Origin of the sequence: Lachnospira multipara ATCC 19207, assembly GCF_000424105.1 — a bacterium.
In the GTDB taxonomy this organism is placed as follows: Bacteria; Bacillota; Clostridia; order Lachnospirales; family Lachnospiraceae; genus Lachnospira; species Lachnospira multipara.
Genome location: NZ_AUJG01000006.1, coordinates 57,672 through 115,342, shown reverse-complemented (window position 1 = coordinate 115,342; position 57,671 = coordinate 57,672). Strand labels below are relative to the sequence as shown.

Below are 57,671 nucleotides of genomic sequence, written 5' to 3'. Positions count from 1 at the left end.
AAATGCCGGCGCCCATAAATGGAAGGTGAAGAATCATGTTAATTTCATTAAAAGTAATCCAGTATTTAACCTTATTCTTAAATCTTGTAAAAATAGCTTCGCAATAAGCTAAGTATCTATCAATCATCTGACGACTCTTCCAGCCACCAAATTTTTCAATTAAACCAAGTGGTGCATCAAAATGGCAGATTGTAACTACAGGTTCAATTCCATTTTTAAGCATCTCATCAATAATTTCATCATAGAATTTAAGGCCTTCTTCGCAAGGTGCATTTTCATCACCATTAGGGAAAATTCTAGACCATGACATTGAAAAACGGTAGCACTTAAAGCCCATCTTAGCGAAAAGGTGGATGTCCTCGATGTAGTGATCATACATATCGATGGCCTCTCTGCCCGGATAAAAACTATCAGCCGGTAAATCCTTATATGATAGCTTGCCAAGAGCAACTGGGAATCTGTTCTTGCCAGCAGGAACCACATCAACTAAAGCAAGGCCGCGGCCTCCTTTGTTATAACCACCTTCGCACTGATTTGCAGCTGTTGCGCCACCCCATAAAAAATCCTTTTGTAACATAAAAACCTCCAAAATTCATTATTATATTGTGATATTTTCTACTTATGAATTTAACATATAAATATTAACACAATGTGAATTCTAGATAATATTTTAACATACTTTTAAATATATGTGTATCTTTGCCCTTAGTCTCGGTGCTAGGGATTCTTGAATTTATTTAATATTGTAGTTATAATATAATTAGTATTTTGATTTGTGAAAATGTATATAGTGCTAAAATTCAGAGAAAGCCGTAGGCTTATTAAAGCACGCCAAATTTACTATAAAGGGGATAAGTATGAATAATAATTGGTTTAAAGATATGGCATTTTATCAGATTTGGATTCGTTCCTTTGCAGATGGCAACGGGGATGGAATCGGCGATTTATATGGGGTTTATGACAAGCTAGAATACATCAAGTCTTTGGGAATTGATGGAATCTGGTTTTCGCCAATTTACCCATCGCCAAATGCAGATTATGGCTATGATGTTTCAGATTACAAGGACATTCACCCAGATTATGGCGATTTAGAGCAGTTTAAAAAAGTCCTTGATAAAGCTCACAAACTGGGCATGAAGGTTGTTATGGATTTAGTTATAAATCACACCTCTGATGAACATTTTTGGTTTAAGGAAAGCTGTAAGGGTGGGGATGATAACCCTTATAAAGATTACTATATCTGGCGCGATGGCAAGACAGATAAAAAAGGTAAGAAGTTACTTCCAAATAATTGGAACTCGCTTTTTGAAGGGAAAGCTTGGGAATATAACGAAGAAAGAGGTCAGTACTATTTACATTTTTTTGCCAAGAAACAGCCTGATTTAAATATGGATAATCCAAGGGTTCGTGAGGAAATCAAAGATATTATGCGCTTTTGGCTTGATTTAGGCGTGGATGGCTTTAGAGAAGATTCCATTGCCTTTATATCTAAAGTGGAAGGACTTCCTAATGGCTATCCAGAGCTTCCAATGATTAACGGACTTCGCTACACTCAGCATGGACCACATATTCATGAGTATATGAAGGAATTTAGAGAAGTCTGCGAGGATTACGATTGCTTCCAGATGGGTGAGATGCCAATGACAGGTCCAGATAAGGCAATGCCTTATTTAACTGGGGATACGAAGTCTTTAGATATGGTAATTACCTTTGATTACATGAATGCCGATAATTTCCTCTCGGATTTTATAAGACGACCATTTAGTGTAATTAAATATAAGAAGGCCTTCTCAAAGTGGCAGTACGCCATGAATGGCAAGTCTTGGAACTGCGTATATATCGAGAATCACGATCATCCAAGAGTTGTTAGTAGATATGGTAGTGAGAAGCTGTGGAGGGAGAGTGCTACAAGTTTGGCAGCTAGTTACATTTTCCTTCAAGGATGTCCCTTTATTTATCAGGGCCAGGAAATCGGCATGACTAACCTTCGCTTAAATTCTATCGATAAGTACGAGGATATTTCCTCTAAAAATGCATACATGACCTTTCATACTAAGAAGTCCAAATCCCAGCGCCTTTACTATATTGGCGAGGGTTCAAGAGATTCAGCAAGAACACCTATGCAATGGTCTGATGGAAAATATGCCGACTTTTCAACTGTGAAACCTTGGTTTTACTTAAATCCAAACTATAAGAAGATAAATGTAAAAGCCCAGGAAGAGGATGAAAAGAGCATTTTAAATTTCTATAGAAAAGCCCTTAAATTAAGGAAAGATAACGACGCACTCATATGGGGCGACTATAAGGAATATTTTCCTAAGGATAAAAATGTATATACTTATGAAAGAACATTATCTTCAGAAAAGTTTTTAATAATCTGTAATTTAAAAGGGAAATATATAAGCTATAAAATGCCAGAAGAATATGAAGGATTAAAGGGCGAGCTTAAACTTAGTAATTACGAGGATGGACATAGACTAGATATTCTAAGGCCCTATGAATGCAGAGTTTATAAGTATGAGTAATAATTTATAAATTAACAGAGATGAAAATTGCATGTAAAACAATTTTCATCTCTTTATTTTAGTCTATATTTATTAATAATAATGAATCTTCTTCAATTTGCTCAAAATCTTCGTTCATATAATTAACATTGGTCCATTTAAAGGAAATTGATTGGCAATTATCTGAAATCTCAATCTTAAAAATTTGTAGATCAGGTGAAGGACCTTCTGGGACAACCCCTTTAATGTAACATTCTTCTATGTCAGTATTTATGACTTTATAGTCATTAGAGTCAGAGATTACCCAAGTGTTAATTGCGTACATGCCAGGTAAAACAACAGTAAGGGTGTTATTTTTAAGGCTTTCGCTGGAAATGTTAACTTCGTATTTTTTTTGATCAAAATAATTTAAAGAGGTATCACCAATAGTGTAGACAGTTTTATTAATTATAAGACAGTTTGCTTTTGGATAACCCTTCTCATTTCTTGGGAAGATTGAGCTATATTTAACCGAAGTAGAACAAGCAGTTATACTTAATATCATTGTTATAATAGATAGCTTTAGAAGTATCTTGTGTAAATCCATGATCTTGATTCCCCTCCTAGCTCATATGAAAAATTCCCATTAGCATTTTATGTAACGCTACTGCGATAACCACTATCTATATTTTAATATATATAATATTAAATGTAAATAATTCGAATAAAAGACATGATATTTTTCAATTCTAAGGCCCTACGAATGCAGAGTTTATAACTATAAGTAAATGTGCTATAATCATGAGGCAAAAACATTTATTTATACAAAGGCAGGAGAATATATGTCAGAAGTTATTGAGAAATTTTTAAGATATGTTAGTGTTCACACTACATCAGATGATGAAAGCCAGACAAGCCCTAGTACAGCTAGACAGTTTGATCTTGCTAGAATGTTACAAAAAGAAATGCTTGAGATGGGTATTGAGGATGCTTACCTTGATGAGAAGTATTGCTATGTTTATGGTCACATCCCAGCTAATGATCCAGAGAATACTAAGACTCTTGGTTTTATTTCACACATGGATACAGCACCAGATGCTAGTGGTAAGGATGTTAAGCCAAGAACAATTGAAAACTATGATGGAAGCGAAATCATTTTAAATAAGGAAAAGGACATTAAGATGAGTCCTGTTGATTTTCCAGAATTACTTGATTACAAGGGAAAGTCACTTATAGTTACAGATGGTACAACACTACTTGGTTCTGATGATAAGTCAGGTATTGCAGAAATCATGACAATGGCTAGCGAAATCATCAATCATCCAGAAAGAAAGCATGGTAGAATTGCTATTGCCTTTACACCAGATGAAGAAATCGGTGTTGGTACAGCACACTTTGACTTAGAAAGATTCGGTGCAGATTATGCATATACAGTTGATGGTGGTGCTTTAGGAGAAATCGAGTTTGAAAATTTCAACGCTGCAGCCGCAGTAATTAAGGTGGCTGGTAGAAATGTTCATCCAGGTGAAGCTAAGAATAAGATGGTTAATGCAGCTTCAATTGCTATGGAATTTGAGAAAATGTTACCTCAGAATGAAAAGCCAGAATACACAGAAGGTTATGAAGGCTTCATTCATCTTATAAGCATGGAAGGTAACACAAGCGAGGCTAAGTTACAGTATATTGTAAGAGATCATGATAGAGCTAAGTTTGAAGCTAAGAAGGAATTACTTAAGTCAATCGCAAGCTTCTTAAATCAGAAGTACGGCGAAGGCAGAGTAACAGCTGATATTTCAGATACATACTACAACATGAGAGAAAAGGTTGAGCCAGATTACATGTTCTTAGTAAATGGCGCAGTTGAAGCTTTCAAGAAGTTAGATGTAGTGCCTAAGGTAGTTCCAATTCGTGGTGGTACAGATGGTGCAGCTCTTTCATATAAGGGCTTACCTTGTCCAAACCTTTGCGCAGGCGGACATAACTTCCATGGCATTTACGAATATGTATGCGTAGAATCTATGGAAAAGATTACAGAGATGCTTACTTTACTTGCTTGCTGTAATTTTGCTAAATAAGAGATTGTTTTATAATAAATTTGAAAAAAGAGACAAAATCGTTTGTCTCTTTTTTTAATAAATAAATTATAATAGTTGACATAGCTCTTTAAATAGTTTAAACTTACATTTGTTAGTACTAACAAACGATAAAAAGGAGATAAAGTACATGAAGAGAAGAGTAATAAGTGGAATATTTGATTTGATATATTTATCACTTCTAGTTTTTATGTTTATAGCAAATAAAAAACATATTATCTTATCACATAGAACTGTTGGGCTATTGATGCTTTTACTTGTGTTTGTAGTTGTTGTAAGAATATGTTTAGATAAAGAAAAAGAAATTAAGAAAAAAGTCATAGAATCAATTGCATATTTGTTATTTGCAGTTATTGTTTTTGCACTTGTTATATGGCTTTTTTAAGGTAAATTTGTAAGATAAAGATAATAGAAATGTAGAAACCGGATTTAGATTTGAAAATCTAAATTCGGTTTTTTGTTGCACAAGACCGGCAAGCGAATGGATGCTTGCATACAAATTCATTTGCCGGTCGTAAGAACATGGAGCACTAAGTGCGGAATGTTCGTGTGCGAAATCGAGTAGGAGTCAGCCTACTCGATTTAAACTCAGATTTTAATGGAAGAATACTATCAATTTTGTTACAATGCTTAATAAAAATAATATGGTATGATATCATAATATATATAAGGAGTGATATAATGGCTAAAGAAGCTAAGACAAACGCTATGCGTTTTTTGGAAAAAAATAAAATTGCATATACAGAAGAGACTTATGATGCTAAGGAATTTACAGATGGTGTACATTCAGCCGAGATTCTAGGTCATGACCCAGATAGAAGTTTTAAGACTTTAGTTGCTGTTGGAAAGTCAGGAGAACACTATGTATATGTAATTCCTGTAGCTCTTGAAGTGGATTTTAAAAAAGCAGCTAAGGCTGTTGGCGAGAAGAATGTAGAATTAATTCATGTAAAGGATTTAACTAAACTTACAGGTTATATTAGAGGTGGATGTAGTCCTCTAGGAATGAAGAAAAGTTTTAAAACTGTAATCCATAGTAGTTGCTTAGATTATGATAAAATCTATATTAGTGGTGGTAGAGTGGGCTTAACTCTTGAACTTGATCCTAAGGATTTAGTAAAGGTAATAAGAGCCGAAGTTACTGATATTGTAATGGATTAATTTTTTAACGGAAGTTATAAATGAAATTAAATTTTAGAACACATTAACTTAGTTTATAGAAAGGTTTACAAGATGACTTATTTTGCTTGGTTTTTTCTTGATAAAGAGAAAGATATTATCGTAAATCTATATAAGGATTTAGATAGGATCTATTACATTTTAAAAACGCCAAATCATGCTTCTGGCAATTTAATTCGCAATATTGCCAAGATTTGTGATTTGAAGCTTACTAAAGATGAAGAGGATATGTTTGTTATTAAAGGGGAAGTCCCTTGTTTTATTGATGGTAACAATCAGGAGAATTACATTTTCAAATTCGGGGAAACTGAGATTGCGCGAATCTTTCCCGATGGAAGAGTTGAGGTAAAGGCCACAATACCTGCAATTGCTAAGACTTTACTTAGTCAGTCAAAGGAGGCTCTACTTCCACTAGATAAGACACTTTTTGAAACTTTTATTCGTAAGGATTTAAAATTTAGAGCAGACCTTCATACTCATATGAACGGCAATTTAACAGGCGATGTGCTAATTGCCTTAGGTATTGCTCATCAGATTAGATATCCACTTTATTATGTGAAAAAATTGGACCTTAAATTGACTCAGAGTCAGTGGGATAAGTTAGAAGAGCAGAGAGAAAAAGTTGCAAGACAGTTTGTAACATCAGAACTTAAGGGCAAGTATCTTGATCGTAAAATCAACGACAACACATTTATTAATTTTGCTGATTTAATTCTAAATAACTTGGATAATGCAGAAGAAAATATTGTAAAAATCAGAGGTTCTCTTGCAGTTATTAAGGATGGACAAGCTGTATTTACTAACTTAGAGAAGGTATACATTTATCGATATGTATTCTGTAAGGGTGTTGAAAGCGAAGAGAAGATAAGTTTAGCTAAGAAGGATATGATACCGGATTTAGATGTAAGAGCAGCGCTTTCACAGATGATTCGTGATAGAGAAAATCCAGCTTATTGCCACAACACAATTTTCCAGGATAAGTTACTTTGGATTGCAAGAAGCTACAAAAGACAGGGAATTGTTTATGCAGAAATCAGTGATACAACTTTAGTTAAGAAATACGAGTCATTAGAAATGTTACGTCAGGTACATGAGGTTATGCCAAGTATCTATCAGGAAACAGGTGTAATGATTAGATTCCTTGCAGCTATGAGACGAATTCCACTTACAATTATTAAGGATGCCATAACACCTGATAATTACCTTGAGCAAAACTTAGAGGTTTTAAAGGCAACAGCTCTAGACCCTTATGTGGCAGGTTGTGATTTTGTTGGTGAAGAAATCAACGATATTATTACTTTAAAGCCAGCATTTAAGGAATTAGTTAAGATTGCCGCTTCTGATCCAAGCTTTGTAATTAGAGTTCATGCTGGAGAGAATGATAGTCAGAAGGATAACATTGCACACTCAATTGAGTGTGTTAAGGATTCCCTTGAACCAGGCCAGAAGATGCCAAAGATGCGTCTTGGACATGGACTCTACACTTATAGTCTTACAAGTAAGAAGGGTAAGGACACCCTAAAGCAGTTAATTGAAAATGATGTTGTGCTAGAATTCCAGATTTCAAGTAATGTAAGACTTAATAATCTAAATACACTTGCTAACCACCCATTAAAGCAGTATTTAAAGAATGGTATTGCTTGTGTACAAGGTACCGATGGAGCAGCACTTTACGGTACAGATGCTATTGAAGAAGAATTGTCTTTAAAGAAAATGCTTGGGCTAACCGAAAGGGAAGTGCAGCTTATGAAGGATGCCGAAACAAAGATTATTGAAGAAAGTCAGCAGGCCTATTCTGATAAGAAGGCAGCCTTTGAAAGACTTGTTAAGAACAAGGATTTTGAGGAAGTTTTACTTGATAAGATGCAGACAGTTAAGATTAAATCTAATAAGTCAAAGCGTGAGCTTAAGTATGATTCTAATAAGGAGTTAAAGGAACAGATTCAAGAAATTACATGGGATAGATTCCCAATCGTCTTGGTTGGTGGAAGCTTTAATACAGAAAACCGAGCTACTAAGCTTAGTGCCAATGCTACAAAGCAGATTGACGAAATGCTAGAATACTTAAATCCAGAGGAAGTTTGCTTTGTGATAGGTCACAAGATTTCAGGTTATGAAAAGTATCTTCTAGAACATAATGAAAAGAATTTTAGAATTTATTCTTTTGTACCTGCAGTACTTACAAAACATGAAGCTGAAAAAATTAAGAAGGCCGGTGTTAAGGTAAGGGTATCTACAGAAGCACAGGCAATGGGTATTTATAAGAGTTTCAACTATGAAATCTTTGAACGTCGTCCATCTATGGTAATTGCTTTTGATGGTAATAGTGCTGCAGCCAACCTTATTCAAGAAGCTAAAAATGGTAAGGGTAAATCAGCAATTTTAGTATGGGCTAATTCTAAAGCTTTAATGCAAAAAGCTAAGTCACTACATGGTTATGCATATTCTTTTGATGCCAAAAATAGAATTGTGGACTTAATGACAAGCCTAAAAAAGAAGTATTCTAAGGAACAGTAGAATAAATAGAATTAGGAGATCAGATTTGATAAATATTTCAAATCTGGTCTCCTTTTTTTAACTCAGTCGGAGCTTGTACCCCGACTGAGTTAAATTCCATTATCAATAGTTATATGGCTTCCACCAGTTTTGTTCTTAGTAACAATTACATGCTTTTTAATATTATCCTTTAGATCTTCTCTATGACTAATAATACCTACAAGCTTGCTGCCAGAAGAGAGTTCTTTTAATAGTGCCATAGAATCTCTTAAAGACTTCTCATCTAAAGTACCAAAACCTTCATCAATAAATAAAGTATCTAGTTCAACACCACCAGAAGAATGACTAATACTATCTGATAGACCTATAGCAAGACTTAGGGAAGCCTTAAAGCTTTCTCCACCAGATAAGTTACCAACTGGTCTTTCTTTTCCTGTATAGCTATCTAGCATATTTAGTTTTAGGAAATCTTTGTTGCCTTCTGAGTGTCGTTTAAATTCAAATTGTCCATTGGTCAAAGTGTATAGACGCTTGTTAGCAGCTTGTAAAATTTTTTCAAAACCTTCTAACTGAACGAAGGTTTCAAAGGACAATTTATTAGAACCAGCAACCTGACCGCTAAGTAAATCATCAAGTCTTTTATATCTGATAGCCTTATTACTAAGATCTTCAGATTTCTTAAAGCTCTTATTAATAGCTGCTTTAGTGCTGTTATTATTATCAATTTCATTATTAGCAATTGTTATATCCTGTTTAGTTTTATCAAGCTCAAGTTTAACTTTATCAAGACTTTCTTTAAGGCCTGTAATATCAACTCTAGTCTTGCCTTCACAGCTTTTTTTAGTATCCTCAAGTAAGGATTTATTAGAACTTAATTCATTCTTATAGCTGTTAATTTCGCTATTTAGTTTTGATAAATCCTCAGCACTAAGTAAATGTGTATGATAATCTAATTCATCTGCAAAGTCCTGAGATTTAATAGCCTCATTATAGGCATTTGAGTTATTAAGAAAACTTTGATTGGCATTATCATAATTTTTCTTAGCGTTGTCATAATTACTAGAAGCTTTTGTTAAGGCTTCATTAGCTGAATCGTAGTTGTTCTTAGCTGCTTTAAAGCTATTCTCAAGCTCATTAGCTTTATTAGTCAATTCCACACGTTTGGCAATTGCCATATCAATATCATCAAAGTCTAGTTTAGGAAGGGCATTTAATTGACCTTCTAGCTTACTAATAGTAGTTTTAGCTGCCTCTAATTTATTAGTAAGTTCTTCTTTTGAAAGCTTATGCTTATCAAGTAAAACTTGATAAGTTGCTAAATTCTCCTTGGCTTTATTATATTCATTAGCAAGGGCACTAAGCTTTTTTATATTAGCTTGTAGGTCCGTAATAGTATTAGTAAGCAATTCATAGGCATGTTCTAATATAGCTTCTAATTCATTATCTGCCTCCTCTTCTCTAGGAGCTAGTTTACCTACTGTTAGTTTTTCAAGGCCTAGGTAATCTTTATCCTTTAAAGCAGGTAAACCATTAATTGTATCAAAGATTCTTTTATAGCTATTTAGAAGATTCTCGTACTTATTAGCTAAGTCTTTTAGAATACCTTCCATTTTGCTTTTATAATTATTTAGTTTTCCAAGCTGTTCGTTATTAGCTTTATTTAGCTTCTCTAAATCCTCTGAAGTAACAACAGTTTCTGTTAATTTGGCCGGTTCTGGATGATGAATAGATCCACAAACAGGACAAGGTTTTTCTTCAAATAATTCTTTGGAAGCAATAATACCAGCGAGGTTTTTCATATAGGCGCTATATTGCTTACCATAGTCCTCGCATGCTTTAATATAAAGGTTATTCTGTTCATCAAGTGTATAAGTAGCATTAATAAACTGCTTCTTAAACTTAAAGATATCCTTTAGTTTAGTATTAATTAGGTCGTAAAGCTCTTCTTTTGCCTGTGTTAATTTTTCAAAATTTATCTTAGTGTTTTGCAAATCCAGGGCTACAGATTCATTCTTATTAATTAAATCCTGCGTATTTTTAATTTCTTCTTCTAATTTAAGTCGTTTTTCTTCAAAATCGTTTAACTCTTTAGTTAAGCGATTAGCTTCCTGACTTTTATCAGCGATTTGCTTATTAATAGTATTCTTATCATTATAAAAATGTTCTTTCTCTGAAAGAGTGTGAATATCTAATCTAAGTTTAGAAATAATATCTTCACTGTCCTTGTGAAGTTCTAGTGCTTTTTTACATTCATTAAACTTTTCTAAGGCATTTTTATGGTAATTTAGAAAGAGCTCTAAATCGTTTCCGGCCTTAGTGTATTGCTTTTTAGCTTCAAGGTATTTATCCTCTGCAGGTTTAACTTTAATTAAGGCCTTTTGCCCGATTTTATAGCTTTCTTCCTTATGACTAATTTCTTCTTTTCTAGCTTGTAATTCAATGTCTTTTTTATTCAATTCCTCTAGCTTATCAAGAAGACTATTAGTTTCATTGGCAGTAATAAACTCCTTGTTTACTTTGTTATAATTTTCATTAATTGAGGCCAGCTTAAGCTCTTGTTCCTTTATAAATTCCTCATCAAAGCTGTTGATTTTATCAATGAAATCCATTATATGATGAGCATCAACGGCGTTACTATTCTCAGTATAATCCTTTTTCTTGGCGGCTAGTGTATTAGCAAGTTCTTCATTAAAATTAGCTTTAACACTTTCAAAATAGCTGGCAATTTGCTTGTTAGCATCGGCAATGTTAGAATTTGCCCTATCCTTCTTCTCCTTCATAATCTGTCGCATATTCTCATACTTCTTAGTCTGGAAAATGGTCTGCATAATAGCCTTACGAGAGTTAGAATCAGCGTTAAGTAGTTTATAGAATTCCCCCTGAGCAATCATGACAGTTTGTCTGAATTGTTCAAAAGTTAAGTGAAGTAAATCCTCAGCAATATATCTATTAGCCTCGGATAATTTCTCAATAGTTTTGTGTTCATCTATGGTAACAACGATAGCTTCCTTATAGGGTTTAGTTCCCGAACCTCTTTTTCTGGCATATTCCTGCTCAGGTTCACGATGCACGTTATATATTTTTTGGTTATGTGAAAATGTAAAGTCCACGTAAGATACTAATTCAGGCCCAGCTAACTCATTACGAAAGGCCTTCTTCTCTTTATCCTTTAAGCTTCCTTCTCCGTAAAGGGCAAAAGTAATGGCATCAAAAATTGTTGATTTACCTGCACCTGTATCACCACAAATAAGGTAAAGACCATGTTCTCCAAGGTCTTTACTAAAATCTATAACTGTTTTATCAATATATGGACCAAAGGCACATATTTCAAGTTTAATCGGTTTCATTAATAATTCCGGCCTCCTTAGCTACTTTTTTTAAACAAGCTAAATCCTCATCATCAATTTCATTTCCTAAAATCTGTTTGTAAAAATCAGACATCAATTCCTCAAAGGATTTATCTATACTTATATCTGTAACCTCAGCTTTAGCTAGGGCTTTAGTTCTACTATTCTCAAAGCTTAAGGCCATAAGATTAGGATAGATGTCCTTAAGTTTATCAAAGGAATTTGGCTTTTCATCTTCATCTGTCAGGGTAGCAAAGATGTAGTCGTTTAGAGGTCCATTTTTCCCAAATTCATCTGATCTATCATTAGGATCAAGAGCTCTGGCTGCACTAATTAAATTATCTAGTTCTCCCTTAATTTTTCTCATCTTTCTAAGAGGTTTTAAAGGTACTAATTCAATTGAAACGTCGCCCTTCTCCTTGATTTCTATAATGGGAACGGACTTCTCTCTTGTAATTTCACTTGCAGAGTAGCAAAGTGGAGAACCGCTATATCTAATAGATTCACGACCTACTTGCTGTGGAATGTGGATGTGTCCTAAAGCTACATAATCAAAGTCATCAAACACATTAGTTCCAATCTTCTCTACAGTACCTACATCTGTTGTTGCATCTTCAGAGTCAGAGAGTAGAGGGTCAGTAGAGCCTGCTACAAACTGGTGGGCAAGTAAGACATTACGTGCCTTAGCATCAATTCCTGGGTGATTTAGGGCAACTGATATTGCCTTCTGGTAACTGTTAGAGTCCGTTTCAAATTCCTCAGGATAGTAGGACTTTACTAAAGAAGCCTTAATGAAAGGCAACATATGAAAATATATTGGTCCATATTCGTCCTCTAATTCCACAAAAGGCACTTCCCCAGAATATAAACCAGTTATGTATAAATTATTATTTGAAAAAATTCGACTTCCGAAATTTAGTCTTTCATCGGAATCGTGATTACCACTAATGGCAATTACAGTTTTGCCTTTAGTGCTACATTTTGTAAGAAAATTATCAAAAAGAGAAACAGCCTTTTCACTAGGCTGTTTCTTATCATAAATATCGCCTGAAATAACTATTACATTGACATTATTGCTGTCCGAAATATTCAAAATTTCATCAAGTATATAAGACTGATCTTCAATCAATTCATAGGAATTAACGTTCTTACCTATGTGAAGATCGGCAAGGTGCATAAACTTCATAAATCCTCCTATAAAACCTGTATATCGATACAAATATTATAGCATGAATTCTACAATATGCAAACACTTGTTTGGTTATTTATCTCCAGCCTATACAACAGTAGTAAAGGCCGTCATCCCCAAGGATAAAGGCAATACCCAGTGCACTATGAGAGCTATTTACATCCATAATTACATCGTGATGCTTCTCTGAAGCTAGCCAAGCTTTTACGATTACAGATGCGTCAGTTGTATTTCCACGGTAAAGAATTTCTGCGGTATAATATCCCTTGTCAACGCTAAAACATTCGCTGTTATCTAGTCTTACATGATTTATCTCGTGTGCAGTAGCCTCTTCGCAAACTCTTATTAAAGCATCATTTGTTAAACGTGAATCTAAGTAAACCGAGCCTAAACCCGCTGAATTTCTTGCCTCATTTATGGCATCTAAAATGGCTTGGTTGTATTGTGTGAGAGCTGCATAGCTGTTAGCTGTTGGTGTTTGACTATCTGAATCGGCCTTCGTAGCATTTTCAGTAGTTTCCTCTTTAGTAGGGTTTTTGCTAGTGACAACTTTTGATGAATCTGTAGTAGTTGTAGTTTCCGTACTTCCGCTTGTTGTCTCTTCAGTGTTTGTCATCTCTTCCGGCGAAGTCGTTTCTATTGTGCTATCGTCATCTGCGGCAACCTCGGCAGTTTCCTCCTGGTTTAGGACTTCTTCTGCTTGGGTATTGGCGTTATTCTTCTGATTATAAGTATTTTGAAAATGTGCATAGACCTTCATAACTAAAACAGAAGATACCATAACAAGTACAATAAGGCACAATATAACTAAAGCATGTCTTTCATTTTTTGTCATTTTATATCTACCCTATTCAAATAAAAAAATATAATTCGCACCTAATGGAAACTAGGCACGAATTATATTATCTCATAGTTATAAAATTTTTCAATTACTTTTTGAATTTTTTTGATATATTTTTATTAAGACTTATGAAAATATATCTCGAAATTCACTGCAAAATTAAACGGTCTGTATAGCCTGCTTTTTAACGAAATTAAAGGCCTGTGACACACTTGGAAGAATTAGTAAAACTACAGTAATAATTCCCTCTGCACCGATGTATGTGATGTTATAGATGAGGGAGTAAACTAAGGCATTAAACTGACCTAAACCGTAGTCTGTTGCGTATGCGCCAAAGAAGATTACTCCTGAAAGTACTGCAAAGAAATATCTTCCAAAGATAGCAACTATGTAACCAATAATTAAACCGTGCTTTTTATTACTAAAAAATCCGGAAATACCTAAAGCGCCAAAGGCGAAGATATAATCTACGAAAACCTGAGGAATGCTTAGGATATATGGGTCAATAATAAACTGTAAAAGTCCATAAGCTGCACCGCCTAGGATACCAATTACTGGGCCGTACCAATAGCCGATGATTGTAACAAAGAGCATTGAAAATACAGTAACAGAGCCACCCATTGGTAACTTAAATGGATTTATCATAGAGCAAACAGTTGCAAGTGCAATAGACACAGAGCAAAAGATTAGTACTCTAGGACTGAATTTCTTATTGTTTCCAGCTAAAAATGCAATAGCGATTAAAACTGCAAAAAGAATAAATGCTATTAATGCATAGCCGTTTGAAGTTAGGGAATAACTACCATCCCCGTTGTTTAAAAAGAACATAACATTTTCGTAAAACTAAAAGTCTTACTTCCTCCTTTTTGATTCATTATAAAATATCAATTGTTTCTCCTGCGAGAGCCTTATTAATACTTCTTACTGCACAGAATTTTCCACACATACTGCAAGCCTCTGAGTGATCATCCTCAGGAAGTCTTGAATTTCTAATAGCCTTAGCTGTCTCTGGGTCAAGGGCCTCAAGCCACTGTGCATCCCAATCAAGCTTTCTTCTAGCTCTTGCCATTCTGTCATCCTGGTCTCTAGCCCCTGGAACTCCCTTAGCAATATCAGCGGCATGAGCAGCAATTTTACTAGCAACAATACCTTGAGCAACGTCCTCTAAATTAGGAAGAGCAAGATGCTCTGCAGGCGTTACATAGCAAAGGAAAGCAGCACCGCTTGCGGCAGCAATAGCACCACCAATAGCAGCTGTAATGTGGTCATAACCTGGAGCGATATCTGTAACGAGAGGGCCAAGTACATAGAAAGGTGCGCCCTTGCAAATTGTCTGCTGAATCTTCATGTTAGCAGCAATCTGATCCATTGGCATATGTCCTGGACCTTCAATCATAACCTGAACGTCCTTTTCCCAAGCTCTCTTAGTAAGCTCACCAAGTCTTGTAAGCTCGTCAATCTGAACAAGGTCAGAAGCATCAGCTAAACAACCTGGTCTACAAGCATCACCTAAACTTACTGTAACGTCGTATTCTCTACAGATATCAAGAATTTCATCATAGTATTCGTAAAATGGATTCTCATTTCCAGTCATGCTCATCCATGCGAAAATTAAACTACCACCTCGACTTACAATATTCATTATACGATTATTTGCCTTAATTTGCTCTACTGTTTTTTTAGTAATTCCGCAGTGAACAGTAACAAAATCCACACCGTTTTGAGCGTGTAATCTAACTACGTCAATAAAATCCTTAGCTGTAAGCTCTTTTAGGTCTCTTTTATAGTGAATAACTGCATCATAAACTGGCACAGTACCCACCATTGCAGGACATTCACTACAAAGCTTTTTTCTAAAAATCTCTGTATCTCCGTGACTTGATAAATCCATGATAGCTTCAGCGCCCATGTTAACAGCCTTCATAACCTTTTCCATCTCAAGATCGTAGTCCTTACAATCTCTACTAACACCTAGGTTTACGTTAATCTTTGTCTTTAACTTGCTTCCAATAGCGTTAGGGTCAAGGCTCTTGTGGTTCTTGTTTGCAGGAATGATAATAGTACCATCTGCAAGGCCAGCTCTAATAAATTCCTCGCTAACATTTTCCTTCTTTGCAACAATCTTCATCTCCTCAGTAATGATGCCTTTTCTTGCTGCGTCCATCTGTGTTGTGTAATTTCTTGTTTCCATAAAATTTCCTTCTCTCTCTTTTTTAGTAATCTATATATGTCGTATTTTTACAAAATTAATAATGCCTGATTAATTAAAAAAACAAACTGATTTTTCATGTCCGATTTGTTCAAAATTAAGCTGTAATTTTCCAAGCGTGATTAAGTGGTCCACTTCCCGCACCTAAGTCAAAATCGCACTTTAGAGCATTTGTAATATATTCCTTTGCATGCTTAATTGCCTCTTTTAAGTCGTAGCCAAGACTTAGGTAACTTGCAATAGCACTTGAAAGGGTGCATCCCGTTCCGTGAGTGTTGTCGTTGTGGATACGCTCATTTTCAAACCAAGTAAGCTCTCCATTATATAGAAGCAAATCGTTAGCATCCTCAATGCTGTGACCACCCTTAATTAGGATGGCAGGTCTGCCATTAGATTTCTTTGAGTAGTTCTCATCAATTAGGTAAGCCGCCTTAATCATGTCCTCTCGGTTCTTTATCTCAAGGCCAGAAAGCTTAGAGGCCTCTGGAATGTTAGGCGTAATCACAGTTGCAAGGGGGATGAGCTCATTTACTAAGATGGAAATTGCGTCCTCCTGCAAAAGTACAGAACCGGAAGTTGAGACCATTACTGGGTCAACGACGATTTTCTTCGCCTTGTATTTTTTAAGATTTTCTACGATGCCCTCTACGATTTCCTTATTAGAAACCATGCCAATCTTGACGGCATCAGGGTAGATGTCTGTAAAGACTGCGTCGAATTGCTCATTAAGAAAATGTCTCGTTAAATTAAAAATATCTCTTACTCCTAAGGTGTTTTGTGCCGTAAGTGAAGTAATAATGCTTGATGCATAAACTCCAAGAGATAGCATGGTTTTAATGTCTGCTTGTATTCCTGCGCCACCAGAGCAGTCGCTGCCGGCAATAGTAAGAGCGCACGGAATCTTTTTCTTTTCAATTGTTTTGTCTTTATTCATAGTATTTCTTTCTAGGGAGTTAATTTAATGACTTGTAGTAAAAATAAAAAAACGTCATCCAATGGACGACGCGAATAGATCTTCCCTACGTTGGCATTATCCAAATCAGGTTTACGGTCGAAGTGTCTACACTTCCTCTCAGCCGAATGTATTATCAGCTCCCATTAGTATAAAATTTATTGATTAAATGTACATTTAATCAACATATCGATTATATTGTAAATGTGCCTAAAAAGATATAGTGCTAAAGTACTAAAATACTTGCAGAAATTTTGGGGAAAGATTAATATAATAAAGTAATAATATGTTGGAGTTTAAGAAAGGTAATTTTTATGAAGATCGGATTTGATAATGAAAAGTATCTTAAGATGCAGTCAGAACACATCAAGGAACGTATCAGTCATTTTGGCGGAAAGCTCTACTTGGAGTTTGGTGGAAAGCTTTTCGATGATTATCATGCAATGAGAGTTTTACCTGGATTTGAGGCAGATTCTAAGATTAGAATGTTAACTCAGATTAAGGATGATGTTGAAATCGTAATCGTTATTAATGCTAACGATATTGAGAAGAATAAAGTAAGAGGCGACCTTGGTATCACTTATGATATGGACGTCCTTAGACTTATAGATGCATTTAGAGGCTATGGCCTTTATGTAGGTTCTGTTGTCTTAACAAGATTTGCAGGACAGGAAAGTGCTATTGCTTATCAGAAGAGACTTGAGGGCCTTGGCCTTAAGGTTTATAGACACTATCCAATCGCTGGTTACCCAGGAAATGTACCTCACATCTTAAGTGATGAAGGTTTCGGAAAGAACGATTATATCGAGACAAAGCGCTCACTTGTAGTTGTTACAGCCCCTGGTCCTGGTTCTGGTAAGATGGCAACATGTCTTTCACAGCTCTATCATGAGCATCAGAAGGGCATTGAGGCAGGATATGCTAAGTACGAGACATTCCCAATTTGGAATATTCCTCTTAACCATCCTGTAAACTTAGCTTATGAAGCAGCAACAGCTGATTTAAATGATGTTAACATGATCGACCCATGGCACCTTGAAGCTTATGGCAAGACAACAGTTAACTATAATAGAGACGTAGAGGTATTCCCAGTTCTTAATGGTATGTTTAAGAAGATTTATGGCGAATCACCATACAAGTCACCTACAGATATGGGTGTTAATATGGCAGGCTACTGTATCGTTAACGACGAGAACACAAAGGCCGCTTCTAATCAGGAAATTATTAGACGTTACTTCACAGCACTTTGCGATTTAAGAAAGGGTAACGGAAGTCAGGAAATCGTTGATAAGATTGAGCTTCTCATGGAGAAGAGCGGTATCACAGTTGCAGATCGTCCAGTAGTTGCAGCCGCTAATACAAAGGCTGAAATCACAGGAGAACCAGCTGCAGCAATCGAGCTTGAAACAGGCGAAATCATTACAGGTAAGACATCAACACTTCTTGGTGCATCTTCTGCAATGTTACTTAACGCTTTAAAGAAGCTTGCTGGCCTTGATGACTCAGTTAAGCTCATCTCACCAGATGTTATCGAGCCATTACAGCAGTTAAAGGTGGAAAGACTTGGAAACCACAATCCAAGAATGCATATCGAAGAAATCTTAATCGCACTTACAATTTGTGCTAAGAATGATGAAAATGCACAGAAGGCCCTCGACCAACTCTCAAAACTTAAGGGCACAGAGGTTCACTCATCTGTAATCCTTTCACCAGTAGATGTAAGCACATTTAAGAAGTTAGGAATCAACTTAACATGCCAGCCTGTATATCAGACAAAGAAGTTATTCCATAAGTAAGAATTTTAATTAGGGCATAAGCCCATATAAAGCAGGATTAGATAAGTCGTCTCTTATCTGACCCTGCTTTTTTGTAGTTATTTTCTCGCTAGGTCAACATTTCCAAAATAGCATAAAAAGATTGAATCAATCCCACCAGCAACTGAAATCCCCGCTAACTTCAGCTTTTTCCTCCAGATACTGCAATCCCTATCAGCTACAGTGATTTCCCGCCCACCAGCATCACTAGCAACCGTCGTAGACCAGTTGCGTCACTAATAAAAAAAGAAGGCCATAATCCAAAGGATTATAGCCTTCTATAAATTCAATGTTTACGCTGCAGTGGTCATTCTACGACCCTGCTAACTAGCGCTTTTCTATATATTACGCAGCAACTTCTGCTTCGCTCTTCTTGCCTAATGACATAATTGGTAAACAAATTCTCTTAAATACTAATCTTACGAATGGTCCAGCATACATAAACTGCCAGAAGAAAGCCATTGGTAAGTTGTGGGCTGTAAGGCCAATCCATGTAGTAAAGAATGTACTAAGTGAACAACCTTTAAATAATACTGAAGCAACACCACTCATTACTGGACACATCATAGCAACTGTAACACCTGAAATAAAGAATGTAATTACGATTGGTTTATCAGCTGGTGTTAAGTGTCTAAATACAACCATTTTAGATAAGTTACCAATGATAAAGAATTCTAAGATGAAACCAATAGGAATCATAATAGGTAATTCAAATACTGCAAGTCTGAAACATTCAAGTGTAAGGCCGCCCTTATCACCTGCGATGTTGTAAACTACCATGGCATAAACCATAACGAAAACCATGATTAATGTGAAAATAAAATCTTGAAATTTAGTTTTTGGCATAAAAATAGCACTCCTTTCAAAAACAACATTTATTAATATCGTAATTAACAAGTGTTGTTCCTGCAAAGAAATGCATAGTTTCCAATAAATACCTTATTGAATTGTGTTCGTTTAAACAATTGTAGGCGCGTTTAATCGACAGCGTCTAATTTATCACAAAACTAATAGCAAAGTCAAGTGGAAATTTTTCATAATCTTTTGTACAGAACTTCATAATAAGAATAGAAGTTTTTGTACACTTAAATTTACAATCCACCGCAAACTGCAGCTCTATCTCATCTAGTCCTACCTCTGCTCATGCTGTTTTCTCTTCATATCGTACATCAACTGATCTGCAACCATGTAGACGGTATGAGGAGATGGATTTTCCAAATTATTCTTAAAGGCATAACCATAGGCAAAGCTGTGTCTGATTCCCTTTTCATTGTCCTCATCAAGACTTGAGTAGCTTTCCTCAAGATTTATAAGACGTTTCTTTAAATCTACTTCCTTAATAGTATCAATATAAATAAGGAATTCGTCGCCACCCATTCGAGTGCAGACACCAACGTCTTCAAAATTTTCAGAAAGACAGTTGGCGAAGTCCTTAATAAGACGGTCTCCTTCTGTATGTCCATAAGTATCATTTACAGATTTAAGGCCGTTAATATCAATACTGATGATGCAGTAGTTGCTAGTAGAATTACCATAGCGCTTCATTAAATAATCACTAACGGCGCGGTTTGGAAGCTTAGTTAAAACATCAACATAGGCCATTTCCTTAAGCTTGTTATACTGCTGAACTCTAGCAAGACCTTCTGTGGAGAAGATAATGTAGTTAAAGATAACAGTGCCTATATAAATAGCAATACCTGTAGGCAGAGTTATATTTTTAATAATCAAATTTATGTCTTCAGAAAAAATGTGTAGGCTAACCGTTGCAATTTCAAAAATTCCGCACCAAGCAAAACAGAATAAACCATAGAGCTGCAATCTGTTAGAGGCACTCTTAAAGGTTCTAGTTTTGTGAATCGTCTTAATATCATTAACAAGATAATTAGTAAGAATTAAGAAAGTGATTAGGGCAGTGATAAAGAAGATGCCCCTGGACTCGTTAAAGTACACAGTCCTATTAAGATGCAACATTACAAGTTCAATTGGTATGAAAATGTTAATAAAACTGACGGCTGAAAAAAACAGCTTATTTTTTGCTGGATGCACTGTGTCAATTATTAAATATGTAATTGGTAAAATTAAAAACATAGTTATATAAGACATGAAAGTTGTGTTTCTAGATTCGTAGAAGAAATCTAGAAGTCCGTAATAACTAAGAAGCCAAATACCAATGTCTAGGCAGAAAAGGCCAGTTAAGATTTCTATCTTTGAATTTTTGGAAATTCCTATAAACATAAGTGAAATAAATAGGAAAGAAATTCCAAAGACCACAGCAAATATACCTATACAAAGAGCATAAATATGGTCGTTAATATAGGAATTAATCTGGTTGTGATAAGTTGAAAGTGTAGGCATTGATATAGGTAGAGCCTCAGTGTCAGAGTTAACGTAAATAGTAATGGTTAACTCGTAATTTTCATAATCCTCAGGCAAGTTAATTAGGTGATAATCGCAGCCTACAAAGTCAGAATCTTTATATCTATCATAGTCATAAGAATAGATATCAAAGCTTGTGCCATCCTTAAGGTTAGTTAAACTAACGATAAAAGCAGAGTATTTACTTGTAAAAAAGAGACATGGAAAATCCACATTAACATCCTCTAAATTAGTAGTAAGGCTAATTACGTCCTTTTTTATAAAGCCATTAGCAGTTAAATCGTTAATGTTTTTAAAATTCATGTCTGTGTAAGTTTTATCATTATAATTTACAGTCCATGGACTATCTAAATAGCAAGTAATCCCAAGGGGGTTGTAAGATAGAGAGTATGAAACTGCAAACAGAATTGTTAGTAGTAAAAATGCAGCTACTGCTATAGAAAGATAATTTTTCTTATTAAGCATTTTCAATCTCTCCTTTTTTATCATAATTTAGATGGTGTTCCTGCTTCATATCATACATACGCTTATCTGCAAGCATGTAAACTTCGTGGGATCCAATATTTTTATCCTTTGATTTGTGAATTGCAAAACCATAGGAAGCTTTGTAAGTAAATTCATCACTAGCTTCACTTTCCTTGATTAGGGCAGTTTCAAATTTGGATAAAAGAGAACTACATTCCCATTCGTCGGCGTCCTTTAGGGCTATTAAAAATTCATCTCCGCCGATTCTTGCAGAAATGGTTGAGTTAATAAACACCTCATCTATTATACGGGCGAAGTTAGATATATAGCGGTCTCCACAGGTGTGCCCGTAATTGTCATTTATTAATTTTAATTGGTCAAGGTCAATACTAATAATTGCGTAGTTTGCATTGGTCTTTTCAAGATTTTCCAAAACTTTCTCGCTTAAGGCTCTGTTAGCTAGTGAAGTTAACTCATCGGTATAAGCTATATTTTCAAGCTTAGAAAAAAGGGCCTTTGAATTGTAGTGATCGATGTTATGGAAAAAGAAGTTAAGGAATAGTGACATAACAAATATAATCGCTCCAATAGTTAGTACAGACACGGAAAATCTGTCTCCAGTAGGAGAAAGATATTTCTGATAGTTAAAGATTAGAATCTCGTAAGTTGCTGTGGCAATGAAAATCATAAGGCCGATAGCAAGTACATCCCCTGAATAACTGTGGATGAGAGATCTATTTTCAATATTAATCTGTTTCTTTTTGTCTTTTTTCTTCCTTATTATGATAAGGATGAATTGGCAAAGGCTAGCAAAACCCTCAATCATAGCAAAAAGGTGGAATATGCTAACAAAATTACAAATGTGACAAATATTAGTGTAGTGTAAAATCACAAAAATTGTTGGCAAGATAACATTTACAGCCAAAAAGAAGCGGGTAACCACTGTGTTAAAGCCGATATTATCAGTAATAATAAAGCCAATGATAGCCGCTGGCATGTAAAGTAAAGTTATGTATTCTAGCACTGTTCCAAGACGTAGTCGGTCAGAAATTAGAATAATAACGTCGTTGTAGCCAAGAATATAAGCTCCTAAAAGAAAGGAAATTATGGAGCTGAAAATTATACTGTGATCCTTGTGGCTTGAACTTATTAGATAAGTAGAAAGCACCAAAAGCACAAGAGCAAAGATACATAAGAAAAATCCTATAATAAATGGAATCTTATGTACCTGAATATATTTGTTATAGACATCTGAAATGTTTCCTACATAGACGTTTGAAAAGCTTGAAAATGCGCTATTCTCTGTACCTGTGATAACTATGCTTATGGTTTTACCGCTATCTGAACTTGACAGAGGTACATAGTGGTAGCTTTTATTAACCATAAGGCCTTTATCCTCAGTATTATGGCCATAACTATAGATAAGCTCGCCATCTAAATAAACGTCAGCTGTAGAAAGTATTGTTTTAAAAGAGATGCAAGGCGACACAATCTCGCTTATATCTGGAATTGTTGTGGTAATTGTAACGGAATCGTGCTTATTTACTAGACCGATGCTAGCCTTAAAAAGGCTCTCAATTTCTCGACTCTCCCCATTTTCTGTGACTGTCCATCCACTATCAATATTATAGAATGGAAAAACATTTTTAATATCGTATTTATTAGAACCAAGCTTTATAATACAAAGCATGTATATAATAATAATTGCTACTGCAATTAAGTATTTCCCTATATGTTTAAAGTTCATAACTTTCTATCCCCATAATAATAAAAATTATTACTGTTGTTTGTAAAATTGTTATATAAAAATATACCATAACTTTAGGGAGTTCATCAAGATTATAAATTAATAAGACACATTACTTTTAAGATACAAAAAAATGTGTTAATATATATTTGTTAAATAATAGGGAAACTACAGTTATCATAGCTATTGGGGCAGGAGGATGTTAGTCAATGAAGAAGATATTGTTAGTTGATGATGACGAGGAAGATATTGAGGCATTAGAAGAAATACTTGGGGATGATTACGAAATAGTTGTTGCAGAAGTAAGCCATGATGCTATTAGATTAGCAGAGGAGATAGATTTTGATTTACTATTAATTGACGTTTATTTACCGGGCATTGATGGCTTTGATATAGTGCGCGTAATTCAGGCAAGCAAGGACAAGATGAATGTTCCTTTTATATTCCTAACAAGTGAGAGAGATTACGCCATTGAACTTGAATGTTTGGAAATTGGCGCAGAGGGAGTAATTAGTAAGCCTTACAGCGCTAGTTTGATTTTAAATAAGGTAAAAAAAGTCATTGAGGACTTTAAATATAGAAAAGGCCTTGAAAATAAGGTTGAGAAAAACGAAGAGACAATAGAGCAGGTAGTTAACGATTCCAAGATTGATCACCTAACGGGCATCTATAATAGAAGTGGTGGGGTTGAGCTTTGGATTGAAAAATGTCACGAATACGAGCAGATGACCATTTTCATGATGGATATTGATAATTTCAAGCAGATAAATGACACCTATGGACATGTTGCAGGAGATGAGGCCCTTAGCGCCCTAGGTAAAATTATCTCTGAGAATATTAATAAGGAAGACCTTGCCATTAGAGTTGGTGGAGATGAATTTATTATCTGCGTAATGTCTTTTTTATCAGAGAAAAAAATTAAGAATTTAGCCGAAAAAATTAATAAAAAGGCTATTGAGAAATTCAATGAATTAGGTTATCGTGATATTGCTACTATATCCTGCGGTGTGGTTAGATATCCCGAGGATGGAATGATAGTTGAAGAGCTCTATAGAAAGGCAGATAAGGCCCTTTATACAGTTAAGTTAAATGGTAAAAACGGAACTCATTTATATGATGAGTTTTTAGATGAGACTTCAAGAGAAGGTAACGTGGAATTGAAAAATATTATCTATACCATTGAAGGTCATCTAGATACGAGGGACGGTGCTTTTCAGGTTGAATATAACGATTTTAAGAAGATATATAATTTTGTTCGCAGATATTTAAAAAGATATCCAGGAAACGCCAAGATGGTGGTATTTACCCTTGGTAGAAATCAGATTATTGAATTGGATACTTTAAAAAAGGCCATGAATTCCCTAGAAGCAGCTGTAAGTGACGCCCTAAGAAATTCGGATGTCTCAACAAAATACAATAGCTCTCAGTACGTGGTTTTAATTATGAATGTCAAGGACGAGGACATTGATAAGGTAGTTTCCCGTGTGGAAAAGATCTATGAAAGATACTTAATGGGAGAATCCATAGAGCTTTCTTACGAAGTAAAAGACATGCAAGAAAGAGAAGAATAGAGAATGGTGTTTGAGTACAGTGTTTCAATAGATTATTACGATTATAGATTTTTATGCGCATACGATTATGTGCTAACTAAGGATTTAAAGCCTATTGATTTAGGCGAGAGAACAATTACAGAATATATGAAGGATAATAAGCTTGCTATAGGGGATGTGGGTATTAGATTACTGCGCCTCTTTGGCGAGCTTAATTTAGTTTATTTACCTAATGAGATAGAGGGCTTTAAGGTCCTTGTTTTAGGAAAATATGCCTTTGCTCCGAAACAAAAACTAATAGATATAGATGATTACGACACAGATTTATCCCTGATTTCAGGAGATATTCTAGAGGAATTATATCTTAATGAAAATCTAGTCAAAATCGAGAGTTTTGCGCTCTACAATTGTCGTAGTCTAAAGTTTATGGAAATGAGTAAAGCCCTTAACCTAGTAGACGGGGATGCCTTTATGAATTGTAATAAATTATCAAAGATTAATTTAAAGGCAGAAATTAAGGATGCTACTGGAATAAGAAATGTCTTAGCCCAGTATAAGCAGGGCCTACTTGTAACCTTTAAGGAGCCGGATAAAGAGCCAGAGACTACTAATAAGTTAGATAACGTCCTTGCAAGATTCTACTTTCCTGAATATTCAGAGAGTTATGAAGAAATTGGACCTGCTCATATCTTTGCCTTTAACGTGGATGGTGAAGGCTATAGGGCGAGACAACAATTTTCCAATGGAGTTTTAATAATTAATGGCTATGATGAGACCTTTAGTAAAGCAGTAAGCGTGGAAGCTGTTAATACCCTAGCCCTAATGGCAATTTATAGACTGCTTTATCCTGTAGATTTATCAAAGGCAAACAAAGAGATGTACTATGATTTTATTGCAGATAATAAGGCGGAAATCCTAAAGGAAGTCATAAGAAAGCAGGATATGGAGAGCTTAGAATTTTTGTTAAAAATGGACATAATAAATAATGAAGATAAGATGCTAGCCTTAAGAGAAGCCACAAAGTATCAGTGGTTAGAGGCTTCAGCAAAGATTATAAATTTTAGAGGAGAATGAGATGGATGAAGAGTTTAAGCTTAAAAATGAGTCTCAAAGCCAGTGGGAAGCCAGAATGGGCAAGGAGATTTTATCATTTTTAAGAGACGAGATATATAAAGATTTACGATTTATGGATGTGGCCCTTTCAGCCCTAACTTTTGTGGAAAGGGAAGGTATGCAGATGTTTGCCACAGATGGCAGAATGCTTTACTTTGGGCCAGAACACACCATAGAGATTTTTAAAAAGAATGAGCGCTTTTTAGAGAGAGCTTATTTACACAGTATTTTGCACTGTATTTACGGGCATTTGTGGATAAGACAAGATAGAAGGGAAGATTTGTGGAATCTTGCCTGCGATATTGCCGTGGAGCAGGTTATTGATAGCCTTAATAAGCCTTGCACCAAAAGAATTCTCACCCTTTTAAGAAAGCAGGTCTATGAGAGATTGAAGAATCTAAATATAGTTTCCGCCTCTCAGATTTATGAGCTTTTATATGAGGATAGCAAGAATTTCGAGCCAGAAGAGCATATAAAATGGTATCAGAAATTAGCTAGGGAATTTGTCACAGACGATCACAGCTTCTGGCCTAAAAAGGATAATAAGCAAATGTCTCAAAGAGAGAACGACACCTATAAGGATTGGCAGAAAAGAGCTAAGGAGATTTCTCATAACAAGTCCTTTTCAAATAGTGATGAAGGAGGAGATATTGCATCCATCAATCTAGCGGTGGAGGCAAGACGTGGGGCAAGCTACAGAGATTTCCTAATTAAATTTAGCTCCCTCCATGAAGAGCTAAAGACTAACCCAGACGAGTTTGACCTAGCCTTTTACAGCTACGGACTTCGTCTTTATGAAAATATACCTCTTATTGAACCCCTTGAAACTAAGGAGTCTAATAAGATCAGAGATTTTATTATTGCAATTGATACTAGTTATTCCACTTCTGGACAGTTAGTCAAAAATTTTCTAAAAAAGACTTTAGAAATTTTAGGACAAAGCGAGAATTTCTTTAAGAATGCAAGAGTTAGAATAATACAGGCGGATGATTTGGTAAGAGATGATATAATTATTAATGGAGATTATAATATAGAAAAACTATTCTCGGATTTCCAACTTAAAGGTGGCGGAAACACTGATTTTAGGCCAACATTTACTTATATAAATAATCTAATTAAGACGGGAGAAATAACTAGTCCTGACGGAGTGATTTATTTTACGGATGGAAGAGGCATTTTCCCACAGACAAAGCCAGAATATAAGACGGCTTTTGTATTCCTTGAAGGATATGAAGGAAAAGAGGAAATAAAGGTTCCGGCTTGGGTTTACAAAGAGATAATTCATAAATCTACCCTAGAGCAGGACGAGAAAGGAAATGGAAATGGACAATTTAAAACTTTTACTGGGAAAACTAAAAGAAGCAGAGGAGTATGAGCACGCTAGTAAAATCATAGAGTTTGATATGGAAACAAAGACACCAACTAAGGGCCTTAAAGCTCAGGGTGAGCTACAGAGTTTACTTGCTAATAAAGCTTATGAGATTACTCATAGCAAGGAATTTGTGGACTGCGTAGTGGCCCTACATAAAGAGCTAGATAGCCTAGAAACTGAGGCTAAGGTTTTAGTCAGCAAGCTCTACAAGGACATTGAAAGAAACAAGAATATAAGCCCAGAGCTTAATCTTGAATTTTCAAATATAGAAAACGAAGCCTTCGCAAATTGGGTGGAGGCAAAAAAGGATGCAGATTTCACAAAATTTGCACCAAGTCTTGCTAAGATAAAGGATATGGAATTTAAAAAGATAGCTTTAAACGAGTCGGCAGTGGATGTGGCTTACGATAACTTACTTGATATCTATGAGCCAGGCATGACAAGCGCTAAGCTTGATGAGCTTTTTGGAGAGTGCAAGGAAAGCCTTATTCCTTTACTTGAAAAGATTAAGGCCGCTAAAAAGCCTATTAGAACTGACTTTGCCTCTAGAAAGGTAAAGGATTATCAACAGGAAGAATTTATGAAGTTCTTACTTGAAACTCTAGGCTTTGACTTTAATAGGGGCACTTATGCTCTTTCAGAGCACCCATTTACTGAACTTGTGGGCCGAAATGACGAAAGGGTAACAACACATTTTTATGAGGATAATCTCTTCTCAAGCATGTATTCTGTAATTCATGAGTGTGGCCATGCCCTCTTTGATTTAAGCACACCAGATAAGGATTGGGACTACTATTTATTCGACTATAAGAGCATGGGTCAGCACGAATCGGTTTCAAGATTTTATGAAAATATTATCGGCAGATCTGAAAACTTCATTGCTGCCATTTATGATAGAATGCAAGACATTTTCCCAGAGGCACTAAAGGGCGTTTCAAAGACAGAAATTTTTGACTATGTAAATCAGGTACAGCCTAGTCTTGTAAGAACTGAGGCGGACGAATTTACATATACTTTCCATATAATTATTCGTTATGAAATCGAGAAGGAAATTATGGAGGGAAAGCTTGATATTGCTGATGTTCCAAAGGCTTGGGCAAAGAAGTATAAGAGCTATCTTGGAGTTACTCCAACTAATGATACACTTGGCTGTTTACAGGATGTTCACTGGACTTCCGGTTTTGGATATTTCCCAACTTATGCCCTTGGTAACTTCTACAACAGCATGTATTACAACAAGATGAAGGAAGAGATTGATGTGGCAGATGCCATTAGAACAGGCCACATGGATACAATTAATAAGTGGATGTTTGAAAATGTATGGAAAGACGCAGACAAACTCGATTCTAGCGATTGGATCAAGCAGATTACAACTAGAGAATTAACTTCAAAGGACTTCTTAGAATACATTGAAAATAAATATGGAATGTTATATGGCCTATAATTAGGTTATGGTTAGGAGAAAGTTATGAATATTTTTCAGGCAAAAGAAGAAATTGCTAATACAGTAAAGGCTTATTTTTTAAAGGATGAACAGGGAAATCCTAAGATTCCTGAACTTAGACAAAGACCAGTGTTATTAATGGGTCCTCCAGGGGTAGGTAAGACTCAGATTATGCAGCAAATTAGCGAGGAGTTAAACATTGGCCTTGTTTCTTATACAATTACACATCACACAAGACAGTCAGCCGTAGGTCTACCTATTGTTTCAAAGAAGGTTTATGACGGCGTGGAAAGAGATGTTACAGAGTATACAATGTCTGAGATTATTTCAGGCATTTACGAATACATGGAAAAGACAGGGCACAAGAAGGGAATTCTCTTTATTGATGAGATTAACTGTGTTTCTGAGACACTTATGCCTATGATGCTACAGTTTTTGCAGGTTAAGACTTTTGGTAATCAAAAGCTTCCAAAAAACTGGATTATTGTGGCTGCAGGAAACCCATCAGAATACAACAAGCAGGTTAGAGAGCTTGACGTTGTAACTCTTGATAGAGTTCGTTTAATCAATATAGAGCCTGACCTTGATGCTTGGAAAATCTATGCTATAAATCGCAAGGTTCACAGAAGTATACTAAGTTATTTAGATGTAAAAGCCGATAACTTCTATAAGGTCTACTCTGATGTGGACGGCTTAAAATTTGTTACAGCTAGAGGCTGGGAGGATTTAAGTACCCTCCTTTATAGCTATGAAGAGCTAGGAATTGCTATAACTGAGGACATTATCTATGAATATTTAAGAGATAGAGAAGTGGCTGAGGATTTCCTAAGCTTCTATGATCTTTACATGAAATATAGCAAAGATTATGAGATAGAACTTATCTTAAAAGCTAGCGTTGATGCAGCGGTTTATGCTAGACTAAACAACGCAGAATATGATGAGAAGTTAATTCTTATTAATCTGCTATTAGAAAGATTAGATAGAGATTTTAAAGAGGCCAATGAAAGTGCCGAAGAGCTTAAAAAAGCAAAGGATTCAGGAACAGATTATGATATGAGCTTAGAGCTTAAAGTGGGCGTTAGTTCAGAAATGGCAAGCTCTAACCTAGATAATACTATTCGTTTTATTAAGGAAGGCTTAGACGAGGGAAGTATGCTTATATTTATTACTAACCTTACACTTAGTGAAAATGCAGCAATATTCCTACTTAACAACCCTAATAAAAACTACCTAGAATATGCTGATAAGTTATTAATAAACTCTAAGAAGACAAAGATTCTAAAAGATTTGAACAAATAGAATGGGGTGAATTGATGACATTTATTCAATTTTGGAAAAATTTTTGTGGACATTTGCATACCGTTAATGCCCATAGAAGATTAGTTAGAAAGGAAATGTTTAAACTTGGTATGTATTATCAAGGTCTTACTCATGACCTTTCTAAGTATTCACCTGTGGAATTTATACCGGGGGTAATTTATTTCCAGGGGAATAGAAGTCCGAATAATGCCCAGAGAGAAAAAGAGGGTGTCTCTAGTGCTTGGCTTCATCACAAGGGCCGCAACAGACACCACTATGAATACTGGATTGATTATTCTACAAAAAAGACAGGGGATATCAACCTAGAAGGCATGCCAATGCCAAAGAAATACATTATAGAAATGTTTTGCGATAGAATAGCAGCAAGCAAAATCTACAATAAAGACAAATATACCGATTCTGATGCCTTAAACTACTATTTACAGGGCAGGGGACATTATCTTATGCACCCAGATACAGAGGCACTCCTTTATCGCCTTTTGAAAATGTTATCAGAAAAGGGAGAAGACTACACATATGCATATATAAGACGTAAGATCTTACACCGTAAGAAATAGGAGGAAATATGGGTAATCGCAAATTTAGATTTTTAAGCCTACTGTTGGTTTTAATGCTTTTATGCACTAATATAACTGCCTGCAATAAAGCATCTTCTGCAAAGTCAGGAAACCTTGCAGCAGAAAGCGTCGATGACACAATAGAATCAAGTGATGATGAAAGCTTGGAAGAAATTTCATCAGATGAATCCACTGAGACTTCTACAGGGGAGAGTAGTGAAGATACAAGCGCAAGTCAAGTAGAGACTTCCGTTACAACTCTTGAGGATGGCACAACTGTAATTACAACAAGTTCAGGCCAACAAATTACAATAAAAGAAGAGACTAATGCTGCCTCAACTAATTCTTCTAGCTCTTTACAAGTTGCTAAATCAGCAGTAAGTGGAGTTAGCCAAGAAAGTGATAACTCTTCACTATTACAGTCTGTTTCAAATAGCGCTAGCACTAGCGTTGAATTACATACATTTTCAGCTATAACAGCAAGTGAATATAGCGCAGCACAGTCTATTGTAAACAGCATTATTTCTAGCTCAATGTCAGAATATACTAAGGTAAAAACAATTCACGATTACCTAATTGACTCTATTACTTACCCATCAACTATTGATACAAGTAATAGAAGCTTATTTACCTGTACGGGTGCGCTAATTAACAAGGTGGCTGTATGCCAAGGCTATGCAGATGCATTTTCATTATTATGCTACTTAGCAGGGGTGCAGGCAGAAATCGTTTCAGGTCCAGCCAATAACGGTTCAAGTGTTATAGGTCATGCTTGGAATCAGGTACGAATTGATGGTACTTGGTATAACATTGATTGTACTTGGGATGCGCCATTTGTTTCTTCTACTGAACAGATAAAAATTTACGATTATTTCCTTGTAACAGATGCTACAATTAGTGCTGATCACACAATAAATGCCTCCGCAGCGGCGGGATATCTTGCAGCAAAACATAGTTGCACAGACTCAAGATATGAGGCAAATAACGCAAACTTAACTGATGATGTATATTATAGCTATTACAGCACAGCGAATTAAATACATTTTAATAATTATCAATTAACCTTAACAAGTTGCCAGTTTATAGTTAATGTTGTACAATAATTGTAACAATAAATAGTACGTGTTAATTGTAGAGGGAACTGATATGAAGGGGTATAAGAAGGCTTTATGGATTCTTCTGCTTGGAGAATTCGTTCTTTTGATTATAGACTTCATCAGCTATCAGATGAAGGACGTTATAAAATATGATATGAATACACTGCCATTTAGCGCAGTTAGTAATATGGTCAATTTTATTTGTGACCTTCTTATTTTGTTGACTTTTTTGATTTCATGGGGTATTACTGTCATTCGCAGGTTCGTGGATGGCCGTAATACTGGCCTTGAATATCTTACTTTATTTGATTTACTTGCAACTCTTTATTTCTTTTTAGAAAGCAAGTATATAGGCGGTTATTTCTACGTTGAAACCGCCTACACCACTGGTTTAATCAGTATTCTAATGACGATTCCAATTTTACTTTTACTTTATTACGAAAAACAATATGGCAATAAATATAGAAGATTATATGATGTGATGCTTTTGCTATCCTTCCTTATTTTCTTTGTACAATTAGGTCTCTTTTTATCAAAAGCTATAGATGTAAAATATATTTTCCTTTCAACTTATAGCTACATTGTAATAGATTTAATTGTCTTCTTTGTATGCTGTACCCTAGAAAATCACAGGCTTAAGGTCTGGGATTTAAAACTTGAAGAGATCGGACTTTTTGTATCCATTTCCTGCGGTATTATCGATGTCTGCTTAGGTGTTGGTGATATTGAAAATGTAAAGGGTACCTACTTTAGATACGGAATTACAGTTTATAGCATCATTATGGTAATCGTGCTTATTGTGAGACTTATGGAGACTTTGCTAGAAAATTCAAGGGTTTCCTCAGAAATGCTGGCAAAGCAGGTAGAAATCATGGAGTCTCAAAACAATAAATTGCGAGAGGCTAAAAAGGAAGCCGATGAGGCTAAACAGCAAGCTCAGGTGGCAAATAAGGCAAAGTCTAATTTCCTTGCCCACATGTCTCATGAAATTAGAACTCCTATTAATGCCATTATTGGTATGGATACCATGATTCTAAGGGATTCTAAGGACCCTGAAATCCTATCCTATGCAAGAGATATTGAGAAAGCCAGTAATAATCTCTACACCATAGTTAATGACATCCTTGATTTTTCTAAGATTGAATCAGGAAAAATGGAAATAGTTGAGACTAGCTACAATCTAAAGAGCATGATTCATGACTGTATTGGCATGATTATGATGAGGGCTAAAAGTAAGCGTTTATCAGTGGTTTTAAAAAATGATACTAAGGTTCCGGCATGTTTAATTGGTGATGCTATTAGAATCCGTCAGATTATTAATAACATTTTAACAAATGCAATAAAATATACAGATTACGGCAGTGTTACCATGTTTGTTGGCTATTCTCCAACAGATGAGGAGGACACAATAAACTTAATTGTTCAGGTGACAGATACGGGACAGGGTATGAAAAAGGAGGATTTATCGAATCTTTTCCATACCTTCCAGAGAATTAATATTGAGAGAAATTATGCGGTAGAGGGCACAGGCCTTGGTCTTTCTATTTCAAAGCAGCTAGTAGACCTTATGGGAGGCAGCATTGAGGTGGAAAGTGAATATGGCGTTGGTTCTACCTTTACCATAACAATCCCTCAAAAGCTAGATGGAGAAGATCTTCTTGGGGATATTTCCTCACTTAAGAATGATGAGGACTATGAGGAGAATAGACACATTTCCTTTGTGGTAAATGATGTAAAAATCCTTGTGGTGGACGATATTCCGGCAAATATTAAGGTAGTGGAGGGCCTCCTTAAAAATACAAATATTGACATTGATTACTGCGACAACGGTAACACAGCCATTGCCCTTACTAGAAATGTAAACTATGACATGATTTTCCTTGATCATATGATGCCTGGCAAGGACGGCGTTGAGACCTTTAAGGAAATTAAGGCGGATAAGGATAATTTAAATAGAGAAACACCTATTATTATGCTTACGGCCAATGCCATTAATGGGGCTAAGAAAGAGTACCTATCCATTGGCTTTGATGACTATCTAGCAAAGCCTATTAGGGAGTTGCAGCTAGAGGCCATCATAAGAAAATATTTACCACCGGATAGCATCGTGGATGAGGAAGTGGATAAAAACTGGCATGAGAATTATAGATGGTATGACAAGCCAACTAAGGACGAGGATTTTAATAAGATCATCGAGGAGGGTGGCTTACTTGATATAACGAAATTAGATGCCAATAATCTAGATACTAAGAAAACCGTTGAAAATGCAGTTGCAGACGCTATTGATATGGCGAATATCTGCTATATCGATGACAAGACGGGTATGGAATATTGCGGCGGAATTAGAGAGTTATACGATGAGTTAAAGGCAGATTACGTTAAGGAAAATCGCTTCGAGGATATTAGAAAATTCTATGAAGCCAATGACTTTAATAATTATAGAATTGCTGTACATGGTTTAAAGAGTACATCTCTTACTATTGGTGCTAAGAATTTTTCGGCTCTCTGCAAGGAAATCGAGCAGGGAGTTAAGGCTGGAAATATAGATATTGCACATCAAAAACAGGCTTATCTAATGGAGAGCTACGAGAAATTACTAAAGATGTTGGGCTGGAGGTGATAACTTGGAACTAGCTTATAATATTGATTTTGAAATTGCTGCAGCGGTATTCGACATGGTTTTATGGCTGTGTATGAATTACTTTTTTGTAACACAAACAGATGTAAGCAGGGCCTTTAGAGATTTGGTTATGTGGGCTTTAGTAGCCACAGTTTTTGATTTAACAACAGCACTTACAATTTCATATGGCTATATTGTTCCCTTCTGGTTTAACAGTCTTTTAAACACGGTGTATTTTGTGACTATTGCCCTAATGGGCTATTCCTACACAAAATACATCAATGCCTATGTAAGAGTTAGTGATAAAAAAGATGTGGATGTAATTATAGGAAAAGTAGTGGTTTGCGCCATTTGTGTAATGCTTGTGGTAAATATCCCTATTGGGTTTATTTTCAGCTTTAATGCTACTGAGGGCTATGTGCATGGACCTCTTTATTTCCTAGTTTTTATACTGCCTATCTATTATCTTTTGTATGCTTCTGTAATTGCCGTGCTTAATAGAAAATGTTTCTCTGTAAAGCAGTTGGTATCCTTTGCCATGTACATGTTTTTGATATTGATAGGACTTGTGATTCAGTTCTTCTTCCTTCAGGACATTTTACTTACTATGTTCTTTGTTTCAGTGGGTATCTGGATTACCTTCCTTGCTATGGAAACACCGGATTATAGGCTTTTTATAGAGGCAATGTATAAACTAAACGATGTGACAAATAAGGCGAAGGAGGCCACTAATAAGGTCTTAGATTTAAATGCGTCTAAAGATACATTTTTAAAAAGTATTAGACAGGACATTAAGACGCCAGTTAACCGGATAAATGCTTACACTCAGAAGATATCTGCTAAAACGGCGGATCAGGATATCCTAAAGGATACAGAAAAAATCATTGATTCTGTAGGAAAGTTAAAGGAAACTCTTAAGAATATTAATGATTACATAAGTTTAACAGATGATAAGATGGAGTTAAACGTGGAGGAGTATTCACCTCGGGAGATGCTTGAGGACTGTGTGGAGATTGGTAAAAATAATGCCCGAGAAAAGGGCCTTGATTTTGATTATGAAATTGATGAGGGCTTCCCTAAGAAACTTTACGGGGACAGGCCTAGACTTTCACAAATCATATCTTCTCTTATATTTAATTCTCTGAAATTCACTCAAGTGGGCAAAGTTAACTTTAAGGCCTTGTGGAATCAGGAGGATGAGAATAAGGGCAAGATGACCATTGAGGTTTCAGACACTGGAGTTGGTATGAGGCCAGAAGAAAGAGAGAGTCTAGAAAAGAGCCTGAAATCAGGAATTATTGGTTATAACAAAAATGCAAAGGGCCGAGGCTTTGGTCTAAATATTGCTACTCGACTTCTTTCTTTAATGGGTAGTAAATTAAAGTTTAAGAGCGAGTATGGAAAGGGCACTACATTTTCCTTTGGAGTAGTACAAGGAGTTGATAAGCCTGCTAAGGTGGAACCTCTTATAATGGAGGAGGATTTTAGTAAAACCAAGGCAGAGCTTGATATTAAAGAAGATTTGCTTGCTAACAAACTAGCAGAGGTAGGGCTTGAAATTAAAAAACAGGGAAAGAAAAAAAGTGATGTTAAGTTAGATCTCGTTAAGGAGGATAAAGACAGGGCAGAGATGCCTATAACTAAGGAGGTTAAAGAAAAGAAGCCAGTACAAAAGAAGGCTAAATTAGCCGAGAAAGACACGAAAAAAACTACAAAGATAAAGCCAAATTTGGTTAAGGAAGACAAGCAACAAAGAGTAGAGCCTATTAATGTAACAAAAAAAATCGAACCAAGCAAACAGGAAAACAAGCACACTCAGAATAAACCTCAAAGAGGGGATATCCTTAAGCTTGAAAAGGGTTTGAAGGGCTTTGATGTAGAGATGGGCTTAAAGTATTGCATGAATGATGTAGCCTTTTATGAAGATATGTTAAATACTTATGTAGAAAATGAGAAAATTGGAGATTTACTTACTTACATTCAAGTAGAAAATTGGGACGCATTCTTGCTTACACTTCGCTCTGTTAGAAACACATCTCAAACCATTGGCGCTATGGAGCTTACAAGAAGTGCTAAGGATTTAGAGCTGGCGTTAAAACGAGGAGATTTAGACTATATAAAGTCTAATGCAAGAGCATTTTTATCTATGTATAGGAGTACTATTGAGGTTATTAAGGGCTATCGAGAGGAGGCATAAGGATGGATAAGAAGATATTAATTATTGATGATGACAAAATGATTTTAAAGCTTGCAGATTACGTTTTAAAGGATGAGTATGAGGTAAAATGTGCAAGTTCAGGAATTGATGGTATTGATATGATTCAGGATTTTGAGCCGGATCTTATTATGTTAGATATTGAAATGCCAATGATGAACGGTTTTGAGGTTATGTCCTTAGTTAAGCAAAATAAGAAATGGAATAGAATTCCAATCTTAATGTTTACATCTTCCGCTGACAGAGAAACAGTTTTAAAGGCTAAGAGATTAGGCGTAAATGATTATATTGTGAAGCCATTTTTACCAGAAAAACTCTTAGAAAGCGTAGAAAAGACTTTCGGGAGAAACGCTCACAAATAAGCATAAACACTCAATTTTTCTTAAATATAAATAAATTGAATTGTGCATAATTACCAAATTATAGCATGTGATTATATAGAAAACAGCAATTTACAACAAAAAATCACATGTTATAATTTTAGTATGAACTGTAAACGTTTTCACATTTGCATATTTATTAAGTGGGGGCTTAACGTATGAAATGTAAGGCTTTCAGTTGAGACACATTGATTAATAGATTATTAATTTTGGAGGTTTTGAAATGAAATCATTTGATTATGTAATTAAAGACGAAGTAGGAATTCACGCTAGACCAGCAGGTCTTTTAGTAAAGGAAGCTAAGAACTATGATTCTAAGATCACAGTTTGCAAGGGCGATAAATCAGCAGAAGCAACAAAACTTATGGCTTTAATGGCAATGGGTGTTAAGTGTGGCGATACTGTAACTGTTAATGTAGAAGGCGGAGATGAAGAAGCTACATTTGCTAGCATCAAGGACTTCTTTGAGAACAATCTATAATTTAAAGAATCGAGGTTAATTATGGATAAATTTACAGGTAAATCAGTATTTAAGGGCGTTGCAATGGGTAACGTAGTTGTATTGGATAAGAAAGATAAACCAGTAGTTCGTGAAAAGATTACTGATACAGATTCTGAAGTTGCAAGAGTAGATGTTGCTGTTGCAGAAGGAATTAAGCAGTTAGGTGTTTTATATGATAAAGCATTAAAAGAAGTTGGTGAAGCTTCAGCTGCTATTTTTGAAGCTCATCAGATGATGATTGAAGATATGGATTATAACGATTCTATCAAGAATATCATTAGAACAGAGAATGTTAATGCAGAATTTGCAGTTGCAGTTGCAGGTGATAATTTTGCAGAGATGTTTGCGGCTATGGATGATGATTATATGAGAGCTAGAGCTGCAGACATTAGAGACGTTTCAAACCGTCTTATTAACATTTTACAGGGCAATGAAGTGGTTGACTTCTCATCTATGGAACCATCTGTAATTATTGCAGAGGATTTAACTCCTAGTGAGACTGTTCAGATGGATAAGGAGAAGATTCTTGCCTTCGTAACAGTTCATGGTTCAACTAATTCACATACTGCAATCCTTGCTAGAATGATGAACATTCCTGCATTAGTATCAGTAGATATGGATTTATCTAAGATTAAGAATGGTACACTTGCTGTAGTTGATGGTATTAAGGGTGAAGTAACTTTTGATCCATCTGCTGAAATGCAGTGCGAAGTTAAGAAGCAGATTCAGAAACAGAAGGAACAGGCTGAACTCCTTAATCAGTTAAAGGGTAAGGAGAATGTAACTAAGAGCGGTAAGAAGATTAACATTTATGCTAATATCGGTGCTGTTAGTGATGTTGCACTTGTTTTAGAGAATGATGCTTCAGGTATCGGCTTATTCAGATCTGAGTTCTTATATCTTGGTAGAGAAGATTTCCCAAGTGAAGAGGAACAGTTTAGAGCTTACAAGCAGGTTGCTCAGAATATGGCTGATAAGAAGGTTATTATCAGAACTCTTGATATTGGTGCTGATAAGAAGGTTGATTACTTCAACTTAGGTGAAGAAGATAACCCAGCTCTTGGTTATAGAGCTATTAGAATTTGCTTAAAGCAGCCGGATATCTTTAAGACTCAGTTACGTGCTCTTTTAAGAGCTGCTGTTTACGGTAATATTTCTATTATGTATCCTATGATTATTTCGGTGGATGAAGTTAAGCAGATTAAGAAGATTGTTAAGGAAGTGGCTGATGAGCTTACATCACTTGGTATTGATTTTAGAATTCCAGAACAGGGTATCATGATTGAAACTCCTGCTTCTGTAATTATGAGTGAAGAACTTGCTCATGAAGTTGATTTCTTTAGTATTGGTACTAACGATTTAACACAGTACACACTTGCCATTGATAGACAGAATTCAAAGTTAGATGATTTCTATGATTCACATCATCCAGCTGTTTTAAGAATGATAAAGATGGCTACAGATAACGCACATAAGGCAGGTATCTGGTGTGGTATTTGTGGTGAATTAGGAGCTGATACAGAGCTTACAGAAGAATTTGTTAAGATGGGACTTGATGAGCTTTCAGTATCACCTTCAATGGTGCTTAAATTAAGAAAGATTGTTAGAGAGATGGATTAATATGACGATTAATGAAATAGCTAAATTAGCAGGCGTATCTAACGCAGCTGTTTCTAGGTATTTTAATAATGGCTATGTCTCTGATGAAAAAAGAGAAGCAATAAGGAAAGTGGTTGAGGAGACGGGCTATGTCCCATCTCCTCAGGCACAAACTTTGCGAACTAAGAAGACAAAGCTAATTGGCGTTATAATTCCAAGACTTAATTCCACTGCAACTAACTTAGTTGTTAATGGCATATCGGATAGACTAGAAACTGAAGGCTATCAATTATTACTTGGAAACACTGGCGATGATGTATCTAAGGAACTAAAGTACCTTCAGGTTTTTAATGAGAATAGAGTGGATGGAGTTATATTGCTAAGTTCTATGGTAACTAACAAGCATAGACTTGCAATTGATAAATTGAAATGTCCTGTGGTAATAATTGGACAGAATGTAGAGGGCTGCAATTGCATTTATTATAATGACTACCAAGCAGTTTATATGGTGACTAATTTTCTAATTGAGAAGGCCTGTAAAAGAATTGTTTTTATTGGCTTTAATGATGCAGACATTTCCAATGGTAAGCAGAGAAGAAAGGGCTTTATAAAGGCCTTAAAGGATGCTCATTTGCCTTGCGAAGACAGTCAGATAAGTACTAGCGATATTAAAAAGCAATCTGGATATTTAATCATGGAGAGCTTGTATAGTAACTATCCGGATCTTGATGGTGTTGTCTGTGCCTCAGATAGAGTTGCTGTAGGTGCAATAAAGTATTTACAGGATAGAGGAAAGAGAGTTCCTGAAGACGTTAAGGTTGTAGGACACGACTATTCTGACTTTTCAATGGCTATTACGCCAACACTTACAACAGTTAAGTATCACTATGAAGAGGCTGGTGCTAAGGGTGCTGCTATGTTACTAAATTTAATTAGAGAGATACCTATTAGTGCTAACGAGGTAATGCTTGGCTACGAAATAATTGAGAATGATTCAACAAGATAGTAATGTAAAGGTTAAATATAGGCTGGCGAAAAGCAAAGGAGATTAGATGGCAGCAAATATTAAACAAGGTGATATTATTGAAGTAGTGGGAATTGATTTTGTTCCGCTAGTAATTAATAATAACGAGAATGCTAGGGATGCAAAGGTAATGGTGTGTCCTATAATTGATGAAGACAAAAACAATGACAAACATGTTTATGTTGAAGGCGAGAAGATAAAAGGATATGCATGCTGTGATCAGGTAAGACGTATCAATCTACTGGCTAAACAATATAAAGCAATAGATCATATAAGCTATGAAGACATAGCGAAGATTACTAGAACAGTGAATAGTATGATGAATTTTTTCTAAGGATTAGTATAAAAACTAATCCTTTTTTTATGATTTTTTGTTATAAGGACTAAAAGGGGGTGGGTATTTTTGTTATATCTACCCCCTTTTACCCCCAAATTCAGATACAAAAAGGGGGTAATTTAAGAAACTATATTATTGGTATATAAATAACAAACTTAGATAAAATCTTGCTTTGTTGAATAGTTTGAAAGTCAAATGTTTCAACGTAAAAACCCCCCTTGACCGTCTAAATTCAGTAAATTATACTGTAAACAGTGTTAACGAACACTTTACTGCTGTAATACGAGTATCTAAGTGGGGTGGGATCCCTTAGAACTTAAGTAGATATATGTAGGGAGAAAGAAAGAATTCAAAACTAGAGCTGATTGGGATTTAAACTTTGGTTTCATGAATTCTAGAGTTTGGACTACGCCAAACTCATTGCGTCCTCGATGACGCAAGCCATTAGGGATAGAAATATAGTCGTAGTGTGAATGGAGGCACAATGCCGAAATTAACTAAAGAGGTTCGAGACTTAGTCGTGGCTAAAGCCAAACTCGAATTTCTAGAGAACGGTTTTGAGCACACTTCCATGCGTAACATTGCCAGCGACGTGGGAATTAGTGTCGCAGGGTTATACAAGCTCTTCACAAACAAAGAGGCGCTGTTTGACGAAGTGGTACAACCTGCAATGGATGAATTCAATAACTATTACGAGAGCGTGAAGAGAGATAGCATCAAAAGGATTGATGAGGATAATCTAAAGGCTATCTATGATACGAATAGTATTGAGAACGTGTTAAACATGTTATACGCAGATTTTGATGCTTTTAAACTTATTATCTATTGTTCAACGGGAACTAAATACGAGAATTTTCTTGATGACATTGTTGTGCGTGAATTAAAGGATGTTAATTCTTTAATTCAGATTGCCAAAGAGAAAAAAGTTCCTATTAATACCGTGAAGCCAGAATATATGCAGATCTTGATGCGTGCATATTATGGAGCCTTGTTTGAAGTTGTAAGAAGAGATTTTACAAGAAGTCAAGCAGAGCAATTTCTTCAAACATTAATTGACTTTTTTGAGCCAGGTTGGCGAGAAATTTTCAGGGTGTAACAAATAAAATAAACGTGAAAGAAAAGAGTCTGACTGGGGAGTCAGGCTCTTTTCTTTTTTATAAATCAATGGTATAATTTAAATACTACTAGTGTACAAATTTAATATTTGATGAGGTTGAATATGGGCGGTAATAATGAAAAGAAGACAGTAAGCGAATCGGATTTGATATTTGACAAGAAATGTAAGTGTGCCGCATGTAATGCTGATTTCACCTATAAGCAGGTAAGAACTGGAAAGGCAAGATTTATAGGCACGGATGATGATTTAAGACCTAGATATTCTAATATCGATACAGTTAAATACGATGTTATTATGTGTCCAGTATGTGGGTATTCTGCGGTTTCAAGAGAATTTGATATTGTATCAGATAGCCAGAGAATTCATTTAAACGAAGTAATTGGAAGTAAATTTGCAGGTATTGATATGTCTAATAAGCCATTTTATACATATGATGATGCTATTGTGCGTTATAAGATGGCCTTACTAACAGCGATTAATAAACTACCTGCAAAGTTAAGTGAGTGCGCCTTTTTGTGTCTAAAGCTCTCTTGGTTATACGAGGGAAGACTAGAGCAGATTTTAGATGGTAGAGATAAAAATGAATTATCTGACGAAGATTTTAGTAAATATATTGTTTATGAGCAGGGACTTTTACAGTACAGAGAAGAGGCCTATAAGGGCTTTTCAGAGGCCTTAATTAAGGAGTATCCACCACTTTGTGGTATGGATGAAGAATCCATTGAATTCCTTATTGGCGTCCTTGCCATGAATTGTGGGGATTATGATGAGGCCCTTAATTATTTAGCAAAGGTAGCGGTTTCAAAGAAGGTAAATCCTAAGGTTAAGGAAAAGGCTAGAGATATGATGGATTTATGTAAGGAAAAGAAAAGTGACGCTTTTTAAAAGCTAGGGAGTAAGCATACAGTCTTGACATACAAAGTTATCTAGGATAACATAATCTAGTATTAAAAACTACGTAATGTGTATATATATGTCTTGAAGGATAATGGTATTTGGAGGAGAGATTAATGGCTTATAAGATTGTAGTTGACAGTTGTTGTGACTTACCAGAGGAATACAGAAAAGACGAGCATTTCGCAGTAGTTCCTCTTACACTTGTTGTGGATGATGATGAAATAATTGATGATGAGACCTTTGATCAGTTAGACTTTTTAAGAAGAGTTAAAGAGTCTAAGAATGGTGCTCATTCAGCATGTCCATCACCACAAAGATATATTGATGAATTTGAGAATGTAACTGATACTGACATTTACGTCGTAACATTATCTTCTAAGTTAAGTGGAAGTTATAATGCGGCAGTACTTGCAGGTGAAATGTATAAAGAAGATGGCGGAACTAATAAGGTTCATGTTTTTGATTCTAGATCAGCTGCTGCAGGCGAGGTTTTAATTGCTTTTATGATTGAGAGAGCAGTTAAGGAGGGCTTAAGTTTTGAAGAGGTTGTTGAGAGAATTGAAAAGTTTAGAGCTGGAATGGGAACTTATTTCGTTCTTGAAACTCTTGAGGTTTTAAGAAAGAATGGCCGTCTATCAAACTTAAAAGCAGCTTTGGTATCTGCTCTTAACATCAAGCCAATTATGGCGGGTGACGATGGAAGCATCGTTAAACTAGGTCAGAGTAGGGGGATGGACAAAGCGCTAGCGCATATGATTGATTATATCAAGGCAGACACAGTTGATTCAGCTAATAAGACCTTGGTTATAGCTCATTGTAATGCGCCAGCAAGAGCGTTAAAACTCAAGGAGTTAATTGAGAAGGCAATGGAAATTAAAGAGGTTGTTATCGTGGATACAGCGGGAGTTAGCTCGCTATATGCCTATGATGGCGGCATTGTAGTAAGTGTATAAGTCTATACATTTTCTTATTGATAAATATTATCGTTAATTCTTTGTCAAATGTTCTTAGCTTTATTGTGTATACATTTTTTAGATGATAAAATGGTGTTGGTTATCGGTTAGTAATAACTAATTAAAAGAAAATTTGGAGGCAACTATAATGAATTATTTAGAAATTGAAAAAGTTGTAGGTAGAGAAATTCTTGATTCAAGAGGAAATCCAACAGTTGAAGCTGAGGTATATCTAGTAGATGGCACAATCGGACGCGGAACAGCTCCTTCAGGTGCATCAACAGGTGTTTTTGAAGCTCTTGAGTTAAGAGATGGTGATAAGTCTAGATATCTTGGAAAAGGTGTTACTAAGGCAGTAGAGAACATCAACACAATTATTAACGACGCATTAATCGGTTTAGATGCATCAGATACATATGCTGTAGATAAGGCTATGCTTGATGCTGATGGAACAGAGAATAAGGATAAGTTAGGTGCTAACGCAATTCTTGCTGTATCAATCGCAGCAGCTAGAGCAGCATCTATCTCACTTGATATTCCTCTATACAGATTCCTTGGTGGTGCTCAGGCAACAACACTTCCTGTACCTATGATGAACATCTTAAATGGTGGTGCTCATGCTACTAACACAGTAGATACACAGGAATTTATGATTATGCCTGTAGGTGCTCCTTCATTTAAGGAAGCTCTTAGATGGTGTGCAGAAGTATTCCATGCACTTGCTAAGATTTTAAAGGGCAAGGGTCTTGCTACATCAGTAGGTGATGAGGGTGGTTTCGCTCCTAACCTTTCATCTGATGAAGAGACAATTGAAACAATCCTTGAGGCTGTTAAGGCTGCTGGTTATGAACCAGGTAAGGACTTCATGATTGCTATGGATGCTGCTTCTTCTGAATGGAAGGACGAATCTAAGGGTGTTGGTTTCTATAAGCAGCCAAAGTCAGGTAAGACATTTACATCAGATGAGCTTATTGCTCACTGGGAGAGCTTAGTTGACAAGTATCCAATCATCTCAATTGAAGATGGTCTTGATGAAGAAGATTGGGAAGGCTGGAAGAGAATGACTGAAAAGCTTGGCAAGAAGGTTCAGTTAGTTGGTGATGATTTATTCGTTACTAATACTAAGAGACTTTCAAAGGGTATCGAAATGGGTGCTGCTAACTCAGTACTTATTAAGCTTAACCAGATTGGTTCAGTTTCAGAGACTCTTGAAGCTATTAAGATGGCTCACAAGGCTGGCTATACAGCAATTTCATCTCATAGATCAGGTGAAACAGCAGATACAACAATTGCTGATTTAGCTGTAGCTCTTAACACATGCCAGATTAAGACTGGTGCTCCTTCTAGATCAGAAAGAGTTGCTAAGTACAATCAGTTACTTCGTATTGAAGAAGAGCTTGGCTGTGCAGCTACATACCCAGGTATGAAGGCTTTCAACGTACAGAAGTAATTAAGCCTTAAGCAATTAATAGTTGACTATATGCTAATAACTAAATAAATCAATTTAAGGGTACTTCCTTTGGGGAGTGCCCTTTTTTGATTTTGCATAATTGTATATAAACTATTTTTGTGCTATAATTAACTTAGTTGAATTCGTGATTGTTTGATTAAATGAGGTTTATATATGGATTTTTATCCACAAAATTTAGAGAAAAAAGAAAAAATTATACATTATCTAATAGAGGCTTTTGCGGTTATATTTTCTGTAACTATGTTTTGTACTGATTTAAGGGAAAATATATTCTTCTTAAGCTATAATGGTATGGTTTATTATTTCGATTTTTTGCCAACTATGCTTATTTCCGGAATTCTAGGCTATGTGCCTGCAATGTTATATATTTTGTTAATCTTTGGAGGACAGGTTATATTTGATTTACAGTTGGCGGCTAGAATATCGGTACATTTATTTTTGGTTATTATTATGTATACGATGGCTAGAAAATGGTGGTTCCGTTCCTATAAGACTATAACAATAGGTTTTATTATAGTTTCCCTTTATGTTTCTATAGGCAACGTGGTAATACTTGCCTTGTGTGGTATAAATGCGATACCAGTTTATACAGCTTATAACTTGTTTAGATTTTATGTAAGCTCCTTATCTCAGGTAGTTTTCGCATTTGTAATAATTTATAATGTCCTAATTAATTTAGAGGATCGAAAGAAAAATTTATTCTCTGTGGGACATTATTACACAGCTAATTACGTAGATAATGAAGAAGACCAGATCTTTGATATAAAGTCGGATTTACGAAGAAGAGTGGTGCTCTACATTATTGTTGAATTGATACTTATATCTTTGGTGGCAGGAGTTATTGGTTCCTTGTCCTTTAGGGTTACAGACTTTGATAGTGATTACACAAGAGCCTATATTTTGCAGTATTCAAAGACGGGATATCTTTCCACCTCTGTTGGAATTGGTCATCTAGAATTTACCTTTAGAGTAATTAGTATTATTTCTTGCATGGTAATTCCGGTGGTATCCATTTTCGTATATTCCATTCAGACCTCAGTGCTTTTTCCAATCAGGCACATGACCAATTACCTAAAGAAATTTGGTATGGCAAATTCTGATGAGGAAAGAGTAAGAGTCTTTAAGGAATATGTTAAGCTGCAACCTAAGAGAAAAGGGGATATGCTGATTCTTTATAACAATCTAAACAATGTAATGCAGGACGTTATGGATTACATTGATAAGATTAGTAAAGAGCAGGAATTAAAGACGGAGCTTGAGATTGCAAAGCAGGCTAATGAGGCAAAGAATAACTTCCTATCAAGCATTTCTCATGAAATTAGAACCCCGATAAATGCAGTGCTTGGAATGGATGAGTTAATTATTCGAGAGACTAGTGAACGCAATATAAAGCAATATGCTTATAACATAAAAAATGCAGGAAATACCTTACTTTCGCTTATTAGTGACGTTTTGGATTTCTCTAAAATTGAAGCTGGAAAAATGGAAATCATAAACATTGAATATGATTTAAGTTCTACTATAAATGACCTAGTGGTAATGATTGATATTAGGGCCAAGGACAAGGGTTTAGCTTTTAACGTATTTGTAGACCCTTACCTTCCCAAAATCCTCTACGGGGACGAATTGAGGCTTAAACAGTGTGTTTTAAATTTACTTACTAACGCAGTTAAGTATACGCCAGAAGGTTCAGTTACCCTAAGGGTTGGCTTTGATGACATAGCAAACGACCAGATAAGGCTTAAAATCTGGGTTGAGGATACGGGTATGGGAATTGCCAAGGAAGATATGGACAAGTTCTTTAGCCCATTTGAAAGACTAGATATGAAGCGCAACAGAACCACAGAAGGCACAGGCCTTGGAATGAGCATTGTAACAAAGCTTCTAGAGATGATGGGCGCTAATTTAAAGGTCTATAGTAAAGTTGGAGTAGGTTCTAGATTTTTAATAGAAATCAATCAAAAAATTATTCGCAGAGAGGTTATGGGTAATTTCGTGGAATCATATATTAAAGCGCAGGATGGAAGTCAGGAGTATTCAGAAAGCTTTAAGGCAGACAATGTAAGAATACTCGTGGTTGATGATACAGAGATGAATTTAATAGTAATTAAGGGCTTGCTTAAAAATACCGGAGTTAAGATAGACACAGCTCTAAGCGGTGTTGAAGCTCTGGGCCTTATAAATACTATAAGGTATGATGTTATTTTCATAGATCATAGAATGCCAAATATGAGCGGCATTGAGCTCTTGCATCTTATGAATGAATCTGAGGATAATAAAAATGTAGGCGTGCCCGTTATTGCTCTTACTGCCAACGTGGTTTCCGGCGCTAGGGACATGTATCTAAAGGAGGGCTTTACAGACTATATGTCAAAGCCAGTGGATGGGGCAAGACTTGAAGATATGATTGTTAGACTTGTGCCAGAGGAGAAGATTAACCTTCTTATGCCTTTGGAAAATGTATCTAATAGTGAAAAGGAAAAGTCTAGAGAAAGCGCAGCTTCTAGCTCAAATATTACTATTGGAACAAGTAATTACGGCGGCACAGCAGTTAAGAGTCAGGGCGCTAAATTAAACGCAGAGGAGCGTTTTAATAAGGATGTGGAAGGCATCGATTTTGATATGGCGGTGCAAAACTGTGGCGGTGAGGATGTGCTTGAAGAGGTTTTGGAGAATTTCTTAATTAACATTGATTCAAGGCATGACATGATTGAGAAATACTACAAAGAAGGGGATATTAGAAATTACACAATTCAGGTGCATTCAATTAAGAGTTCTGCAAGACTTATAGGCGCTATGGATATTTCCCGTAGGGCTGCAAGCCTCGAGCAGAATGGTATGGATGAAAATGTTGACGAGATCAATAAATTAACACCAAAGTTTTTAGAGGATCTCCTAACATATAAGGACAAAATTAACACTGTTTTGAAAAAGGATGGGGCTAGTAAGGTTTATAAGCCAGAGATTGAAATTAACATGCTAAAGGATGCCTTTAGAAGTCTAGAGGAGCTTGTGGCAGCCTTTGATTTTGATGGAGCGGATTCTATTATGGATATGCTTGATGAATACTTAGTTCCAGCAGAATATCAGGAGGTTTATGACAAGTTAATTCAGCTTATGGCGGCAGTAGATATTGATGGATTAACAGCACTTTTAAAGGAGGTTAATGCAGAAAATTAAAAATCATCTAACTAAATTTTAATGACTAAATATATTGATTGTTGCAAATAAAAAGATTTCTAGTAAAATATAACATTATGGACAAAATTAACTAAGTGAGGTCGAATATGGACAAGAAAGTTCTGTTATTAGGCGATAGCAATTCTTTTATGGTGGGTGCAATTGAAAAAGAGCTAATTAAGGCCCGTTTTAAGGTAACAAGGGCTGAGATTGACGAAGAATCAATTAAGGCCGTTGGTCAATTACCGGAATTGTTTATTATGTATCTAGAGCGCGAATTTGCTTTAAATGATGATAATTTAATATATATTAATAACCTTTTAAAGGATGATATGGATAGATTATTATATCTTGTTGGTAGTGATAAGGAGGTTAATTCTCTAAAGCCTGCAATTGAGGATGATCTCATATCTGGTATATTTAAAAGACCGATTAATATTAAGAACTTAACCGTTGTTTTAGAAGAAGTAATGGATAAGCGTTCTAAGATTGAGGAGAAAAAAAGAATATTGGTTTGCGATGATGATGGAACTATGCTAAGAACTATGAAATCATGGCTAAATGAGAAGTATCAGGTATTTATGGTAAATTCTGGTATGAGTGCAATTACCTTCCTTGCAACCAATAAAGTAGATTTGATTTTATTAGACTATGAAATGCCAGTCATTTCAGGGGCTAAAGTTTATGAGATGATAAAAAGTGAGAAAGATACAGCTAATATCCCAGTTATGTTTTTAACTGCAAAGTCAGATAAGGACAGTGTTATGGAGGTTTTATCTCTTAATCCAAAGCCAGAGGCTTATCTGCTTAAGTCTCAGTCAAAAGAGGTAGTTTTATCAAGTATTAATGACTTCTTTGAAAAGCAAAGAAGAGAGAAGTTTAATGAGCTTGGAAAGAATTTAAGAACTTAAGATATAAAAAAAGAGAGGCATAAAGCCTCTCTTTTTAAAAGGAAATTAAAATGAAAAAGAATAGTATGTATTCTTATTACAACTCATCTATAATTAATTAGTTTAACAACCTAGTACTGAATCGGTCGTTAATCATTAATCACCTAAACCTGAATTGATGATTTCAACGGCTGCAGCCATTGCTTCTTCTTCATCTGGTCCACTTACCTCTAATGTAAATTCTGAACCATACTTTAAGCAAGCACTCATTAGAGCCATAACGCTTTTAGCATTGTAAGTGTTGTTATTAAAATGAATAGTAACTGTACTTGCAAATGGAGTCATCTTCTGACTTAAAACGCTTGCTGGTCTCATGTGCATTCCCTGTTCGTTAACGATTTTTAGTGTCTGTGATACCATAGTCAAATCCTCCTAGTTTATATATCTAATTGCTAATTGTTTCCTTGTTTTCTTGAGAATATTATAACAAATTTATTGCATTATGTTAAGTAATTTATTTACTTAGCAACTTTTTTCTTAAGAAGACCAAGTAGGGCACAACCAACAACTGAACCAATGAGTAAGGCTACAAGGTACATAGGCCAATTACCTACTACAGGGAATACGAAGATTCCACCGTGAGGAGCCATAAGAGTACACTTAAATGCCATTGAAAGAGCACCGGCTACTGCTGAACCCACGATACAAGATGGGATTACACGAAGTGGATCTGCAGCTGCGTAAGGAATAGCACCTTCTGTAATGAAGCAAAGACCCATGATGTAGTTAACAGGACCGTTCTTTCTTTCTGTATCTGTAAACTTGTTCTTGAAAATTGTTGTAGCAAGAGCGATTGCGATTGGAGGAACCATACCACCAATCATAACTGCAGCCATAACATCGTAGTTACCATTTGAAATAGCAGCTAAACCGAAAGCATAAGAAGCCTTGTTGAATGGGCCACCCATATCAATAGCCATCATGCCGGCTACAATCATACCAAGAATAATACTACTAGCACCGCTAAGTGAGCTTAAACCATCTGAGATACCGTTGTTAATAATAGCAACGAGTGGGTTGAAAGCACACATAACAACTGCAATAAGTAAAGTACCAATCAATGGATAGATAAGTACTGGTTTAATACCATCAACTGCCTTTGGTAGGTAATCACAAATCTTCTCTAAGCAAAGAACAATGTAACCACCAACAAAACCTGCAAGTAATGCACCAAGGAAACCTGCAACAGCCTTTGAATCACCGCCAGGTGCTGCGAATGTTGCACCAACAGATGCCATATAACCACCGACGAAACCAACTACAAGACCAGGTCTATCAGCAATACTCATTGCGATATAACCTGCAAGAATTGGGAGCATGAATGAAAATGCGAAACCACCGACATTCTTAAACCATGCCGCAACAGGTGTGTTAGTACCAAAGTTTGCTGGATCAATTGAGTAATCATCAAGTAAGAAGGCAATAGCAATTAAAATACCACCACCAACTACGAATGGAAGCATATGAGATACACCATTCATAAGATGTCTATATACTGAACTTCCTGACTTTGATGAACTTGAAGAGCCTGCACCACCCTTATGAGTATAAACGCTTGCTTCACCAGAAATAGCCTTATTAATAAGTTCTTCTGGCTTATGAATTCCATCTGAAACAGGAACTTTAATGACTTTCTTGCCATCAAATCTTGCCATTTCAACATTTCTATCAGCAGCGATAATAATGCAATCAGCAGCTGCAATTTCTGCGTCTGTTAATACATTTTTAGCACCACCAGATCCATCTGTCTCAACCTTGATTGATACCCCCATATCTTTAGCCTTTAATTCAAGGGCTTCAGCAGCCATATAAGTATGAGCAATACCTGTAGGGCAAGCTGTTACGGCTAAAACCTGATAAGATGAATTTGTTGCTGGCTTTGGAGTTTCTGTCACAGCCTCAGGGAACTTTTCAGCTTCCTTCTTATCAATGGCCTTTAAGAATTCGTCTGTTGTCTTAGCTTCTACTAAAGTCTTGTCAAATTCTGGGTCCATTAACATTGTCATTAGTCGTGATAGAACTTCAAGATGTGTGTCTGCAGCTGTGTCTGGAGCTGCAATCATGAAAAGTAAATTAGATGGCTGACCATCTAGAGCTTCGTAGTCAACGCCAGAAGGAGCTGTAATAGCTACAAGTCCGACCTTCTTTACTGCGCTTGACTTACCATGAGGAATAGCAATTCCCTGGCCTACAGCTGTTGAACCCTTAGCTTCACGAGCTTTAATAGCTTCTGTAAATGCTGCAGGGTCGCTTAGATTACCTACAGAGTCGTGCAATGCAACTAACTGTGCAATAGCATCGTCTTTGTCTTTTAGACTCATGCCTAGGCGTATGCCTTTTGGGTCTAGTAAATCAGTTACTCTCATATAAAAACCTCCAATCTATACGCGCTAAATATCTGTTTAACAGATAAAGTCGCCATCAACAATTTTTTGACGCTGGATATCAATAGTTTCCTTATCAGCAAGGCCTGGTAGAACGGCAGTAGCTGAACCTGCAGCTGAGCCAAGAGCTAAAGCCTCGTAATAATCCTTTGTCTTTAGATATCCCGCAAGGAAACCTGCCACCATTGAATCACCGGAACCAACAGTGTTTACAGCCTTCCCTGATGGAGCACCCATTTGAATAGGTTCTCCTGTTTCTGGTATTAGTAAAGCCCCACGCTTTCCTAATGACACCAATACATTAATTGCCCCGCGGTTTTGTAAAATACGACCATATTTAATTATGTCTTCATCTGTTTCGATGTTGACATTAAATAATTCACCTAATTCAGCCTGATTAGGCTTAACAAGGAATGGCTTATAAGGTAAAACCTTCATAAGTAAATCCTTAGTTGCATCTACAACTTTAATAACATCTTTTCCCTCAAGGGATTTTAAGATCTTTTCGTAGATGTCGCTTGGAAGTGTCTTTGGGATACTTCCTGCTAAAATGATGCAATCACCGTCTTTTATTGCATCGATTTTCTTAAATAATGCATCAATTGAGGCCTGGTCAATATCGGGACCCTGTGCATTAATTTCTGTTTCTTTGCTAGCTTTAAGCTTAACATTGATTCTAGAGATTCCATTAGGAAGCTTAATGAAATCAGTTGTTACCCCCATTTTGGCAACGCCTTCATTAATAGCATCTCCAGTAAATCCAGCAATAAATCCAAGAGAAACATTAGAGATTCCAAGTTCGTTTAAAACAACAGAAACATTGATTCCCTTACCGCCGTAATAGAGTTCTTCGCTCTGGCTTCTATTGGTCTCGCCAATATCTAAATCGCCATTCATTCTCATTACGTAATCAAGAGCCGGGTTAAAAGTAATTGTGTAAACCACCTTAAATCCTCCTTTCTAAAGAATTTATTTTGCCAAAATCTCCCATAATTAAGTGAAACTAAATTAGTTCTTTTTTAACTCTTTTATTACGGTAAGATTTTTAAAATACTTAAAAGTTTCAGGAATGTAGTCAGTAACAATACTTGTTCCATTTAAATTTGAAAAACTAATAGTTGATAGTAAGCCAAACTTTGTATGATCCACTAAAACATAAGAAGTATATGAACGCTCAATCGCCTTAGTCTTTATGAGTGCCTCATCTACGTCTGGTGTTGTAAAACCAGCTTCTTTAGTAATTCCGTTAGCTCCAAGGAAGGCCTTAGTAAAGTTGTACTTATAAATACTATCAATACATTCAGGACCTACAATAGCCTCTGTCTCAGGTCTTATGCGACCTCCAACGATATAAACCTTGTAACCTTTAGATGCTAATTTAGCGGCATGTACAATACCGTTTGTAACAAATGTAGCCTTACTACCCTTTAGATAATCTATTAATTTTAAAGTTGTTGTTCCTGAATCTATAAATACTAAATCTTCATCGTGAATAAGAGATGCTGCATACTTAGCAATAATATCTTTCTCTTCGATATTAATCTTTGCTCTTTCTGGAACATTAAACTCCTTAACACGAGTTGGTTCTTGAATAGCAGTAGCACCACCAAAGACCTTTATTAAGAGACCTTTCTTATCAAGTGCATTAAGGTCACGACGGACTGTTGCCTCTGAAACTCCTAATAATTCTACTAGTTGTGCAACAGTTACAGTGTTCTTATCATTTACAGTTTTAACTATGATGTCATGTCTTTCTTTGGTTAGCATAAAAGCTCCTTTCTTTAAAATGTAGATTCATCTAAAATGGACTATGTTATATTAATAACTTATCATGTTATTAGTATAATGTCAATCAAAATCAATCAAAATCGAAAAAAATAACAAATTATGTCTGATTATTTTTGACGATTTCAAAATAAAAAAAGGACCACTAAAGTGGTCCTTATAAATCAATTAGATTTTAGTATCGAAGGAACTTCCAGAACTTCCAAGCTCGGCCATAACTTCTGCAAACGAGCTCTGATTTGTGGTAGAATCTTCCTTGGTCATCGTTTCAATACTAGCAGTTTTGGTGGATTTGCTAATACTGTCATTTCGATTAACATAGTTATTACTTGAAAGAAAATTCCTAGGATAGTCAAGATAGTTTCTAAAATCGCTCATGTTGACATCCCCTTTTTAAGAACAAAACTTAATTATCATCTCTTCCGTTATAGTATAATTATACTCTTGTATCGACAGAAATACAATAGAAACTACAGATTAAATATAGTTTCTTGGATTATTTATATAATTATTGTGCATTTTGGCCTAAGATAGATTTTCATAATTATAAAAATGTAAAATTTGCACGTTAATGAATAAAAAGATGTAAATTTATTCTTTTTAAAGATTAAACATTATGATAATATAAATCTTGTAAAGCAAAAGACAAAAAATTTAATGAAACAAAAAATAAATGAAAAGGGGTAAATTATGATACAGGTAAATAATTTATTTAACAACGCAAACATTAAGTGCATCGAAAATAAGGGTCACTATCAGGTAATTGAATATCAGTCAGATAAGTCAGTTAATCCATATACAGCTGCGACAGCTTATTTTATGCAGCAGATGAATGTTAAGAGAAGACAGCTTTTATGTACTCTTAATGGCGAGGCAGTAAAGTTACAGGCAGGTGCTATGCAGTGGCATACAGGTGGAATTCAGATGGATTCTAATGTAGGCGGCGTTGGCGGTTTTGTAGGTAAGATGATTAAGGGCTCAGTTACTGGTGAATCTGCAATTAAGCCAATTTATCATGGTGCTGGTTACTTAATGCTTGAGCCAACTTACAGACATCTTTTAATTGAAGATGTTGCTAGCTGGGGTCCACAGGGTGTTGTTTTAGATGATGGCCTTTTCCTTGCTTGCGATGCTAATCTTGCTGATCATGTTGTAGCACGTAATAATGCTAGTTCAGCACTTCTTGGTGGTGAAGGTTTATTTAACCTTTGCTTACAGGGACAGGGTCTTGCAGTATTAGAAAGTAACTTCCCAAGAGAGGAATTACTTGAGATTAATCTTGAAAATGATGAAGTAAGAATCGATGGTAACATGGCCATTGCATGGTCTGGCTCATTAGCTTTCTCTGTTGAAAAGTCTACTAAGTCATTAATCGGTTCAGGCCTTAGTGGTGAAGGCTTAGTAAATGTATATAGAGGAACAGGTAAGATTCTTATGGCTCCAGTTATGGATGGTACTACAATGTCTACAAGTAACAGCGCTCAGCAGAGTTCAAAATCATCTTCTAATGGTTTATTATCAAGTGTAGCTACAAGTGTATTTAGCTAAGATGGTTTGAGTGACTATTTGATATATCATAATAAGAAGTCAGACAATACTTTTTAAAATTAATTTTTTCACAATCTTATTTGAAAAAGAGAAGATAATACTTTATAATGTCCTAGGTGAATTTTTAATAAGTCGCCTAGGACATATTTACTTTTATTTTGGAGGTCACTATGAGTGAAAAAAATTCTGGAGCGATTCGTGATGCTAGAAAACTAGGAATTCCTAAGATGTTAATTCTTGGTTTACAGCATATGTTTGCGATGTTCGGCTCAACAATTCTTGTCCCAATTCTTGTTTCTGGATATTTTAGCGCAGCTTGCGGTGAAGAATTAACAAGAGGTTTGACTGTTTCTGTTACATTATTCTGTGCAGGCGTTGGTACTTTAATGTTCCATCTTTGTTCTAAGTTAAAGGTTCCAGCATTCCTTGGATCGTCTTTTGCATTCCTTGGAGGTTTTAGTACAGTTGCTAATTTAAATAATGGTATGTATGCAACAATGTCAGCTAATGACAAGGCTGCATATGCATGTGGTGGTGTTGTAGTGGCAGGTGCACTTTATCTTATACTTGCACTTATTATTAAACTAGTAGGTGTTAATAGAGTTATGAAGTTCTTACCACCTGTAGTTACAGGACCAATTATTATTTGTATCGGTTTATCACTTGCTAGCTCAGCTATTTCAAGTGCATCAACAAACTGGTTATTAGCAATTATAGCTTTAGGTGTTATAATTATATTTAACATCTGGGGTAAGGGAATGTTTAAAATTATTCCTATCCTTATGGGCGTAGTAATTTCTTATGTAGTTGCAGTTATTCTTAATGCATGTGGAATTACTAATCCTGATGGCTCAGCAATTCTTAACTTTAGTTCAGTTGCTTCAGCTAGCTGGGTAGGTATTCCAGCATTCCAGATTTGTAAATTTGATATTACAGCTATCTTAGTTATGGCTCCAATCGCCATTGCTTCTATGATGGAGCATATTGGTGATATGTCAGCTATTTCAGCTACTGTTGAAGAGAATTTTATTGAAGATCCAGGTCTTCATAGAACTTTAATGGGTGATGGTATTGCAACAGCTTTCGCTGGTTTAGTAGGTGGACCTGCTAATACAACATACGGTGAGAATACTGGTGTATTAGAGCTTTCAAGAGTTCATGATCCACGAGTAATCAGACTTGCAGCTGTATTTGCAATTGTTCTTTCCTTCATTCCTAAGTTCTCATCAATTATTGCAACAATGCCAACAGCTATTATCGGTGGTGTATCATTTATGCTTTACGGTATGATTTCAGCTATTGGTGTTCGTAACGTAGTTGAGAACAGAGTTGACTTAACAAAGTCTAGAAACTTAATTATTGCAGGCGTAATCTTCGTTTGTGGTTTAGGCTTCTCAGACGGTTTAACATTTGCTGTAGGAAGTGCCGAGATTACACTTACAGGCCTCGCTATTGCAGCTATCGTTGGTATTTTACTAAACGCAATTTTACCAGGTAACGATTATACATTCGGTTCTAATCCAAGTGGAGACAAGAGCCGTGGTGTATATGTAATGAACACAGACAATAAGGAGAAATAGTATGAATTTTGATAATGAAGAGAATGTAGTAGTATTTAAGCATCCACTTATCCAGCATAAGATTTCATTGCTTAGAGATAAGGCTACAGGTACAAATGAATTTAGAAAGTTAGTAGAAGAAATCGCTATGCTTGAAGGTTATGAAGCATTAGCTGATCTTCCAGTAGAAGACGTAGAAATCGACACACCAATCGAAACATGCATGACTCCAATGATCGCAGGTAGAAAGCTTGCTATCGTTCCTATTCTTCGTGCAGGTCTTGGTATGGTTCCAGGTGTTTTAAGCCTTGTTCCATCTGCTAAGGTTGGTCATATTGGTATGTATAGAGATGAAGAAACACATGAGCCAGTTCCTTACTACTGCAAGCTTCCTCATCCAATCGAAGAAAGAACAATCGTTGTAACAGATCCTATGCTTGCAACAGGTGGTTCAGCAATCGATGCAATCGATCAGATTAAGAAGACAGGTGGTAAGACAATTAAGTTTATGTGTATTATCGCTGCTCCAGAAGGTCTTGAGAGATTACACAAGGCACACCCAGATGTTCAGATTTATGTTGGACACCTTGATAGAGAATTAAATAAGGATGCATATATCTGTCCAGGTCTTGGCGATGCTGGTGATAGAATTTTTGGTACTAAGTAATGAATAATTTAAAAGAAATAATCGAAGGTAATATGAATGGAGCCATTAAAAAAGGCTCCATGAAAACTACAAAACTAATCTTAATGGGCATTCTTGCAGGTATGTTTATTGCCTTAGGTGGTGCAACAAGTAACACAGCAGTTCACAACATTTCTAATGTTGGAATTGCTAGAACTGTTGCAGGAACAATTTTCCCTGTAGGTTTACTTATGATAGTTTTAGTTGGGGGCGAGCTATTTACAGGAAACTGTTTAATGATTATGTCTTGCCTCGACAAGAAGACTAAAGTAATTAATCTTATAAGAAATCTTATAATTGTATTTTGCTCTAACTTAATAGGTTCACTTATTATTGTGGCTTTAATTTATTTTAGCGGTAATCTTGATTATACATCAGGTGCCCTTGGAGCTTATTCAATTAAAGTAGCGCTAGGAAAGGCAACAATTACTCCAGTAAAGGCTGTAACTTCAGGTATTCTTTGTAATATCTTAGTATGTATGGCTATTTTAATGGGAGCTTCAGCAAAGGAAGTAGCAGGAAAGATTTTAGCAATCTTCTTCCCTATATTTGCTTTCGTAATTGGCGGATTCGAGCACGTTGTTGCTAATATGTTTTATATTCCTATTGGATTGTTTGCAAAGCACAATGACAGCTATGTGGCTAAGGCAGAAGAACTTTACGGCCTAACAGCTGATAAGCTAGCAGACTTAAACATTGCTTCAATGTTTCATAATTTCCTATTCGTAGCAATAGGTAATATCCTTGGTGGAATGATTTTCGTAGGATTAATTTACTATATTGTTTATAAAAAAGAAGATTAATACATGAGAATGTGTGAA

46 protein-coding genes and 1 riboswitch (1 of these 47 only partly in view) are annotated in these 57,671 nt (G+C 35.7%); of the genes, 30 read left to right on the top strand and 16 right to left on the bottom strand.

All coding sequences use genetic code 11. The annotated features are described in order from the left end of the window. Positions 1-577: the beginning of a 6-phospho-beta-glucosidase gene (locus tag G600_RS0107020; RefSeq protein WP_034245855.1), read on the bottom strand. 914 nt of this gene lie to the left of the window's left edge; only the first 577 of its 1,491 coding nucleotides appear in the window; it begins with the start codon at positions 575-577; its stop codon lies off the left edge, out of view. Between the two features lie 280 nt (positions 578-857). Here G600_RS0107020 and G600_RS0107015 point away from each other — a divergent pair, with 280 nt between their 5' ends. Next, a complete protein-coding gene (locus tag G600_RS0107015; protein WP_027431303.1) occupies positions 858-2,525 on the top strand; it encodes a glycoside hydrolase family 13 protein in 1,668 nt (555 codons plus the stop codon). Between the two features lie 58 nt (positions 2,526-2,583). Here the strand turns inward: G600_RS0107015 and G600_RS0107010 are convergent, their stop codons facing one another. After that, positions 2,584-3,090 (bottom strand): hypothetical protein, encoded by a 507-nt coding sequence (locus tag G600_RS0107010; protein ID WP_027431302.1) that lies wholly within the window; start codon positions 3,088-3,090, stop codon positions 2,584-2,586. A gap of 235 nt (positions 3,091-3,325) precedes the next feature. Between G600_RS0107010 and pepT the strand changes: the two genes are divergently transcribed. The 4 genes from pepT (at position 3,326) to G600_RS0106990 (ending at position 8,272) form a co-directional block, all read left to right on the top strand. Next, positions 3,326-4,558 carry a peptidase T gene (gene pepT, locus G600_RS0107005; protein ID WP_027431301.1) on the top strand — a complete coding sequence of 411 codons (1,233 nt, stop codon included), beginning with the start codon at positions 3,326-3,328 and terminating at the stop codon, positions 4,556-4,558. Between the two features lie 148 nt (positions 4,559-4,706). Next, positions 4,707-4,961: a hypothetical protein gene (locus G600_RS0107000; protein WP_027431300.1), complete on the top strand. Its 255-nt coding sequence runs from the start codon at positions 4,707-4,709 to the stop codon at positions 4,959-4,961. 296 nt (positions 4,962-5,257) lie between these two features. Next, positions 5,258-5,737 (top strand): Cys-tRNA(Pro) deacylase, encoded by a 480-nt coding sequence (ybaK, locus tag G600_RS0106995; protein ID WP_027431299.1) that lies wholly within the window; start codon positions 5,258-5,260, stop codon positions 5,735-5,737. Positions 5,738-5,809: 72 nt separating this feature from the next. Beyond that, positions 5,810-8,272, top strand: coding sequence for an amidohydrolase family protein (locus G600_RS0106990; RefSeq protein ID WP_027431298.1), 2,463 nt, complete (start codon positions 5,810-5,812; stop codon positions 8,270-8,272). 89 nt (positions 8,273-8,361) lie between these two features. Here G600_RS0106990 and G600_RS0106985 read toward each other — a convergent pair whose 3' ends face one another. The 6 genes from G600_RS0106985 to thiD form a co-directional block, all read right to left on the bottom strand. Further along, complete coding sequence (locus G600_RS0106985; RefSeq protein ID WP_027431297.1) at positions 8,362-11,598, bottom strand: AAA family ATPase; 3,237 nt, start codon at positions 11,596-11,598, stop codon at positions 8,362-8,364. Then, entirely contained in the window at positions 11,585-12,784 is a 1,200-nt protein-coding gene (locus tag G600_RS0106980; RefSeq protein ID WP_027431296.1) for an exonuclease SbcCD subunit D, read from the bottom strand. Before G600_RS0106980 ends, G600_RS0106985 begins: the two co-directional genes overlap by 14 nt. Positions 12,785-12,863: 79 nt before the next feature. Then, on the bottom strand, positions 12,864-13,622 hold the full coding sequence (locus G600_RS0106975) for a CAP domain-containing protein (RefSeq protein WP_027431295.1): 759 nt from the start codon (positions 13,620-13,622) through the stop codon (positions 12,864-12,866). A 165-nt stretch (positions 13,623-13,787) separates the two neighbouring features. Then, positions 13,788-14,456, bottom strand: coding sequence for an energy-coupled thiamine transporter ThiT (locus G600_RS0106970; RefSeq protein ID WP_027431294.1), 669 nt, complete (start codon positions 14,454-14,456; stop codon positions 13,788-13,790). Positions 14,457-14,502: 46 nt separating this feature from the next. After that, positions 14,503-15,819 carry a phosphomethylpyrimidine synthase ThiC gene (gene thiC / locus G600_RS0106965; protein WP_027431293.1) on the bottom strand — a complete coding sequence of 439 codons (1,317 nt, stop codon included), beginning with the start codon at positions 15,817-15,819 and terminating at the stop codon, positions 14,503-14,505. Between the two features lie 115 nt (positions 15,820-15,934). Continuing rightward, positions 15,935-16,771, bottom strand: coding sequence for a bifunctional hydroxymethylpyrimidine kinase/phosphomethylpyrimidine kinase (thiD, locus tag G600_RS0106960; RefSeq protein ID WP_051195412.1), 837 nt, complete (start codon positions 16,769-16,771; stop codon positions 15,935-15,937). 65 nt (positions 16,772-16,836) lie between these two features. Continuing rightward, a riboswitch (TPP riboswitch) is annotated at positions 16,837-16,946 on the bottom strand. A gap of 157 nt (positions 16,947-17,103) precedes the next feature. Here thiD and G600_RS0106955 point away from each other — a divergent pair. Beyond that, positions 17,104-18,585 (top strand): DUF1846 domain-containing protein, encoded by a 1,482-nt coding sequence (locus G600_RS0106955; protein WP_027431291.1) that lies wholly within the window; start codon positions 17,104-17,106, stop codon positions 18,583-18,585. A 363-nt stretch (positions 18,586-18,948) separates the two neighbouring features. On the opposite strand, the gene G600_RS14030 is transcribed toward G600_RS0106955, so the two are convergent. The 3 genes from G600_RS14030 to G600_RS0106940 form a co-directional block, all read right to left on the bottom strand. Then, positions 18,949-19,449, bottom strand: a complete 501-nt coding sequence (locus G600_RS14030) for a hypothetical protein (protein ID WP_034245853.1) — start codon at positions 19,447-19,449, stop codon at positions 18,949-18,951. 285 nt (positions 19,450-19,734) lie between these two features. Continuing rightward, entirely contained in the window at positions 19,735-21,444 is a 1,710-nt protein-coding gene (locus G600_RS0106945; protein WP_027431290.1) for a GGDEF domain-containing protein, read from the bottom strand. Continuing rightward, positions 21,437-23,191 (bottom strand): GGDEF domain-containing protein, encoded by a 1,755-nt coding sequence (locus G600_RS0106940; protein WP_027431289.1) that lies wholly within the window; start codon positions 23,189-23,191, stop codon positions 21,437-21,439. Before G600_RS0106940 ends, G600_RS0106945 begins: the two co-directional genes overlap by 8 nt. 209 nt (positions 23,192-23,400) lie before the next feature. Here G600_RS0106940 and G600_RS0106935 point away from each other — a divergent pair, with 209 nt between their 5' ends. From G600_RS0106935 to G600_RS0106840, 20 genes are all read left to right on the top strand, one after another. Continuing rightward, positions 23,401-24,762, top strand: a complete 1,362-nt coding sequence (locus G600_RS0106935) for a GGDEF domain-containing protein (protein WP_027431288.1) — start codon at positions 23,401-23,403, stop codon at positions 24,760-24,762. Positions 24,763-24,765: 3 nt separating this feature from the next. After that, positions 24,766-25,815, top strand: coding sequence for a leucine-rich repeat protein (locus G600_RS0106930; RefSeq protein ID WP_027431287.1), 1,050 nt, complete (start codon positions 24,766-24,768; stop codon positions 25,813-25,815). A gap of 1 nt (position 25,816) precedes the next feature. After that, the gene (locus tag G600_RS14025; protein ID WP_051195411.1) at positions 25,817-27,229 is read left to right on the top strand and encodes a vWA domain-containing protein; all 1,413 of its coding nucleotides are present in this window, start codon (positions 25,817-25,819) and stop codon (positions 27,227-27,229) included. Further along, positions 27,177-28,670: a carboxypeptidase M32 gene (locus G600_RS0106920; RefSeq protein ID WP_027431286.1), complete on the top strand. Its 1,494-nt coding sequence runs from the start codon at positions 27,177-27,179 to the stop codon at positions 28,668-28,670. Before G600_RS14025 ends, G600_RS0106920 begins: the two co-directional genes overlap by 53 nt. Before the next feature lie 24 nt (positions 28,671-28,694). Continuing rightward, positions 28,695-29,969 carry an ATP-binding protein gene (locus G600_RS0106915; protein WP_027431285.1) on the top strand — a complete coding sequence of 425 codons (1,275 nt, stop codon included), beginning with the start codon at positions 28,695-28,697 and terminating at the stop codon, positions 29,967-29,969. Positions 29,970-29,983: 14 nt separating this feature from the next. Beyond that, positions 29,984-30,547, top strand: coding sequence for a DUF5662 family protein (locus G600_RS0106910; RefSeq protein ID WP_034245851.1), 564 nt, complete (start codon positions 29,984-29,986; stop codon positions 30,545-30,547). 8 nt (positions 30,548-30,555) lie between these two features. Next, positions 30,556-31,584, top strand: a complete 1,029-nt coding sequence (locus G600_RS15030; RefSeq protein WP_027431283.1) for a transglutaminase domain-containing protein — start codon at positions 30,556-30,558, stop codon at positions 31,582-31,584. 109 nt (positions 31,585-31,693) lie between these two features. Further along, positions 31,694-34,264, top strand: a complete 2,571-nt coding sequence (locus tag G600_RS15025) for an ATP-binding protein (RefSeq protein WP_051195409.1) — start codon at positions 31,694-31,696, stop codon at positions 34,262-34,264. 4 nt (positions 34,265-34,268) lie between these two features. Further along, positions 34,269-36,461, top strand: coding sequence for an ATP-binding protein (locus tag G600_RS0106895; protein ID WP_027431282.1), 2,193 nt, complete (start codon positions 34,269-34,271; stop codon positions 36,459-36,461). A gap of 2 nt (positions 36,462-36,463) precedes the next feature. Then, the gene (locus G600_RS0106890; protein ID WP_027431281.1) at positions 36,464-36,841 is read left to right on the top strand and encodes a response regulator; all 378 of its coding nucleotides are present in this window, start codon (positions 36,464-36,466) and stop codon (positions 36,839-36,841) included. Between the two features lie 241 nt (positions 36,842-37,082). Next, positions 37,083-37,340, top strand: a complete 258-nt coding sequence (locus tag G600_RS0106885) for an HPr family phosphocarrier protein (RefSeq protein ID WP_027431280.1) — start codon at positions 37,083-37,085, stop codon at positions 37,338-37,340. A gap of 21 nt (positions 37,341-37,361) precedes the next feature. After that, the gene (ptsP, locus tag G600_RS0106880; protein ID WP_027431279.1) at positions 37,362-38,981 is read left to right on the top strand and encodes a phosphoenolpyruvate--protein phosphotransferase; all 1,620 of its coding nucleotides are present in this window, start codon (positions 37,362-37,364) and stop codon (positions 38,979-38,981) included. A 1-nt stretch (position 38,982) separates the two neighbouring features. After that, the gene (locus G600_RS0106875) at positions 38,983-39,966 is read left to right on the top strand and encodes a LacI family DNA-binding transcriptional regulator (RefSeq protein ID WP_027431278.1); all 984 of its coding nucleotides are present in this window, start codon (positions 38,983-38,985) and stop codon (positions 39,964-39,966) included. Between the two features lie 46 nt (positions 39,967-40,012). Further along, a complete protein-coding gene (locus tag G600_RS0106870) occupies positions 40,013-40,318 on the top strand; it encodes a type II toxin-antitoxin system PemK/MazF family toxin (RefSeq protein ID WP_027431277.1) in 306 nt (101 codons plus the stop codon). A 487-nt stretch (positions 40,319-40,805) separates the two neighbouring features. Continuing rightward, a complete protein-coding gene (locus G600_RS0106865; protein WP_027431276.1) occupies positions 40,806-41,417 on the top strand; it encodes a TetR/AcrR family transcriptional regulator in 612 nt (203 codons plus the stop codon). Positions 41,418-41,540: 123 nt separating this feature from the next. Then, on the top strand, positions 41,541-42,323 hold the full coding sequence (locus G600_RS14010) for a DUF2225 domain-containing protein (RefSeq protein ID WP_051195408.1): 783 nt from the start codon (positions 41,541-41,543) through the stop codon (positions 42,321-42,323). Positions 42,324-42,448: 125 nt separating this feature from the next. Further along, positions 42,449-43,288: a DegV family protein gene (locus G600_RS0106855; protein ID WP_027431275.1), complete on the top strand. Its 840-nt coding sequence runs from the start codon at positions 42,449-42,451 to the stop codon at positions 43,286-43,288. 148 nt (positions 43,289-43,436) lie between these two features. Next, the gene (eno, locus tag G600_RS0106850) at positions 43,437-44,738 is read left to right on the top strand and encodes a phosphopyruvate hydratase (protein ID WP_027431274.1); all 1,302 of its coding nucleotides are present in this window, start codon (positions 43,437-43,439) and stop codon (positions 44,736-44,738) included. A 174-nt stretch (positions 44,739-44,912) separates the two neighbouring features. Continuing rightward, entirely contained in the window at positions 44,913-47,939 is a 3,027-nt protein-coding gene (locus tag G600_RS14005; RefSeq protein WP_051195407.1) for a hybrid sensor histidine kinase/response regulator, read from the top strand. A 107-nt stretch (positions 47,940-48,046) separates the two neighbouring features. After that, the gene (locus G600_RS0106840) at positions 48,047-48,850 is read left to right on the top strand and encodes a response regulator (RefSeq protein ID WP_027431273.1); all 804 of its coding nucleotides are present in this window, start codon (positions 48,047-48,049) and stop codon (positions 48,848-48,850) included. Positions 48,851-48,985: 135 nt separating this feature from the next. Here the strand turns inward: G600_RS0106840 and G600_RS0106835 are convergent, their stop codons facing one another. The 5 genes from G600_RS0106835 to G600_RS0106815 all read right to left on the bottom strand — a co-directional run bounded on the left by G600_RS0106835 (position 48,986) and on the right by G600_RS0106815 (position 53,436). Then, positions 48,986-49,249 carry an HPr family phosphocarrier protein gene (locus tag G600_RS0106835; RefSeq protein ID WP_027431272.1) on the bottom strand — a complete coding sequence of 88 codons (264 nt, stop codon included), beginning with the start codon at positions 49,247-49,249 and terminating at the stop codon, positions 48,986-48,988. A 98-nt stretch (positions 49,250-49,347) separates the two neighbouring features. Further along, positions 49,348-51,255, bottom strand: coding sequence for a PTS fructose transporter subunit IIABC (locus tag G600_RS0106830; protein ID WP_027431271.1), 1,908 nt, complete (start codon positions 51,253-51,255; stop codon positions 49,348-49,350). 36 nt (positions 51,256-51,291) lie between these two features. Then, entirely contained in the window at positions 51,292-52,218 is a 927-nt protein-coding gene (gene pfkB, locus G600_RS0106825; RefSeq protein WP_027431270.1) for a 1-phosphofructokinase, read from the bottom strand. A gap of 63 nt (positions 52,219-52,281) precedes the next feature. After that, positions 52,282-53,040 carry a DeoR/GlpR family DNA-binding transcription regulator gene (locus tag G600_RS0106820; RefSeq protein WP_027431269.1) on the bottom strand — a complete coding sequence of 253 codons (759 nt, stop codon included), beginning with the start codon at positions 53,038-53,040 and terminating at the stop codon, positions 52,282-52,284. 186 nt (positions 53,041-53,226) lie between these two features. Further along, positions 53,227-53,436, bottom strand: a complete 210-nt coding sequence (locus G600_RS0106815) for a hypothetical protein (protein ID WP_027431268.1) — start codon at positions 53,434-53,436, stop codon at positions 53,227-53,229. Positions 53,437-53,748: 312 nt separating this feature from the next. On the opposite strand from G600_RS0106815, the gene G600_RS0106810 reads away from it, so the two are divergent. The 4 genes from G600_RS0106810 (at position 53,749) to G600_RS0106795 (ending at position 57,653) form a co-directional block, all read left to right on the top strand. Next, positions 53,749-54,606 (top strand): AIM24 family protein, encoded by an 858-nt coding sequence (locus G600_RS0106810; RefSeq protein WP_027431267.1) that lies wholly within the window; start codon positions 53,749-53,751, stop codon positions 54,604-54,606. Between the two features lie 170 nt (positions 54,607-54,776). After that, positions 54,777-56,186 carry a uracil-xanthine permease family protein gene (locus tag G600_RS0106805; RefSeq protein WP_027431266.1) on the top strand — a complete coding sequence of 470 codons (1,410 nt, stop codon included), beginning with the start codon at positions 54,777-54,779 and terminating at the stop codon, positions 56,184-56,186. Position 56,187: 1 nt separating this feature from the next. Beyond that, positions 56,188-56,832 carry a uracil phosphoribosyltransferase gene (gene upp, locus G600_RS0106800; protein ID WP_027431265.1) on the top strand — a complete coding sequence of 215 codons (645 nt, stop codon included), beginning with the start codon at positions 56,188-56,190 and terminating at the stop codon, positions 56,830-56,832. Continuing rightward, positions 56,832-57,653 carry a formate/nitrite transporter family protein gene (locus G600_RS0106795; protein ID WP_027431264.1) on the top strand — a complete coding sequence of 274 codons (822 nt, stop codon included), beginning with the start codon at positions 56,832-56,834 and terminating at the stop codon, positions 57,651-57,653. Before upp ends, G600_RS0106795 begins: the two co-directional genes overlap by 1 nt. Positions 57,654-57,671 lie beyond the last annotated feature (18 nt).

What these genes read in the sequence shown, in the direction of transcription:
- G600_RS0106910 (WP_034245851.1), top strand. Translation starts at nt 29,984, where the DNA reads ATGACATTTATTCAATTTTGGAAAAATTTTTGTGGACATTTGCATACC.
- G600_RS0106980 (WP_027431296.1), bottom strand. Translation starts at nt 12,784, where the DNA reads ATGAAGTTTATGCACCTTGCCGATCTTCACATAGGTAAGAACGTTAAT.
- upp (WP_027431265.1), top strand. Translation starts at nt 56,188, where the DNA reads ATGAATTTTGATAATGAAGAGAATGTAGTAGTATTTAAGCATCCACTT.
- G600_RS14010 (WP_051195408.1), top strand. Translation starts at nt 41,541, where the DNA reads ATGGGCGGTAATAATGAAAAGAAGACAGTAAGCGAATCGGATTTGATA.
- G600_RS0106865 (WP_027431276.1), top strand. Translation starts at nt 40,806, where the DNA reads ATGCCGAAATTAACTAAAGAGGTTCGAGACTTAGTCGTGGCTAAAGCC.
- G600_RS0106830 (WP_027431271.1), bottom strand. Translation starts at nt 51,255, where the DNA reads ATGAGAGTAACTGATTTACTAGACCCAAAAGGCATACGCCTAGGCATG.
- G600_RS0106890 (WP_027431281.1), top strand. Translation starts at nt 36,464, where the DNA reads ATGGATAAGAAGATATTAATTATTGATGATGACAAAATGATTTTAAAG.
- G600_RS0106855 (WP_027431275.1), top strand. Translation starts at nt 42,449, where the DNA reads ATGGCTTATAAGATTGTAGTTGACAGTTGTTGTGACTTACCAGAGGAA.
- G600_RS0107015 (WP_027431303.1), top strand. Translation starts at nt 858, where the DNA reads ATGAATAATAATTGGTTTAAAGATATGGCATTTTATCAGATTTGGATT.
- thiC (WP_027431293.1), bottom strand. Translation starts at nt 15,819, where the DNA reads ATGGAAACAAGAAATTACACAACACAGATGGACGCAGCAAGAAAAGGC.
- G600_RS0106930 (WP_027431287.1), top strand. Translation starts at nt 24,766, where the DNA reads ATGGTGTTTGAGTACAGTGTTTCAATAGATTATTACGATTATAGATTT.
- G600_RS0106975 (WP_027431295.1), bottom strand. Translation starts at nt 13,622, where the DNA reads ATGACAAAAAATGAAAGACATGCTTTAGTTATATTGTGCCTTATTGTA.
- G600_RS0106870 (WP_027431277.1), top strand. Translation starts at nt 40,013, where the DNA reads ATGGCAGCAAATATTAAACAAGGTGATATTATTGAAGTAGTGGGAATT.
- eno (WP_027431274.1), top strand. Translation starts at nt 43,437, where the DNA reads ATGAATTATTTAGAAATTGAAAAAGTTGTAGGTAGAGAAATTCTTGAT.
- G600_RS0106955 (WP_027431291.1), top strand. Translation starts at nt 17,104, where the DNA reads ATGAAGATCGGATTTGATAATGAAAAGTATCTTAAGATGCAGTCAGAA.
- G600_RS0107000 (WP_027431300.1), top strand. Translation starts at nt 4,707, where the DNA reads ATGAAGAGAAGAGTAATAAGTGGAATATTTGATTTGATATATTTATCA.
- G600_RS0106820 (WP_027431269.1), bottom strand. Translation starts at nt 53,040, where the DNA reads ATGCTAACCAAAGAAAGACATGACATCATAGTTAAAACTGTAAATGAT.
- G600_RS0106795 (WP_027431264.1), top strand. Translation starts at nt 56,832, where the DNA reads ATGAATAATTTAAAAGAAATAATCGAAGGTAATATGAATGGAGCCATT.
- G600_RS14005 (WP_051195407.1), top strand. Translation starts at nt 44,913, where the DNA reads ATGGATTTTTATCCACAAAATTTAGAGAAAAAAGAAAAAATTATACAT.
- G600_RS0106940 (WP_027431289.1), bottom strand. Translation starts at nt 23,191, where the DNA reads ATGAACTTTAAACATATAGGGAAATACTTAATTGCAGTAGCAATTATT.
- pepT (WP_027431301.1), top strand. Translation starts at nt 3,326, where the DNA reads ATGTCAGAAGTTATTGAGAAATTTTTAAGATATGTTAGTGTTCACACT.
- ptsP (WP_027431279.1), top strand. Translation starts at nt 37,362, where the DNA reads ATGGATAAATTTACAGGTAAATCAGTATTTAAGGGCGTTGCAATGGGT.
- G600_RS0106935 (WP_027431288.1), top strand. Translation starts at nt 23,401, where the DNA reads ATGAAGAAGATATTGTTAGTTGATGATGACGAGGAAGATATTGAGGCA.
- G600_RS0106805 (WP_027431266.1), top strand. Translation starts at nt 54,777, where the DNA reads ATGAGTGAAAAAAATTCTGGAGCGATTCGTGATGCTAGAAAACTAGGA.
- G600_RS0106875 (WP_027431278.1), top strand. Translation starts at nt 38,983, where the DNA reads ATGACGATTAATGAAATAGCTAAATTAGCAGGCGTATCTAACGCAGCT.
- G600_RS14030 (WP_034245853.1), bottom strand. Translation starts at nt 19,449, where the DNA reads ATGCCAAAAACTAAATTTCAAGATTTTATTTTCACATTAATCATGGTT.
- G600_RS14025 (WP_051195411.1), top strand. Translation starts at nt 25,817, where the DNA reads ATGGATGAAGAGTTTAAGCTTAAAAATGAGTCTCAAAGCCAGTGGGAA.
- G600_RS0106990 (WP_027431298.1), top strand. Translation starts at nt 5,810, where the DNA reads ATGACTTATTTTGCTTGGTTTTTTCTTGATAAAGAGAAAGATATTATC.
- G600_RS0106835 (WP_027431272.1), bottom strand. Translation starts at nt 49,249, where the DNA reads ATGGTATCACAGACACTAAAAATCGTTAACGAACAGGGAATGCACATG.
- G600_RS0106815 (WP_027431268.1), bottom strand. Translation starts at nt 53,436, where the DNA reads ATGAGCGATTTTAGAAACTATCTTGACTATCCTAGGAATTTTCTTTCA.
- G600_RS0106810 (WP_027431267.1), top strand. Translation starts at nt 53,749, where the DNA reads ATGATACAGGTAAATAATTTATTTAACAACGCAAACATTAAGTGCATC.
- ybaK (WP_027431299.1), top strand. Translation starts at nt 5,258, where the DNA reads ATGGCTAAAGAAGCTAAGACAAACGCTATGCGTTTTTTGGAAAAAAAT.
- G600_RS0106840 (WP_027431273.1), top strand. Translation starts at nt 48,047, where the DNA reads ATGGACAAGAAAGTTCTGTTATTAGGCGATAGCAATTCTTTTATGGTG.
- G600_RS15030 (WP_027431283.1), top strand. Translation starts at nt 30,556, where the DNA reads ATGGGTAATCGCAAATTTAGATTTTTAAGCCTACTGTTGGTTTTAATG.
- G600_RS0106885 (WP_027431280.1), top strand. Translation starts at nt 37,083, where the DNA reads ATGAAATCATTTGATTATGTAATTAAAGACGAAGTAGGAATTCACGCT.
- thiD (WP_051195412.1), bottom strand. Translation starts at nt 16,771, where the DNA reads ATGAATAAAGACAAAACAATTGAAAAGAAAAAGATTCCGTGCGCTCTT.
- G600_RS15025 (WP_051195409.1), top strand. Translation starts at nt 31,694, where the DNA reads ATGAAGGGGTATAAGAAGGCTTTATGGATTCTTCTGCTTGGAGAATTC.
- G600_RS0106970 (WP_027431294.1), bottom strand. Translation starts at nt 14,456, where the DNA reads ATGTTCTTTTTAAACAACGGGGATGGTAGTTATTCCCTAACTTCAAAC.
- G600_RS0106920 (WP_027431286.1), top strand. Translation starts at nt 27,177, where the DNA reads ATGGACAATTTAAAACTTTTACTGGGAAAACTAAAAGAAGCAGAGGAG.
- G600_RS0106915 (WP_027431285.1), top strand. Translation starts at nt 28,695, where the DNA reads ATGAATATTTTTCAGGCAAAAGAAGAAATTGCTAATACAGTAAAGGCT.
- G600_RS0107010 (WP_027431302.1), bottom strand. Translation starts at nt 3,090, where the DNA reads ATGGATTTACACAAGATACTTCTAAAGCTATCTATTATAACAATGATA.
- G600_RS0106985 (WP_027431297.1), bottom strand. Translation starts at nt 11,598, where the DNA reads ATGAAACCGATTAAACTTGAAATATGTGCCTTTGGTCCATATATTGAT.
- G600_RS0106945 (WP_027431290.1), bottom strand. Translation starts at nt 21,444, where the DNA reads ATGCTTAATAAGAAAAATTATCTTTCTATAGCAGTAGCTGCATTTTTA.